The sequence below is a fragment of the Flavobacterium sp. W22_SRS_FK3 genome (assembly GCF_052113665.1).
Taxonomy (GTDB): Bacteria; Bacteroidota; Bacteroidia; order Flavobacteriales; family Flavobacteriaceae; genus Flavobacterium.
In genome coordinates, this window is the sequence record NZ_JBGQOF010000019.1 from 1 (window position 1) to 57,671 (window position 57,671).

Sequence of the window (57,671 nt, forward strand, 5' to 3'; positions counted from 1 at the left end):
AAGAGGCACAATAGCCTCTTGCAATTCTTATAAATTATTTATCGAAAAACCCATAGTTGCGGAATCTCAGCGGTTCCTTTCAACACGAGTTTCATTGTTCGTGCTACGCACGCAACGAATCCCTTAGCTGTTAGCAGATGTAATATTTGATTAAAATTGAGGCATAAAGCAAGACAAGCAAAATTCATCAATAGAATTTGAATATATTACATTTCCTTTACAATCAGATTCAACACAATCTTTTCTTTGGACAACAAATCCTGCGTCACAATTTACACACTGTATTTCTTTAGAATTAGGTTCGTTAGGGCTTAAGAATGCCCATTTACTTTGTAAATCACCGTATTCGTGGTCTATTGTTTCTTTACACGTTGGACAAAAATAATTTCTTCCTGTTATGTCAATTTTTAAATATTTATTAAGTTTTTTACGACCAATCATAAATTCAGCAAAATCTAAATATTGATATGATATTACACTTTCAAAACCCCAATCAAAATGACCAAAAAGTGGATTCTCAAAATTAAAATTCCACATTTCTAAAAACCAAGTATTTTTCCCAAAGAAATATGTATAAGCCTCCAGAATGTTTTCAAATAACTCTTTCGGAGTAATTGATAATTTTGAAACTCCGTGAATTGCTTCATTTCTTTTTTGTCTAATTTGCTCAATAAAGTTTATTAAATTATCATCAATTTTAATTTTTGATGGTACTGCACAAAACGAAGTCAACAAAGCTTCACCAGAAATTGTATATAAACTGTCAAAATTTTTGTCATTACTTGATGGTAAACTTGGCCATTCTGTCCTTTTTTTCTCAATTAGCAATAATGGTGAAGTTTCACAGATTATAGATTTCATAAATGTTTCTATTCCTTGATGTAAAAGGATTAATGAAGTTCTAATAGTTCCGCTATTATGCTCCCAAATTTTTTCAATCGGAATTTCATCTTTCTCTATCAAATCTTCATATTCTTCATAATTTTCATAAACTTTGAAAAGGAGATTAAATGCCTGGGTTAGACATTGTTTTGATACTATTTCAAAGTCTTTTGAAGAGGGTAAATTTGTAATCATTCGTTATTTTTTGGAATTATATCTGCTAACGTTATGCCACTTTGAGATGGCTGGAAATTCGTAACTGCTCAATTTTCGGCTTAACGAAAACTTGATGCGAAACGGTAATTCCACTAAATTCCAGCTAGCTCAGAATGGCTATTAGTGGCTGGCTTTATTCGTCTTTAATAATTCCGTTATAATATCTGAAAATTTCAATTGTCCTTTCAACGACTAACGAAGAATATTGACCCATTCGAATATTTGATTGAATTGTTCCGCCTCCTGAATATTGATCATCAGTCATAGTTCCAATTAGGTTGAGTTCGGCATCACGAAATACCAGCCAAGCTTTTTGCGCTGTTATAAGAACTTTTTTGTCTTCAGGTTTAAGTAACTTCATAAGTTTGCCATAATACTTGTTCATTAACTTGTCGTATGAAATAGTCAATTCATCAACTGTTATGTTCATTCCTGTTGTTGAATAATCAATTTCCATTCGTTTGGAAGCTATTGTTTGTATTCGGAATGTATCTATTTTGAATTCTATTTCATCAGCATTTAATTCTTGTTTTGAAAGCTTTAGTTTTAGTTTAGGAATTTGAGCTTCTACTTCTGCTTTTATTTTTTTTAAAATTTCTGGAGATATTTCTTTTGGACTATTTTGCCCTAAAGCAACGTTTCCAATAAAGCAAATAATTATTGACAATAAAAAAGATTTCATATTTTTCGGTTATAAATTGCGTTAGATTCCTGACTCTGCGCTATGCTTGCCACTAACTTGTATATATGCGATACAAACATTCCCCAATCTACCCAAATTTGGGTGTATATACGAATGTTTGTTTCGTATTATCTTTTTCAAATATATTTATTTTTTCTTACAAATAATCAAAAGGACTTTTTATTTATTGGAGATTAATAGTCTAAAAAAGCAATTTCATAATGTTGGTTTTGTGAAACCTAAAGCCTTAGCCCTGATAGAAGCGACATCCTTTTTCTGGCTTCTTTAGCCAGAAAAAGATACAGCGGATAGCAGGAATAAGCTCCTAATCCTAAAACTGAAAATTCTTAAAAAACAAAAGCTGCTCCGGGGCAAAGGTAGAGCAGCTTTTTACAACTAAATAATTTGCATTACTTAATTGGTTGTATTCCCTGATGTGTCGGAATTACCTGTTTGATGGTTCCGTCGGGATTGAATTCTAATTTATCGATGCAGACTTCACGGTGAAAACCTCCGGCTCTTCCCATTTTTATTCCGGTTGGATAAGAGAATCGGTGATACGTAATGTACCATTCGTCTTTGCTTGGAATTTGTAAAACCGAATTGTGTCCCGTTGCATAAATTCCCTGATCCGGGATTCCCTGAATTACAATATTGTTTTCGGGTATTTCAATTGGTCCCAAAGGCGATTTTGACGTTCCGTAGCGTACTTTGTAATTCGGGCTTCGGGTATCATCTTCGCTCCACATAAAATAGTAGGTTTCTTTTCTGTAAATGATGTAAGTTCCTTCACGGAAAGTTTTATCCACTTTTATTAATTTTATATCGCCTTTAAATGAAATCATATCGTCATTCAATTCGGCTACAGCCATATAGCCATTGCCCCAGTACAAATAACTTTTTCCGGTTTTAGGATCTGTAAAAACATCGGGATCGATTTCCTGACCTCCCTTTGCTCCTACAGGTTTAGTGGCTACCAAAGCTTTTCCGCTGTCTTTAAACGGTCCTGTTGGATTATCAGATATGGCAACGCCTATTTTTTGTGCGGCTGTGAAATAATAGAAATACTTGTATTTTCCTTTTATCTTTTTCTCAACAATACAAGGCGCCCAGGCATTTCTGTTGGCCCAACTGACATCTTTTGGTAGATCCAGAATAATACCTTCGTCTTTCCAGTCGACTAAATTAGCTGATGAAAAAGTTTTAAAATAAGTCCCGGACCATCCATCAAAACCATCGCTGGTTGGGTAGATGTAATATTTTTTGGTTTTGTTTGAATATAAAATATCGGGATCGGCGTAATAGCCTTCCAACGCTGGATTGTTGTTTGGTTTTGGAAACCTGGCAGGAGTTCCCCATTTTGTAAGCAGTCTCTTTAATTCAGAACTGGTAATTGGCAAAATAGTTCCGTGGCGGGGTTTGAAATCCATAGAAATTTCATCATCAATTGCTTTGAAATTTTCTAAATCGGTACTTTTTGTAAACTGATATTGTCCTTTTTTGTAGACATCGTACATCAAAATATAGTCGTCAGAATTGTTGAGTTTAAAAATGCTTGATCCTTCAACAGATTCTTTGGTTTGCTGCAGGTAATTATCATTTTCTGTCCAGTTTCCTGAAGTCAAATCGGTAGTTGTGGCTACTTTGATCCCTGCAGTTTCTGTTTCTGTTTTATAAAAAAGATGGTATACACCGTTTTTTTCAATGATATCACCGTCAATACAGGACTTTTCTGATTTTGGAACAAATAATAATTTTGGTTGGCTTTCGAGAGCTGTAAAATCTTTATTGGCGTAGGCATAATAAATTTTATCAGCGCCGTCTCCATGTTTCATGCTAAAGTAAATCAGGTATTTACCCGCTTTGGCATCGTAAATAGTCTGCGGTGCCCAAACGCGTTTCAGGTCTTCATTTCCGGAGAAAGCGGTTTGAATATTTACGACACTGCTTTTCCAATTTAGCAGATCAGTACTTTTTAGCAAAACCATCGCACGATTGCTGTCCCAGCCTTTTGAAGAAGTCATATCGGTCAGCACCATATAAAATGTTTTTCCGTCATCGCCACGCAAAATATGGGGGTCCCGAACACCACCGGTTGAACTTATGTCTTTACTTTCTAAAATTGGTTTGTTGCTGTTAAGGCTATAGTAATGATATCCATCGGTGCTAACGGCATAATGAACCGCTTCCTCCTCTACTTTATTTCCTGTGAAATAAACGAATAAATACGCTGTCAAATCCTTTTCGGCAATAACTGGCGGTCCTTTTGGAGTTTCCTGAGCTTGTAAAATATTAAAGACCGTTAAAACTGCTACAAGACAAAAATGTATTTTTTTCATTATCAATTGATTTTATTATACTGCTTTAAGTTACGCTAAAGCAAAATTTAAAAAGTTTCATTTAAAAGTGTTTTAGAACTCATCTTTACCCGTATGACTGCAAAAGAATACGGAGGCAATTCTTTTGAAAACGCTTCTTTGGCAGCTATTTTTTGAGTTACCGGTCGTGCTGTTGTTTTTTCCGGATTGCCTGACAATAAAGTATAACTGGCATTTTCAGCAGTTGAAAAATTCGTAAAATCTATTGAAGGCGTTACCTCAACCGGAAGCAAATTGACCAGTTTTACGATCAAATCTCCCGAGGCATTATCCAGAACTGCAGATACGCCAATTCGTTTACTGACTTCATTATTTGTATCCGAAAGTTTTAATGTGCTTTGCAAATAAACATCTCCCGGGTTTTTTCCGTACAGCTGTTGTACAAAATAATTTACTGTAGGTTTTACTTCTTGTCCGTTAAAATAAATCAAATCGGGATTCCACTGCGTATGTTTTTCGCGTGCCAGTAAGGGCGCGTACGATGCCATAGTCACGATATCGCCATTTCGCTCAATTCCGGTCAGATATAAAGCTTCGGCTAAAGCATTATAAAATTTGTTGCCCCATGAAGCATATTCTCCCAGATATACTTTTGATTTTGAGCGGTCGTAACCATCATAAAAATCCTGATTATTAATAAACCAGCCCGGACTTTGGTAATAATGTTCGTCTACAATGGGCAGTTTCAGATCATTGGCTATTCTCCAGCCTTCGTTATAATCCGTTCCTTCATTGAAAGGGCCTACAGTACCAATTACAATTATTTCAGGGTATTTTTGCTGAACGGCTTTTACGATCATTCTGTATCGCTCCTCGAAAACATCACTGATCAGATCTTCATTTCCGATTCCGATGTATTTTAGATTAAAGGGCTTTGGATGGCCAGCCTCGGCACGTTTTTTACCCCAAAAACTGGTTACGCTTCCATTTGCATATTCTATTAAATCCAAAACGTCCTGAACATATTCATCCATTTCTTCCATTGGAATACCGAATTGCTGCCCTGCTCCACCATCAGAGGAATTCTGACACGGAACTCCAGCCGCTAAAACAGGAACGGCTTCAGCCCCTAAATCTTCACAAAACTGAAAATATTCAAAATACCCCAATCCCATTGACTGATGGTAATTCCAGATATTTCGTGAAGGAATACGGCTTTCTAAAGATCCAATGGTGTTTTTCCAACGATAAATATTGTGTAATCCATCTCCGTGCGCTACACAGCCACCCGGGAAACGGACAAACTTAGGATGCATGTCGGCAATGGCTTCTGCTAAATCTAAACGAAGACCATTTTTTCGGTTTTTAAACGTTTTTTGAGGAAAAAGCGAAATCATATCAATAGAAGTTTCTCCGGTTGTGCTGACTTCTAAATGAGCATCGGTTACTGTTTTTGATGATTTTAAAACGGCACTGATTTTTTTCCATGAAGAAGTGCGTTTTAATACGGCTTCCGCCAAAGTTTCTCCGTTAATTCCTTTTAGTTTTACCGTAATTTTTTCTCCTTTCGCAAATACGCTAAAATCATATTTCTCGTTGGCTTTAAGGGCAATTCCGTCAAATCCGGAATTGCTGATTGCTCCTTTTGAAACCACAGCGTAATTTGGATTATTAGGATGAATTGGGTCTTCTTTTGCAATTTTAAAATCACCGCTCCATGCCATCGTAGCATTCCATTTTTCGTCCCTTCCTTTTTTATCGCTTACGGCATATTCGAAATCACGATTCTGAATCAGTTCACCATACAAACCGCCATCGGCAGCGTAATTAATATCTTCAAAAAAAACACCTGTAAGCATATTGCTGATTTTTTTAGACTGCTGGCCATTGATGCTGATTTGAGCCGTAACCAGTTTTAAACCCACAAAGAGTAAACTGTCACTTTTTGGAGAGGTATTGTTTTGTTTGTCTTTAAACTTTGACACTTGCATTGTTTTAGTCAGCAATTCTACCAAACTCCAGTCTACTATTGTGATTGTTCCTTTTTGAATTTCGCCCTGTATTGTAACTTCAGTAAGTTTAGGGGATGTGCCTGTATCTATTTTTGCTTCAGTATAATCTTCAAAATCTTTAGTCGTATTGTAATATCCGGTATTATTTACAACCCAATGGATATTATACTGACCGCCTTTTTCACTTACCGTTATGTTTTGAATCACCGGTTTTTCATCCGTTTTTTTCGTCAGATTCTTCATCGCCTGAACATAGCGCTGACTTTTCCAGTTGATAAGGTCTTTACTGGATGCGTACGCCAAAACATCGTCCTTTACACTCCAGAAACAGTGAAAAATACCCACATCATCCTTAAATAAAAAAGCTTCGGACATGCTTTTTCCCGTTGGTCCCCAGCTTCCATAATCTGATTTTAAAAAAGGATGTTCAGGACCAATGGCAAACCAGCTTTTCTGGTCGGAACTCCACGCAAAATGGAGTCCGTTTTTACCATTATTCTTTACTGTTGAATAAGCAAACAGATATACTTTCTCTGGTTTTTCTATTGTTGGTTTCGAAATAAAACCGGATAATAAAAAAAGCAAAATCAAACCCAAAAAAGGATGCTTCGAAAACTTCTTCATTATTTTTTGGGTTTTAATTTATAAAGAACAGCACTATGCGGTTTTAATGTTGCTGAAATTTCTTTGGAAGAAATATTCAATTTTTTTCCTGTCCACATGTCTAGAACTTCTGAAGTCCCTGAAATTCCAAGCTCTGAAAGTTTTACAGCAATGTTTTCTAAAGCAGTATCCGAAATATTAAATAACGCCAGATACACACTGCCATCTTTAGGATTTTTTGAAGTCACCGCAATTTTTCCATCTTGCTGAAAAAGCTGGTTTACATTTGTACTTTCCTTGTGCATTTTTATGACTTCTTTATTCGTCAATAATGATAAAGTGAAAGCGTCATTACTCGGTAAATCCCCACCAAAAAACAAAGGCGATTTAAAAATATTAAAGAAGGTAATCAGCGTATATTGTTCGTCTTTTGTTAAGCGCGTCATTCTGTCGTTACCACGTTCCCCTCTTACTGAAATACGTCCCAGCGGAATCATATCACAGTCCGGCCATTTTCCGGGAGCAATATGAGGATACCATTGTTGTGCAACGTCCATTAGATGGGTAATATGAGGCCATGTATCCCAAACGTCATCCACCATTCTCCACATATTAGCATGTTCTTTTACGTGCGGTGCTGCAGAAATTGGCGTTTCGCCCGGAGAAGTACTCAATACGATTTTACGTCCGCATTTGTCAATAGCGTTTCTAATCAGGTTGATTTCACCTTCGTGATACGGTCTGGATAAGTCATCAATTTTAATAAAATCTACACCCCATTGTGCATATAATTCAAAAATAGAATCGTAGTATTCCTGTGCTCCCGATTTGTCTGTCAGAATTGTATAATTATCCTTTAGCCATTCGCATTGCAAAGCTGTCGTATAAATTTGATCTGCCGTAATTCCGTTTGCTCCTTTTATTGGCATCTTTTCTTCAACTGCTTTTTTAGGCACTCCACGCATGATGTGGATTCCGAATTTCAATCCTTTTTTATGGATGTAATCTGCCAACGGTTTAAAACCCATGCCGTCTTTTGCGGATGGAAAACGGTTAACGGCTGGTAAATATCTTCCGTATTGATCCATTACATACCGAGGGTCTGTCTGGTTGTAACCTCCTGCTTTATCATTTTCTACAAACCATCTGATATCAACCACTATATATTCCCAACCATATTTTTTTAGCTCTTTTGCCATGTAATCGGCATTGGCCTTTACTTCATGTTCTTCAACTGTTGGACCGTAACAGTCCCAACTGTTCCAACCCATTGGAGGGGTTTGTGCCCATTGTTTGAAGTCACCATCTTTAAAAACTGTTTTTTGAGCATTTGAAAAAAATGATGTTAAAAAAATTCCTATGCCAAATATTATTATGCTTTTTATTTTCATATCGTCAAAAATAAGTGTTGATAGTACACTTCAAATATAATAAACTTTTCTTCATAATAACAATAAACCTGCCTGCGAATACCACATGCAGACAGGTTTATTGACAATTAAAAAAAAACTAATTAATTTATCTTACAGTTACGGTAACTTCAGCCGGTTTTAACCATTGGCTTGTGAAAGTTACTTTGATTGGTTCTGATGAATCTCCGTTTGATTGGATATATGCCGCTATATGTCCGTGATATACTCGCTGAACGTTATCGGTGTAATCTGTCATGTCACTGTTGTTTCCGGCTTCAAGGCCCAATAAAGTTCCAGGACCGCTGATGGTACAGGTTACTTCATTATCGGAAAGCATTACCGGCAATCCGTTTTGATCTTTTACCTGAACTATTATTTTTGCAACACCTTTTTCTTTGGCAATTGTAATATGGGTATCAGCAATTGTTAATTCTACAGGCTGTTGTGTTGTGGTAATGGCGTAGCGACTAACTTCTTTCTCATCATTACTTAATCCAATTACTTCCAATTTTCCTGCAGTAAAAGGAATGTCCCAATAGATAATTCCAGTTTTTTCATCGTATAATTTGGTTTCGCCTACTACTTTTCCGTTCAATTCTAATCGTGCTTTTGCTGCATTGGTATAACAAACTACACGGATTTTTTGTCCTTCATTATAATTCCAGATTGACCAGGCATCTTTTGAAATGTCTTTTTCATTTTTGAGAGGATAGGTTCCTATGTAAGCCATTGGTTTATCAGACCATAAAGACTGACGGAAATAGCCTCTTGGCTTGATTATTCCTGCAAAATCAACCAATCCTGAGTAAAATCCTCTTGAAGGCCATCTTCCTGATTCCCCTAAATAATCAATTCCTGTCCACAAAAATTGTCCAAAAATATGTTTGTTGTTTTTTACGGCCAGCCAAGGTTCCATGTCATGCACATTTTCGCTTCCAAAAATCACTCTGTTTGGGTATTTCTCGTGATCAGACTGGTATTTACTTTCTGTATAATTGTATCCTGTAATATCTAAAGCTCCCGGATATTCTGTTTCGTTAGACATTGCAACTCCTGCCAATCCAGCTGTCGTTGGACGTGATTTATCGTATTTTTTTACAGCAGCAACCAAACGTTTTGCAATCGCTCCAAGACGCATCGCATCCGGAGCATCTTTTTTATAACCTCCGTAAGCCGCCTGACCAAAACCATTTTTTCCTTTGTCCAAAACCGGATGCGAATACGGATCATTTGGATAATCTACTTCGTTACCGATGCTCCATGCAAAAACCGAAAGATGGTTTCTGTCACGACGTACAAAATCTTCAAGGTCCTTTTCGGCATAATCGGCAAAAATATCAAATGAACCTTCAAATCCAGGAGTTCCGTAATTCCAGCCTTCCAGCCATTTACGTTTAGGGAATTCCCATTCGTCATAAGCTTCATTCAATACTAATATTCCTAACTCATCACAAAGTTCATAAAAATCAGGCGCTTGTGGATTATGACTGGTACGAATTGCGTTTACACCAATTTCTTTCAGTGTTTTTAATCTGGTTTCCCAAACTTCGCGAGGAACTGCAGAACCTAAAACTCCGGCGTCATGATGCAGACATACCCCTTTCATTTTCATCCATTTATCATTCAATGCAAAACCATTATTTGGGTCGAATGTGAATTTTCTGAAACCTGTTTTTGTAACTGTCTGATCTATTTTTTTCCCGTCTTTTAAAACTGTCGTTTTCAGCTGATATAAATTTGGATGCTCTAAATCCCATAATTGAGGATTCTTTACATTTATTTTAGCTGATACTTTTCCGCTTTGATTCGCTGCAACCTCAACTTTGGAAGAAGCTTTTGCAACCGATTTTCCATCTTTCGAAATCAATTCGTTAACGACCGTCAGCTTTGATTTTGATGTAGAACCATTTTCTACCTCAACTTCAACATTCAATATTCCGGTTCCTTTTTTTACTTCCGGATATGCGTAGACACCCCATTGCGCAATATGAACAGGATTTGCATAAACTAACCAGACATTTCTGTAAATACCTGAACCTGTGTACCATCTCGAATCGGCACTCTGACTGTGATCTACACGAACTGAAATGGTGTTTTCTCCTCCGTACTTTATAAATTGAGTAGCATCATAAGCAAAAGAAATATAGCCGTTTGGACGTTTTCCTAATGAATGTCCGTTGATGAATACTTCGCTTCTGTTATAAACCCCTTCAAAATACAAATACACTTTTTCTCCGGCTTTGCTTTGCGGAATATTAATTGACTTTCGGTACCAGGCAATTCCACCCGGCAAATAGCCCGTACAGCTTGCCAGAGTTGGACTCAACTGCCCTTTTACGCTCCAGTCATGAGGTACATTAACCGACTGCCATTTGGTGTCGTTAAAAGTTATGTCTTTGGCATCCGGAGTATCCTGGAGATTAAATCTCCAATTGTCGTTAATTTTTTTCGAATCTCCAAACGAAATCTGGCTGAAAGCCGAGACACACGAAAAGAGAAGTACAGGTAATAAGATCTTTTTTGTAAACACTATAGCTAATTTTTATTATTTATGAATCTTTTTATTTTGTTTCAGGTTTTATTCGTTTCAAGTTTCAAGTTACAGAAAAGAATTTGAAACTTTAATATTGTAAGTTAAGTACATAATTTCTGTTTTTTATTACCTTTTTTGTCATTCTGACTGAAGAAGAATCCCCGCAAGTAACCCCTAAGCAAAAGCGATAATCACTATCTAATCTGCAACGGAGGTTGCTTCTCCAGTTCACTGGCACTCGTGCCCTGTTACCCGGAATGACAAACAATTAGGAGTAAACCTTTTTATTTATAAGTCCCAACATAAGTTACAACTGACCTTGCCGGAATTTCAAAAGTTGATGCATCAACAGCTGTACCTTTTTTCAAACTTAACGTTTCTGAAGTTGTATAAGGTGTAAATTTATTGTCAACTAAAGTACCTCCTGCCAGATTCAATTTATATATTTTTGCTGATTTACTAATGTTAACCGCAACGATTACAAGCTCTTTATTAGCAGTATTTTTGTATGCTGTCAATATTACATCATGCACTGCTGCTGTAGTATCTAAACTTGGAATTTGAACTCTCACCATTCCCGGTTTTACGAAAAATGAAAAATTTCCTAAAGCCCAAAGTGTTTTTGAATCTCTAATGTAGCCGTCATTTTTGCAATACTCTGCATCTCCGGCACCATTACTTAAACCATTATCAACATGAATTAATCCGTCTTTGTAATCGCCACGGCTAATAGCTGTCCACCACTGCCATGAAGTTACACCTCCAATTGCAATATCAGTACTGATAATACGTGCTGTCCAAAGTGCCAACGGCATTCCTAAATCTCTTCCCGGTCCAGCTCCACCCGGAAGTTCTGCTGTTCCAGGGCTTTCTAATACACAATATTCTGAAGACCAAAGACTTAATCCACCAATAGATTGTGCTCTGGCTGCTGCCGATTGTCTCGAATTAACAAGCTCATTCAAAGGCCATGCCTGCCAATAACTGTGTGCTGAAATGGTTTTCTTAACATTACTTAAACCGGCAATATTTTTAGATGAATTGGAAGCAAAGAAATAATCGATCTGGTTCGATCTGCTTTCCTTACCAGCAATCGTTTTATATAATGGCTCGTAGGACCCTCCTTCGCCCACTACAATTTGAGAACTCAATCCTTTTGCCTGTAATTTTGGCGAAAGCACATTTACAAAACTGTAAATATTGGTATTTGTAGCCGGAGAACCTTCCTGACCTGAACCATCCCATTCGTATTGTGGTTCATTAAACGGACTCACATAATCTATTGTCAAATCATGTTCAGTTTTTAATTTATCTAAAGAAGTTGTCCAGAAATCAGCCAGATCAGCCATTTTTCCTTCCTTCAAATTGTAATATTCCTTAATGCTGGCGTGTGCTTTACCATTTTGAGTTAAATAAACCGGTGCGCTATTTGCAAAAGCCAATAATTTTTCGGTACCACGCTCTTTAGCTGCTTTCATAAACCAAACCTGACCGCCTTGTTTACTCATATCATAGCTAATACCGTCTGTTGTAAAACATTCTGTACGTCTCCATTCATCACCAATATCACTTGCATCTCCTTGTTCTGCACTTCCGGAACCAAGATTAAAACGCCATAATGACAAACCAATTCCTTTTGGATTACCATCAGCATCAAACTCTTTACTAAAAAGCAAATCGGCCATTTTATTTTTCTTCTCAGAAGGCCAGTTTTTTCCAATAAAGTTACATTGCCAGGCATCTGATGCTCCAAAACTTTCCATTGTCTGGAGATGGATATCCAGATTTACATTCAACTCTGTTATTGCAGCTTCTGAATTTGAATTATCATTGTTTTCAGAATCGCAGCTTACTAGTAAAGAACTTGCGAAAAGCAAGCCTGCACATAGCAGACTTACTTTGTTTTTATTGTTAAATCTCATCTTAATAATTAGGATTTTGAGTAATTACACCATCGCTTAAATCTCTTTCTAACTGAGGTATTGGCCAAAGCAAATGTTTAGAAGGGTCAAAATTGATTCCCTTGTCTTGTGGTTCTCTTGTATTTGTTGTTTCGTAAGGATCAGTAGAATTCAGATTGTATTGAACAAAAGTTCCGTTTGGTCCCATTAAAGTTTCAATAACTCTTTTTCCTGTAGTTGGATCTTTTTCACGACGAATATCGAACAAACGCAATCCTTCAAAAGCCAATTCAAGACGACGTTCTTTGTAAATTTGTTTTAAAAGTGTTGGTCCAGATATTCCGGTTTTAGGTTCTAAATCAACACGATCCCTGATAATGTTGATATCTGCCAAAGCATCGCCGCTTGTGTGATAACTTGCTTCGGCTCTTGTCAGATACATTTCAGCCAGACGAATCAATGGAATATTTAATGGTAAGTGCCCGTCTTTTTTATCCAAAGCACGACGCGTTGCAATCGGAATATAATATTTACGGCAGATACGTCCTGATTTATTATCATTTAAACTGAATTTATGCGTAGGATTTAAAACCTCATCGCCATAAGCAGCTTCTCCCCATTTTGTGATGGTACTTCTGCGGCGAATTTCATCATTTTCAGAAAGATATGCATTTTCCAAATCGCTGGTTGGCATACACCATCCCCATCCGTCAAGAACATCCTGAGCATCATTACTGGGGAAATTTTTCTTATCTTCTCCCCTTGCTCCTGATAAAGTTGGCAATGCAGATCCTAAACTTTCATTTTGTACAGAGGAAGACTGAGCTTCCAAAATAGATTCTTTACCGTTATGATTGTTTACATTCCAAATGTCCAGGAAATTTTCTTCCAGAGAATAAGGACCTTCGGTAATTACTTTGTTTGAATATTGCTTAGCTTCTGCCCATTTTTCCTGAAATAAAGAAACACGCGCCAATAAAGCATAAGCAGCCCACTTGTTTATTCTGCCGTTTCTGTTTACCGGAATATTTTCTAGTTTTGCTGCCGACTCTTTTAAATCAGCTTCTATTTGTGCATATACTTCGGTAGCAGGACTACGCTGTAATTTTAAATCACCAGTTCCCAAAGATTTTGTATATAACGGTACATCTCCAAAAAGATTGACCAATTCATAATAACAATACGCACGAACGAACAATGATTCTCCCATATATTGATTTTTTTGCTCATCAGAAATTGGCGAGACTGCCATTTTTTCTAAACCAATATTGGCTGATTGAATCGTATAGTAATGTGCCGTATAAATACTATTCATGTCACCCATATTATCAGGCGTGATAAGATATTGTGAACAAGGCCTGTGAGCCGAATTGTCCTGACCTGTATTACCCATCCAGGCATCATCAGTAGACATTTCGTTTGTAACTCTTGGCGCCACTAAAGCATACCAATCTTTAGCAAGCAATAATCTTTGCGTTAATTCATTGGTATAATTCTCGCATTCCTGCGCTGTTTGAAAGTAGTTCTCTAAAGTTTGAGTTCCTCGTTCTTCTTTTTCAATAAAATCATCACAGGAAACTGCAAATAAAGAAAGAGCTATTATGGATACTATTATTATTTTTTTCATGTCTTTTATTATTAAAATGCTACATTAAGACCCATCAAAATGGTTGGCTGAACCGGATAGTTCCATCCTCCAAAACCTGATCCTTTAACTCTGTCATCTTTATCAGGGTCTCCTCCTGCTACTTCAGGGTCAACACCTGTATATTTTGTCCATGTCCATAAATTTTGACCTGACAATGACAATCTTAATTTGTCTAAACCAAATTTATTGTAGAATGAAAATCCAACCTGAAGGTTTTTCATGCGCACAAACGAACCATCTTCTACATAAAAAGAAGAGAACTTAGAGAAGTTTTCGTTATTGTCATCTTTTGACAAACGAGGAACATAATTTGAAGTTCCTTCTCCGTGCCATGCCGTCTGATCTAATCCGCTTACTTTGTTTGTTAAACTTGCACCATTATATAAATCCGAAACATTCTGGTTTACAATATCATTTCCAATACTTGAATAGAAGTTAGCTACCAAATCAAATTGTTTGTATGCAAAGTTTAAATTCAGACCAATATTGTAATCAGCCCAGGGAGAACCAATTTTTGTCCTGTCTTTATCGTCTAATTTTCCGTCTCCGTTTATGTCTTTAAAACGAATATCTCCCTCTTTAGCATACGGCTGTAATTTAGTTCCGTGCTCATCTGTATGCGAATTCAGTTCAGTTTGGTTCTGAAACAAACCATCGGCTACGTATCCGTAAAAATATCCCGGTACATCACCTTTAACTGTCAAAGTTCTGTTTCCTGCTCCATAAAGTCTTTCTCCTTCAGATGATAAAGACAGCATTTCTACATTTACAGTAGTAAAAGTTACATCTGCACCATAAGAGAAATCTCCTTTTTTATCTTTATAAGAAATTAGTAAATCGATACCACTGGATTGCATAGAACCAACGTTCGTCCAGATTGTTGAATACCCGGGAAAGCCACTGTATGTTGGAAATTGTTTTTTGAATAACATATCATTTGTTTTCTTTTGATAATATTCTAATGAACCTGAAAGTTTATTTTTCCATAATCCAAAATCAAGTCCAAAACTGATATCTTCAACGGTTTCCCATTTGATATCTTTATTCGCCATTGATGATGGATAAGAAGTATCTACAACTTCCTCTCCTATTATGTAAACACCTTGTCCGATATTAGATTGATAAACTGAAGCAGGTAAGCCCTGATTCCCTACTTTTCCCCAGCCTGCTCTAAATCTAAGATCACTTAATAATTCTTTTGCTGACTCCATAAATCCTTCGTTTAAAATTCTCCAGGATACAGAAGCAGATGGGAAATTTGCCCATTTGTTGTTTGCCATAAACTTAGAAGAACCGTCACGTCTGAAAGTACCTGTAAAATAATATTTACTGTCGTAGTTATAAGAAAAACGAGAAATATAAGACATCACAGAACTCGACCAGCTGTTCCCTTCGCTATCACGGTTTTTAGTTGCTGCATTAACTTCTCTCATCGATTCAGAGTTATTAGGCACTCCTTCTCCATACCCCCAAACATCATTGCCATTATACTCTTCCATAGTACTGCCAATCATTAAAGAAGCATTATGTTTCTCTGCAAATTTTCTGGAATATGTTGCTGTAGTCTGCCATGTCCAGTCATGATTTGTAGTCGCTCTTCTTTCAACGCTATTAATTTCAGCTTTTTCGTGGGCCGCATCAATGATGAAATCGGGTTTAAATATACTTTGTACTTTATTTCCAACTTCAATAGATCCTTGTGTACGAATGACCAGCCCTTTGATTGGGGCATATTGCAAATAACCGTTTGTATTTAAATTATACTGATCTGTATAATCGTCGTATCTTTTTACGGCAGCAACCGGATTCCATACATACGAAGGAGAACGTGCGTAAATGCTGTATTCGTTTTCTAAACCGGTTAATTGATCTGTCGGTTTGTAAATTGGCGTAATTGGATCAATTTTAATAAAATCTGCCCAGTTTCCAGGAGATCCCCATGATTCATAACGCGGGTTTAAAGTAACTCCTGCTGAAAATTTATCCGAGAATTTAAAATCATTATTGATTCTCATTGTAATTCTTTCCCAACCTCCTACTTCATACATTGATTCTGAGTCATAATAGTTCAGACTAATAGCATAGGTATGTTTTTCAGAACCTCCACTAGCACCCAAAGAAGCATTGGTTACAGGAGATGCTTTTTTAATTCCGGCACCCCACCAATCTGTAGTTTTCCCTCTGTATTGAAAAGGATTCGGCAAATAATCAGAATAACCAGAATTATTATAAGCGGTATTCATTATGTTGGCATAACCTTCTGCATCTGCCATATTATAGGGATTCTCCATTATCTGCATACCGGAACTCAAATCAAAAGTAAATCTCGTTTTTCCTACTTTACCCTTTTTTGTTGTAATCAGGATAACTCCATTCGAAGCACGAGAACCGTAAATAGCACTAGCAGAAGCATCTTTTAAAACCTCCATCGATTCAATTTCGTTATTGCTCAAAAAGTTAATGCTGGTTCCCATTGGAATACCGTCAACTACATAAAGTGGATCCGTACTCAGGTTTATCGTAGAAATACCACGAATCAAAACCCTTGGCTGCGCTCCAGGCCCACCTTGTCCTGTAATCTGAACACCGGCAACTTTTCCCTGCAAAGATTCTGTAACGTTACCAACCGTCATGGTTTGAAGTTCTTTTCCTTTTACTGAAGAAATAGAACTGGTCACATCACTCTTTTTAACAGAAGCATACCCAACTACTACAATCTCATCCAAAACCTGGCTGGATTCTTCCATGATTATATCGAGGGTTGCTTTATCTCCAACTGCTACCACTTTAGTTGTGAAACCGATAAAAGAAAATTCGATCTGAGCATTTTTATTAGGAACTGAAATCGAAAAATTACCATCAAAATCAGATGCTGTTGACGTAGAAGTCCCTTTAACTAACAGATTAACTCCCGGAATAGGCACATTAGCCTTATCCTTAACAGTTCCTTTTATTGTTATTTGCCCAAATGATGCAGCACTGCACAATAAAGCAACAAAAAACCATATATCTTTAAATTTCATATTTAGCTATTTTATTTATTTATGTTATAACAAGATTATAACAGACTATTTTTTTGTTATAAAAGCTCTTTCTAACTCAGTATCAAGAACTACTTTATAAACTCCAGGAGCAGCAGGATATTTAGCATTACCATTCTCTCCTGGCGACATGGTTGCAATACCGTTTTTGATTAGTCTCCATGATGGGCTCCACCACTGACCTGTAAAAGTAGCTTCCATGGTTCCTGTCAAAGTATATTCTCCAACTAATTGATAAGGATTGTTTGGATTATTTATCAAATGCAGTCCTGTTTGAACCCACGCATCCCAGGTATCCCATGTTGCACCCTGAATACCGGCACCACATACACTTACAAAAGGTTTTCTTTGTGCCTCAACATCATGCCATAATCCGTTGGCAACATCTGCCCAAACTTTGCTTGAAGGAGTATATTGTGTTGCTGTATATTTTAATGTATTTGGATTTACTTTTATACTGTAATATCCTTTTGCAGGTAAAACAATTGGTGCTGACGCAATATCATCGATAATATTTCCTGATGTATCTAATCCAAAGCAGTGTGGGGCAAAGTCTGATTCCTGTCCTAAGAAATAAATTTCTTTACTGTCTCTATCTGCATAATATTTAAATTCAAAATCCTGTCCGTTTTTTTCGTGGAAATACATCGGAACACCAACAGCATCAGTCGTAAGATTAGTTCCTTTTGGCTGATCACATAAATAGATAGCCGGATACTCATTGGTAGCCACAATATTAATATTTAAACTTCCTGTATTTGGAATTGCAAATTTATCTTTTGCCGTAATGGTTAAAACATAATTATCAGCCGTAACCGGCAATGTATAGGTTTTATTAAAAGTATAAGATTGAGGAGCTCCTGTTAATTCAACCTTTTCATCGATACCAAGAGCAGCACACTGAATCTGAATATAATCAATACCAGAATCATCATTAACCACAAAATTCACCGGCATTAAATTACTGGTTGACAACAAAATAACAGCTCCTTCTTTTGGTGTAATCATGCTTATTGCCGGCGCAGCAAATTCTCCGTCTAAACGTAAGTTAATCTCTTCATTAATTGAATTTCCTGAAACATCGGTTATGGTTAACTTAATTTTGAAAGCTTCAGATGTTCCTATGTCCGCCGGAACTTCGAAAAAATAACTTAAGTCATACGTTTCAAGCAGAGGGTCTGTTGAAAACGTAATCATTTTGTCAAGGGATAATTCAGGAATCTGAATATGTACACTTTGTAATCCCAGGTCATCAGCCAAAGCGGCTTTAATTTCAAATTTTCTGGTTGGTGCGCCATAAATTTCTTTTGTAGCTACTACAATTGTAGGGTCGTTAGAGCTCGGAAAATCGGCTTCGTTATTTTGACATCCTGTTAACAGAAGGGCAAAAAGTGAAAGAAAAAATAAAAATACATTTTTGTTCATTTCTTTAATTTTAAGGTTAGGTTAGTTGTTTTTTTTATTCTAAAGTGACATTACATGCAGGTTAATTTTTATCACTAATTTTTGAGGCAAACAGAACAAATGGCTTATAAGATTGTTTTCATAATTATGGCATTTTTATTATTATACTGGGTTTATTTTTCTTTTTTTATATTCTTTCATTCTGAATTTAAATTTTATTAAACCCCGCAATTTTAAAGTACGGGGTTAGATAAGTAATTGGTAAAACCAAATCTTACTGTCTTATTTAAAGAAGGCTCAATTCTTTAAATAAATAAAAAAATTATTGTAAATAACACTTATAACATACACAGATACATACCTTATTATATTACTATGATACCTGCAAAGTAATGCCTAGTTTAAAATTTTGATGAGGGTCAAATTGGAAAAAAAAGGAGGTCAAATTGGTAATCAAAAGATATTTTAGTGTAAAAAATAAAAAGTAACAAAAAATAATAGCTTTTTTTTATACAAAGCATAATTACAAGTACAAATAAATAATTATTTAATAATAACATCTTTTTGAATAAGGAAAGAGTTAAGATAGAAAAATGTTGCTTTTATAATACGTAATAACAGAAAACTATTTAATAATATTCAAATCGGCATTAAAAGAACTTTTATACTTTTTAATGTATTCTGAAGGTGTCATCCCAAATAATTTCACAAACTGCTGTCTAAAATATTTTGGGTCTTCAAAACCAACTTCAGCACTTGCCTGCGCAATATTCATTTCTTCAGTCAGCATTAACATAGCTGCTCTTCGAATCCGGACTGATCGAATAAAAGCATTCAAAGTCTGTCCTGAAATAATTTTGATTTTTGTATAAAGCGTTCTATGACTCATTCCCATTTCGAGCGCAAAATTTTTGATCGTAAAATCTCTTTTGTGAATATTGGCTTCTACAATATCAATACACTTTTTCAATATATCCTGATACTCTGTTGGTACCTTTTGTGAATTCTCTTTTAGCGTTATACTGTCTAAAAAATAGGTTCGCAGATTGCTTCGGTTTTTTAATAAAGATTCTACACGTGCCACAAGTATATCGTCATCAAATGGCTTTGTTATATAATCATCTGCTCCATCATTAATTCCCTGCAAATGCGTTTCAGGATTTTTTGATGCTGTCAATAAGATTACCGGAATATGAGATAAATCGTTGCTTTCTTTAATTTTGCGGCATAACTCAAGACCATCCATTTCTTCCATCGTAATATCGCTGATTACCAGATCCGGCATGTATTTTTTTGTCAGTTTCAAACCTTCTTCACCATTTTTTGCATTGTAGACAATATAATTTTTTGAAAACAATTTAATGAGATAGCCTCTGATTTCTACATTATCATCAATTATTAAAACAGTACGTTTCTCAGTAAGCATATTGTTCTGGAAATCATTTTTAGAAATAGTCGAAACTACCTTACTTTCTTCAAGGTCATCAACTATCAATTCATCAAATAACTGGCTTCTTTGCGGAATATCATTTGTGATTTCAACATCCTCAAAATGGTCATTTCCTTTTAGAAAAGTTAATTTAAAAACACTTCCTATTCCGGGTTCACTAGTACAGCTTACCGTTCCTTTATGCTTATCGGTAAAATATTTCACAATATAAAGCCCAATTCCGAAACCGGTTCCAACCGAAACTTTCGAATTGATTTGTCTGAATTTTTCGAAAATCACTTCAATGTCTTTTTTTTCAATTCCAACACCATTATCCGAAATTTCTAGCAGTACTTCAGTATTATTTTCAGTTAGAGTAAGATTAATTTCACCGCCAACATGCGTATATTTAAATGCATTTGACATCAGGTTAAACAATGAAATTTCAATTTTCTCGTAATCTCCAATAATAATAATGTCATGATCCGGAATATTAAAATTGTATTGAATGTTTTTTTCTTTTGCCTGATTCACAAAACACTGATACACCTCATTACACAAATTATTAACCGTTATAGTCGATAATCTGAGAGAGTCGGCATCGTTTTCAGCTTTACGAAAAAGTAATAACTGATCTACAAGGCTTAAAAGCCTTCTTGCATTACGATGCGCAATTGCCAAATCACTACCCGAAGAACCATTTTGAACATTTTCCTTCTGTACTGCTTTTTTTAACGGATTGATAATCAGCGAAAGCGGTGTTCTAAACTCATGTGATATATAAGTAAACATAGACGACTGTTTTTCGGCAATTTCCTTTTCTTTCTTGCTTTCTAATTCGGCAATTTTGACTTTATATTTTAGTTTTTCTTTGTTTTTTTGATAATCCAGATAAACAAAAAGAATTCCGGCAAGAATAGATAAATACAATAAATAGGCCCACCAGGTTCTGTACCATGGCGGTAAAATTTCAATGATTACCAAACTGGCTTCTTTGTTCCAGCCGCCTTTAAAATTGGTTGTTTTTACTTTAAAGGTATATTTCCCTTCTGTTAGTCTTGCATAATTTGCTTTTCGAGACTGCCCTACATAATTCCATTGATCATCCCATCCATCTAACAAATAAGCATAATTCATTTTATCGGCATTGTTATAATCCAAAGCGACAAATTCGAGAGACAAAGTAGTTTGATCATACGCTAAACTAACTTCTTTTACTTTACTCTTATTTTCGTATGAAATCAATTCGGCCTTACTTTCCTGAATTGGCTGATTGTTTACATAAAAATCTGTTAGCAGTAAATTATTTTCCTGATTAAAACTCTTAATTCTTTCCGGAAAAAAAATATTAAAGCCATTTATTCCTCCAAATAAAAACTCTCCAGTTGCTAATTTAACTCCGGCATTAAAACTAAACTGGTTGCTCTGAAGTCCATCATTTACAGAGAAGTTTCTAAACGTTTTTCTCTTTTTATCAAATCTGCAAATTCCGTTATAAGTACTCATCCAAAGGTTTCCTTCTTTGTCTTCGAGCAATCTTAAAACGGTATTTGAAGGAAGACCATCGTCTGTAGTAAGTCTCTTAAATTTATTTGTTTTTCGGTCGAACAACAACAATCCCCCTTCCTGTGTGCCCAGCCAAAGGTTTTTGTCTTTGTCCTCATGAATACAGCGAATAGGATTTCCGATTGTGATTTTGTTTATTTTTCGGGTTCCTGCTTCAATAGAAAACAATGCTGTATAATTTCCTCCCCAGAGTTTCCCGTCAGAAGTTTCAGTAATACATTGCAAATTAGTAATCGATTTATCAAAAAGGGTAAAACTATTTTTAGCACGGTCAAAAAGATATAATGAACCTTCATTGGTGGCACTCGCCCAGATATTTGCTTTTGAATCTTTATAAACAAACCATATGTTTTTTTCTATTTGTTTAGTAAAAGGATTAAAACATGAAAATTGGGTAACCGAATTATTTTTCGGATTAATTTTATTGACACCGCCAGCCCAGGTAGAGAGCCATATTTCATTATTGTTATCACGTATAATACGTGTAATAAACTTACTCGAAAGCTTATGACCGCAGTTAATATATTTATTATTTTTACGATCCCAATATTTCAGGCCGGCACCATCAGTCCCTACCCATAAATTATTTTTTTCGTCTTCACAAAATGACAAAATAAAGTTTTCGGCAGGATCATTGGCATTATATCTGATGCTTTTAAAATATTGGGCGGTGTTGCTTAACATACTGATTCCTCCACGTAAAGTACCAATCCATTTATTGCCTGCCTTATCTTCGTAAAAACTCCAAATCGAATTACTTTTTACCGGCTTATTTTCTTCTGAGGAGTTGTATGGAGTTGCTTTTTTATTTGTACCAATGACTTTATAAAGTCCACAGCCATCAGTTGTAACCCACATTTCTTTTTTCTTATCAATAAAAATATCGGTAACACTGCATCTGTTTGATAAATAATTCTTAGAAATATTACCTGATTTTGAGTTGAACAGAAAAAGTCCTTCATCTGTCCCTAACCATAGATTTCCATCAGAAGCCAGTTTCATTGTTTTTACTTCAAGCGAAAGCGGAAAAATAACTTTTAAACTTTTAGAAGTATCATAATAATTGCAAATCCCAACATTTCGCACATAAACCCAGCAATTTTTATTTCTTTTATCGCTTTGAATAGCTATTGCATCATAATTGTTAATACTTTTTCTATTTTCTGTTGTAAGCGGAATGTGTTTGCCAATAAATGAACCATTTACAAAAGCAATCAAACCTAAATTCTGAGAAGCAACCAATACCATATTTTCAGAAACAGTCTCAGTCTGATGAATAATATCTTTTAAAACTGCAGATTTTTTATTAGAGAAAGTATACCTGACCGAATGAAATGCTGCAGTGGTTTTGTTATAAATACAAATCCCGTTTGAGCCTCCTATCCATATATTTTTCTTCGAATCCCCTTCAATATCATAAATTGTATTAAACAACAATGATTTTTTATCGTTTATTCTGTTGCGAAAAACTTTAAAATTATAGCCATCATATCGATTCAGTCCATCATAAGTTCCAAACCACATATAACCATCACTGTCCTGAAATATTGCAGTAACTGAATTATTAGATAATCCATCAGATATATCAAGAAACTTAACCGGATTTTCCTGCGCACAAACGAGTGCGTAAAATCCCATTAATACTGTCAGATTTATAAAGAATTTCTTCAAGGTTTGATTATTTTAAATAATATCACTTTTAATTTGTCTAATAAAGTACAATTACGCAATAAAATTATCAATAATTAAAAAATACACAATAAAAACGTCTAAAAACAAATAAAACTAAACCTATTTAAATCCAATTCAAAAATTAATGATACCCCAAAACAATTATTTTGATACATTTGTTTTAGATATCGGAATAATTGTTTTTTGAGTTATTTATGATTTCTAATTTTCTAAAAAAACATACTGCAGCAGAAGGTAAATGACAATACAAGATTTAATTGGTAATTATTCCGTTTCAGGAAGTAATCAGGACAGTACAAATGAAATGACCTATCAGGGTACTCTTACGCTCATTCTTGATGAAAATAACCGAATTATTGCAAATTGGGTTATTAATAATTCACAAGAACAAAAAGGCCACGGATTTTTTAAAGACAACATTTTGGTAATTAATTTCAGCTACAAAGGCGATACCAATAAAACCTACAAAGGCGTAGCGGTTTACCGATGCATAACCAAAGATATACTGGAAGGTTTTTGGTCCGAAAAACATGGAAACCCACTGTATTTAGGAACAGAACATTGTCTCAGGATAGGAACTACAGAACGATTAAACTAAATCATCAGTTTAATTATTCAAAAAGAAAACCACTTATTATACCTGAATAAATAAGTGGCTATTAAAAAAAATATCAATCAGGATTTGCCAGGATTTTATACAATTCAGCATTTGAAATGTAAAACTGATTTTCTATACTAATTTGAGAAAGTTTTGCACTTACTAAATTATTTTCCCTTGAATTGATTAGGAAAATAGAGCTTTCTCCAAATGAAAAGAGTTTTTCTTCTGAGTTTAACATTGTCATATAGTCTTTTACCAGATTATCAATTATTCCTTTTTGTCTTTTCAAAGATGCAATTTCAGTCTGCTGTGCTTTTATTTTATTTTTAAGTTCCAGTCGCTGCTGATCAATATCAAATTTTAAATCCTGAATTTTAAGCTTAGCCAGTTTTAAGCTTCCACGCTCTTTTCTCAAAAAAATTGGAATACTGAAATCGACATTAAACTTATAATCATCAGTATTTAAAGAATTAAAATAAGATGGTTCAGAGATATAATTGTACCCTACATTTAGCTTTGGCAGCAATGAATTTGCTTTAAGCTGTCTTCCAACCTCAAGTATTGACATTTTGGTTTCTAAGGCCTGAATCTTTGGATGAGAATCCAACACTTCAACATTCACCATCATGGCATCTGTTTTTAAAGTGCCTTCAAGTGTCTGAATTAGGCTCTCTTCCGGTTTTACGGTGTCATCCAGTTCAACAGGAACATTTTCAATCCATAAATAATTAGAAAGATATAATTTGGCTTTGGCCAGTTTTAAATTTCCGTTTTCTACATTCAATTCTCTGTTTCTGACCGTAATTCCGGCTTCAACGCTATCAATTGCAGGTGAGTCTCCAAGTTCGATGAGTTTTTTCACTCCGGCAAAACGTGTGCCTGCAAAACCTAAATATCTTTTATACAACTCTGCTTCGTTATAACTTTTTCTCCATTCAAAATAAGCTTCACTGGCTTTGTACAAAACCTCAATTGCTTTCAGTTTTCTTTGCGCATCGCTTAGTTGGAGCTGCAATTTTCCTTCCCGAACATCAGCCATTCGCTGGTTGATAAACATTCCCTGACCTAAGGCAACATTAATTCCCAGGGAAGTCAATCCTGCCTCAGGCGTTTTATTCTGCGGATTATAATATAGTCCGTCTGTCTGGTCAAAACCTGCTTTAATTTCGATTCCGTACCAGGTTGGGATTTTAAAACTGCTGTTTAATAACGAATAATATTCAGTTCCCTTAAACTCTTTTTTATTATAATCGACTTCAATTTTAGGGTCAAATCCGCCGCGTGCCGTCATAAGTGCAGCCTGAGCATTTGAAATTTCCAAATTTGCCTGTTTTACCAGCGGATGGTATTTTTTTACATATCCTAAAAACTCGCTGTAACTTAATTCTTCTTTATTAAAATCCTGACTGTATGCTGTTGAAAAGCAGAATAAAAATAAAAAAGAAAATACATATACAACATATCTAAACTTATTTTTTGTCCTTTCCATCCTTTGTGTCTTTTTCATCTGACTTATAATAATTTGGAGGAAAACCATTCAGGTTACGCCATATTTCATAACCAACAGAAACCGTTTCTAGTAAAGCGATACTTTGTGCACCAGCTCCAATACTGAGTTCTTTAGGCCATTTCTCATGTTTATTACCATCCGGAGAAACCAGAATCCTGTATTTTCCATTGGTGCTGATAAAGTTTTCAATTGCCACTACCTTACCGCCAAAAGTTCCGTATGATAATCCCGGCCAGCCAGAAAATACAATTCTCGGCCAGCCGTCAAACCAAACCCGAACTTTTGCCCCCCGATGTACCAACGGAAGATCGATAGGGTCTACATACGTTTCGACTGCAATATCATAACTTGCCGGCATAATGCTGACAATAGAAGTTCCTTCTTTAATAGTTTCTCCAAGACCCGCCAGCAAGGCACGGTTTACATAACCGCTCTGCGGTGCCGTGATGTAGTACAAACCGTTTCTAAGGCTGTAATTGACATATTGATTCTGCAGTTTATTTACCTGAGCTTCTGTATCATATTGCGTACTTAAAGCCGTGAATTTATCACTTTTTGATTTTGAGATTTTCTCAGTGTACTCAGCTGTAATTCGGTTAATCTCTACTTTTGCATTTATTAGTTCATTTTTACTGCTCAAAAGCTTGTTTTGCTGCGTTACTATATAAGCTTCAGACTCCTGAAGTTTCAATCTTTTCTGCTCCACATCTGTAAGTGGTTTTAAACCTTCTTTGTTCAATGCTGTCGAACGATCAAATTGGGTTTTTGCGATTCTTAGCTGTGTTTTTACTGCTTCGAGATCCATACTGTCGCTTTTTATTTTCAGCTGGGCTTGTTTTATTTTATTTTGAGCTTGTTGCAGTTTTAATTCTCTTTCTCTACTAAGCGACTGTGCCTGAACATCAAGAGAATTTACTTTGTCTCCATATGATTCTACAGCCATTTTTTTAGCATCAACCTGCTGTTTTGTGTTTCCAACCAGATTAGGATCTAAATAGTCTTCTTTTGTTTCTGAAATAAAAAGGATTGTATCCCCTTTCTTTACATAATCACCTTCCTGTACGTACCATTTTTCAATTCTTCCGGCAATGGTGTTATGTACTGTTTGTGGTCTTTGATCTGGTTTTAATGTTGTAACTGAACCACTTCCAGAGATATTCTGTGTCCATGGCAGAAAAAGACATGCTACACAAAAAATCAGGAAACCAATTATAACTCTGTTTAAAATTTTATAATGTGGTCTGCGGGCAACGCTGGTAATAGATTTGTATTTGCCCGGAGTTATCAGTACATTATTATCTTTAGATATATTAAGCATGATTAAAGCTTTATGTCGTTAATAATTTTTCCGTCATCGATCGTTATCATACGGTCACATTTGTTCTTCCAAAAATCACTTTTAGCAGTCACAATTACCGTCCAGTCATTTTCTTTTGAAAGTAAAAAGTCAACAATTTTACCTGAAGTCAGTTCGTCCATTTTGTCAACAGGATCTTCAAGAAACAGAATGTTAGGTTTATGAACAATACTTCGCGCCAAAAGTATTTTCTGAATATCCGAAGCAGAAAGTTCGCGTCCCCCGGGGTGAATCTGATTTTCTAATCCGTTCTCAAATGTTTTGATATAAGGTGTCAGACAAACATTGTCTAAAGCCCATTTTAAATCGTCATTGTTAATAGTTTCATTTCCAAAAAGTATATTTTCTCTTATGGTTCCGTCAAAAAGTGTATCTCCCTGCAAAAATGTTCCGGCCTGAGCTCTGTAAGTATCTTCATTTAGTCGGTTCATATAATTATCAGTCACATACATTGCACCACTTTCTGGTTCCAGTAACCCGGACAATAAACGTAATAAAGTACTTTTACCGGCACCGTTTGTTCCGCTCAAAATAATTTTTTCTCCCTGATTTATTTTGAGATTAATGTTTTTAAGCGATTTTTTAGTATGTCCCGGATAATTGTAAGTAAGACTTTCAGTTTCAATATTAATTCCGGTTTCGGTAATAGTCGAGGTTTGTGGAATACACGAAATTTCCATATCGGTCACCTGTCCTATTTTTTCTAATGACGTCAGCACATCATAAAAAGATTCGAGCCCGAAAATTATTTTCTCAACAGAATTGATCAGCAGCACAATCACAATTTCAGCTGCCACAAACTGCCCAATATTCATTTGATGGTGAATTACCAGAAAACCTCCAATGGATAAAAGGGCAGCCGTAACAATAACTTTAAAAATAGTGAGCTGAATATATTGTTTTTTTATTACCTGAAAATGCTTTTCACGGTTGTTTATATATTGGCTTACATAACCGTCGTTTCTTTCCAATGCATAATCAAAAGCTCCTTTTCTTCGGAAGCTTTCACGATTTCGGGCAATTTCCTGAAGCCACGCTGCTACTTTATATTTAAATTTTGATTCATAAAGGCTTGTTTCTAAACCATCTTTATATGAAAATTTAAAAATTATATATAGGATAACGATAAATAACAAACCAATTACAGTAAAGAATGAATGGTATAATACCAATAAGATAATACCGAGACCTACCTGCAGAAAAGCAGTACAGAAGTCTAATAAAAGCTTTGCTGTACCTTTTTGTACCATGAGGGTATCAAAAAACCGATTTGCTTTTTCAGGAGCATATTCAGAATACATTTCTTTAAATTTGATTAAAGGCAATCTGTAAGCAAATTCAAAAGAAGATCTTACAAAAATTCGCTGTTGCAGATTTTCTACTATCCGAAGCTGTAATATGATCAGTACTCCTCCAAAACCAACTCCAATTGTAACTAAAAAAACAAGTACAATCCAGGAAACACTAAGTTGTCCGCTCTGAATAAAATTAATAATCGCCTGAATTCCTAATGGCAGGGAAAGGTTTACCAAACCTGCAAAGGCTGCATAAAAAATAATTTGATATACATCACGCTTATCAAGCTGAAGTAAATTGTAAAAACGTTTTAAAGGTGTCATGTTTATATAAATACAAGATTAACAGATAACTATTAATATACGGTAATAACCATATTCAGGATGATAGAATATATTCTAATTCACACAAAAATAAGTATTTATACAATAATTTGAGGAGGCTGCAAGTGGATTTTAATATGGAAACCAAAAGAAAAAACAGGATTTTCTATATAACTTTTTATTTTAAATCCTGATGGGAAAAATAAATTGTTTAATGAAGTATTTACAGGAACTAAATAATCCAATAGTAAAATGCTTTTTCCCAGTTTAGCAGTTTTAGAGTCTTTTGTTTCGTAATCGTCCTGTTCTTCAGCGATTCCATCACATTTGAACATCTTTTTAAGAAAATTACAAGTCATTCCTTCTATAGAATCTGTTGCAACATTATAACTTACCAGTCGGTCAAAATTATCCGCCAGATTGATACTGCTCATTAAAAAGTAGCCAATTAGTAACGCCTGCAGGCATTTACATAAAAAACTATTTTTAATCTTATTCAGCATTTAGAAAATTTGTTCAGGGGCGCAATTTAGAACTAAATTTTAAGCGGTACATTAGAATAACATTAGAATAGCGTTCATTTTTGTTATTTTTTTCTTAAAAGAAAAATTCAAAAAATAGTTTAAGAAAAACTAAAGATTATGATAACTACTGTCATCCGGCTATTTTCTTAAAATGCTTTTATTTTTTAGCCAAACTATAATTTATTGATTTTTAAATAATTAGCAAGATGTATTTTCCCCCCTGTTTAATAGCGATATGTCTCCTTTATTAGATATTCCTTTTCTTAGTTTTACTTTAACAAGAAAAGTAGTTTGCTTGTTGAAATTATTACTAACCTCAACCAAACCAAAAATTATGAACCAAAAAATTTTATTATGGACTTTTTTAGCTTTCTTTTCAATGCAAATGAGAGCACAAACCTACGACATCGTAGTTGCCAAGGATGGCAGTGGTAATTATACTACGGTACAGGCTGCAGTAAATGCAGCTCCTTCTAATAGTTCGGCCAGAACTAAAATTTACATTAAAAATGGCACTTATTATGAAGTAATTACGATTCCTTCAAATAAAACCAATCTGACATTCATAGGCCAAAGTTCGACTGGAACAATTTTAACCTATAATAATTACGCTGCCAAAATTAATCCGGCTACAGGAACCGCCTACGGAACCTCTAATTCGGCCAGTACCTTTATCAATGGTGCAGGATTTTATGCATTGAATCTTACATTCGCTAATTCGTCAGGACCTGTTGGACAAGCCGTAGCAGTTCGTTCTACTGCAGACAAAGCCGTTTTTAAAAACTGCCGTTTTCTAGGAGATCAGGATACTTATTATCCCCACAGTGGAAGATCTTATCATGAAAATTGCTATTTCGAAGGCACTACAGACTTTATTTTTGGAGGAGCCATTGCCTATTTTCAAAACTGCCAGCTTTACACGAAAGGTGGAAGCTCTTTAACTGCTGCCAATACCCCATCTCATCTTGCTTATGGATACGTATTCAATAACTGCCAGATTATAGGTTCAGGAAGTAATATTACAGATCTAGGTCGTCCTTGGGGAGGATATGCATCTGTTACTTTTATGAACACCAGTATGACCAATGCTATTAAAGCAGCAGGCTGGAACGACTGGGGTAACGCTGCCAATCAGGTTACAGTACGTTTTGCAGAATATAATAACTCAGGATCTGGTTATAACCCATCTTCCAGGGTTTCATGGGCTAAAATTTTGACTAGTACTCAAGCTAACTCTTTTTCTAAATTAAATGTTTTAAAAGCGAATAATGCCAACCCTCAGGTTGCTGATAACTGGAATCCGGACACTATCATTAATTCCGTTTCACTTGCAGCTACATTGACAAAGCACGGAGCTGGAGGATCGAGCCAGACCTTACCTGTAAATACTGCGATTACGGGCTTTTATTATTCTTGGGAAAATGCTACTACAGTAAGTGTTTCAGGATTACCGTCAGGAATCACTGGTACTATAAATAATTCAGCTAAAACTATAACTTTCGGAGGAAACCCAACTGTAAGTGGAACTTTTAACTATACCATTAACACAATTGGTGGTTCGCCAAACACAACAAAATCAGGTACTTTGACAGTAACTCCAGCTAATTCTCTAACAAACAAAACGGCAACTGCTCTGGCGGTTACTTCTCCAGCATTTCCGGGTGCCGAAGGTTTTGGACGATATACGAGTGGTGGTCGTGGCGGTCAGGTAATCTACGTTACCAATCTGAATGATTCAGGTGCAGGAAGTTTAAGGGCAGCTGTTACGGCAACTGGAACCCGAACAGTAATGTTTAAAGTTTCTGGGATCATTGCACTTAATTCAGATTTGAGAATCAACAATGGAAATATCACCATAGCAGGCCAGACTGCACCGGGCGATGGAATCTGTTTGAAAAATTATTCAGTAAATGTAGATGCTGATAATGTTATCATTAGATATCTTCGTTTCCGTATGGGTGACCAGGCTCAGCATGAAGGCGATGCTATAGGCGGACGAAACCATAAGAATATTATCATTGATCACTGCTCTATGAGCTGGAGTACAGACGAATGTGCTTCATTTTATGACAATGAGAACTTTACTATGCAGTGGTGTATGATGTCTGAAAGTCTGCGTGTATCTGTTCATGGCAAAGGAACCCATGGTTATGGCGGAATTTGGGGAGGAAAAAAAGCCTCATTTCATCATAATATGTTAGCGCATCATGATAGCCGAAATGCGCGTTTTTGTGGCAGCAGATACTCGGGAATTCCGAATCTTGAGCAGGTTGATTTTAGAAATAATGTTATTTATAACTGGGGCGGAAACAGTGCTTATGCTGCTGAAGGAGGCTCCTACAACCTTACCAATAATTATTACAAATCTGGTCCGGCAACAGGTTCGGGTGTAAACGACAGAATCATATCCCCTGGTCAGGATGATGGTTCTAACAACCAGCCTGCTGGAGTTTGGGGCAGTTTTTACGTTAATGGAAATCATACTACAGCAAATTCTACTACTACAGGTAATAATTGGAATGGAGTTGATCCTAATCCATCTTCGAAAAGTAAAACAGAACTTCGTGTAAATACTGAATATGATTTTGGTGATATGACTACTCATTCTGCAGCAAATGCCTATAATAGGGTATTAGCGTATGTTGGAGCTAGTCTTAAGCGTGATGCAGTAGATAACAGAATCGTATCAGAAGCCACTAATGGAACTTTTACTTACACGGGATCAAACGGAAGTACTAAAGGTTTAATAGACACACAATCTGATGTTGGAGGATGGCCAGCCTACAATTCCACTGCAGCGCCAACAGATACGGATAATGACGGAATGCCTAATAGCTGGGAAAGTGCTAATGGTCTGAATAGTAATAATGCTTCTGATGGAGCAACCTATACATTGAGTTCAATATATACTAATCTAGAGGTTTACCTTAATGGATTGGTAGGAACAATCACCACCAATCAAAATCTAAACGGAACTGCAAACTATACAGATCCTACTAGTGCTGCAGCTCTTGTCAAACACGGTGCAGGTTCGTCATCTCAAACTGTGAGTGTACATACACCAATAGTTGGTTTTTATTATTCATGGACAAATGCTGCCTCAGCCACTGCTTCAGGATTACCTTCCGGTGTTACGGCAACAGTGAATGCTACAGCACAAACTATTTCGATAAGCGGAACTCCGACACAATCGGGTACATTCAATTTCACAATAACCACTACAGGAGGGGCACCAAATGCATCAGTTTCAGGCAGAATTATTGTAAATGGCAATACTACTATTACTGAGATTTCTATTGATGAAAATCAAACAGGCTTCTGTTTTGTTGAAGGTACAATAGATAGTAATAATGCCGGTTTTCAGGGTGCCGGTTTTGCCAATGCAAATAATGCAATAGGGTCAGGAATTGAATGGTCTGTGAATACTTCTTCCGGAAATTACATACTTCGTTGGAAATATTCTAATGGAGGCACTACTGCAAGAACAGCTAAAGTAATAGTGGATGGTGTTACATTGGCTACAGCAGACTTTAACATTACAACGAACTGGACTACATGGGTTGAGAATTCAAGCGCTTTAGTGACAGTAGCGCTTTCAGCAGGTAACCATGTCATCAGATTAGAAGGAACAACAGCATCAGGCTTGGCTAATATCGATAAAATAGAGATTGAAGGAGTTAATCCTGTTGCAGTTAGTTGTAGCAATACAGCCAAAACAGCGCTTTCTAATAATACAATAAATGATGTTCCTGAAGCTAAGACTGAAGTGAAAATCTATCCTTTACCGTTCAAAAATGAATTTTACATGGAACTTGGTACTATCGTGAAAGTGAAACAGATTTTAGTATTCAATATGCTTGGACAACAGATTTACGCACTAAACGAAATTACCGATCCAACAGTTAAGGTGAGTATTGATAGCAGTGGAGGCATATATGTAGTTAAAATAATCACTGAAAATGGTGTTATAAATAAAGCCATTATCAAAGAATAAATTTTATCCAAAGTTTCTTTCTATAGAAAACCCTATCAGAATTTTTAGTTTCTGATAGGGTTTTTTAATTTTATAGTAACGTCTTTTAATAAATAATGGCGTAATATTGTACCATTATACTTCATTATTAATTTTTATTTCTTATCAATTCTATAGAGCCTGCCTTCATCTGTAACGGCATATAAAGCGCCATCATTTCCCTGAGTTACATCTCTGAATCTTTGATTTTCCTGTGTCAAAAGTCTTTCTTCTCCAATAACACGGTTGTTTTCGATAGCAAGTCTAATGATATGCTTAGTTGTTAATGATCCTATAAAAAGATTGTTTTTCCATTCCGGAACGCGATCACCGCTATAAAAAGTCATACCGCTTGGTGATACAACAGGATCCCAATAATAAACAGGCTGTTCCATACCTTCCTGTTTTTGAATTCCGGCACCTATCTTTTCTCCGCTATATTCGATTCCATAGGTAATGGTTGGCCATCCATAGTTACCCCCGGCTTTTAATCGATTTATTTCATCACCTCCACGTGGTCCGTGTTCACTCTGCCAAATTTCACCAGTAACAGGATGAAGAGCCAGACCCTGTGGGTTTCTATGTCCCAAAGTATATAACTCGGGTAAAGCTCCAGTCCCACTAATTGTTGGATTACCCGCCGCAGGCTGTCCATCTTTTGTAATTCGGATTACTTTTCCAAGAGCTGCTGATACGGATTGAGCCAATGGTCTGGTCTCAAGCACAGAACGTTCTCCTGTACTTACTACCAAATTACCTGTTTTATCAAAAAGAATACGCCCACCGTAATGAAGAGTGCTTACATTTGCAGGATTTGCGCGATAAATTACTGTTGCACCTTCAATTGTTTTCTCATCATTTGATAATTTTCCTTTGGCAACTGCTGTACGATTTCCAGCTTCAGCAAAAACCCAATAAATCATTCGGTTAGAGGCAAATTCAGGATCAAGGCATAATCCCAGCAAACCTCCCTGACCTGCAGAATTGACGTTAGGAATCCCTGTAATGGCAACACTTACTTCTCCTGTTATTTTGACAATTCGCATATTTCCCGCTTTCTCTGTTATTAAAAGTCTGCCGTCAGGAAGTGCTTTTACTCCCCAGGGACTTTCCAGAGTTGATGTAATAATCTTTGCATCATAACTCGTATTAGTCTGCAAACCTTGTACTCGTGTTTGCCCTTCAAATGCAGGAATGTAAGTTGTATTTGGTGCATTGTTTTCTACCGGATTAGTTGGTGTACCCGGATCATTATTTTTATTATCATCATTCGAACAGCTAATTAACAGAAATAGAGCAGTCGAAAAACTTAAGATATAATTTGAATTTTTCATTGTATTTGGGATTTAAAATTTAATATTCTTTAATAACTAACAAAATGTTTTTTAGCTAAGCATATCAAAAATCCAAAATTATTCTTAGAAAAAATTATATAATTTATTTTATAATTTATATAATTTCAAATCAATCTAAGAATATCAAATCATTTTAGCAAATTGAATATTAAATTTTATATCACAAACCTTAAATACCATGTAAAAAAATAAATAAACATTGGTGATATACTATTTATTTTTATATTTGCGTTATTTTTATTTATTCTAAATAGTTTGAGTTGGCTTATTTAAATTCAGCTTTTTAAACCTAATAAATCAAATATAAATTCATATTTCTATTAATAAAGACTTCTATAAAATTTATGAAAAACAATCTATTTGTTTCTATTGCTTTAGCGGCATCATTATTCTTAAATGCTCAGCAAAAAAATACATTATTAGAACAATCCTTCTGGAAAACTACGCCAGATGTAAATACTGTTAAAGCAGAAATAGCAAAGGGCAATAGCCCGTCTGCCTCTACTTCAAATGCCTTTGATGTCGTGGTTTTAGCAATTAATAATGATGCTCCAACAGAAACTATTAAATTTTTACTGGAACAGCCGGGTAATGAAGTAAATAAACCTACTCACGATAACCGAATTTACCTTCACTGGGCTGCGGGAAAAGGAAATATTGAAATCGTAAGATACCTTATAGCAAAAGGTTCTGATATTAATTTAGAAGACAGCCACGGTTCGTTTCCAATAACAGCTGCAGCCAGCAGTGGTCAAAGTAATACGGAACTTTATGAAGCTTTTTTTAAAGCCGGAATTGATCCGAATAAAAAATACCAAAACGGTGCTAACTTATTGTTATTGGCTATTTCATCGGACAAAGAATTAAAAGCTGCCGATTATTTTGCTACAAAAGGAATGTCTTTGAAAGATGTTGATAATGATGGAAATACTGCCTTTACATATGCTGCAAGATCCGGAAATATTCTACTTTTGAAAAAACTTCTCAAAAAAGGAGTTAAACCAAATGATAATGCACTTTTTACTGCTGCGCAAGGAAGTCGCAGAGAAAGTAACACTATAGAAACTTATAAATATTTGGTTGAAGAAGTAAAAATTAAACCAACTGCTACTAACAAGGATGGGCAAAATGTACTTCACTTTCTGGCAAATAAACCCAATCAAACCGAAATTATAAATTATTTTATTGCCAAAGGTGTAAATGTGAATAAAGCCGATAATGAAGGAAATACACCGTTGATGGTTGCAGCTTCTGCCAGAGAAACAAATGCATTAGAACAATTATTGCCAAATGCAAAAAATAGTAATGCTCAAAACTTAAAAGGCGAATCTGCCTTAACATTCGCTGTTAAATCAGGAACTCCTAATGCTGTTGAGATTCTTTTAAACAAAGGTGCAGATGTAAAAGTCATGGACAAAGACGGAAACAATCTTGGTTTTTATTTGATACAATCATATCGTCCTCAAATGATGGGACGCGGTGGTGATGGAGCTAACACCAAACAAGATCCTTTTGCTGCGAAAACAAAATTACTACAAGATAAAGGTTTAAAGTTAGCAGCTCCTCAAAAGGATGGCAATACATTATACCATTTAGCCGTAGTTAAAAATGATTTAACCTTATTAAAAAAAATAGCTGATCTAAACATTGACATCAACGCAAAAAACAAAGATGGATTAACAGCTTTACATAAAGCAGCAATGGTTTCTAAAGATAATACAATCCTGAAATACCTTTTATCTCTTGGTGCCAAAAAAGACATTACCACCGAATTTGATGAAAGCGCTTATGCTTTGGCAAAAGAAAACGAAACTTTCACTAAAAATAACGTATCATTAGATTTTTTAAAATAACAATCAGCAAATACATATTACAAAACAAGAATTTACACATGAAATCAATATTTAAAATAAGCCTGACTACACTACTAATCTGTTTTTTATCTTTTCAGGTTACTGCACAAAGCAGTAAATATAAATGTATGCTGCAAATGTCAAACTATATGGGCGAAGGAGCTTACGTTGTAGTATCTCTTATCAACGCTAAAGGTGAGTATGAAAAAACGCTTTATGTAATGGGTGATGATAAAAAATGGTACAAATCATTGAAAGAATGGCATAAATTTTATGCTCAAAAACCTACAGATATCAGCGCAAAAACCGGAGCTTCTGTTACGGGTGGCGATAGAAGTATTACAACTATAGAAATTGAAGATTCTAAAATAAACAAAGGATATAAATTGCGATTTGAATCGGCTGTTGAAGATCAGAAATATTATACCAATGATTTAGAAATTCCGCTTACTACTGAGGGAATTGCCCAAAAAACGGAAGGAAAAGGATATATTAGATACGTAAGGCTAAACAAAATTTAATACGGTTACATTACTAGCATATATTCAATGACTCTTTCTTTCTGGCGTTACACACATTTGGCTTTGGCCTTATTTTCTTCGATATTTTTGCTTTTAGCTTCGGTAACCGGAATTATTCTGGCAATCGATGCGGTTCAGGAAAAAACATTGCCTTACAAAGTAGTAAATTTTGACAAAATAACTTTGGGAGAAACACTGCCAATATTAAAAAAAACGTATCCGGAAATTACAGAATTGAGTATTGATTATAATCAATTTGTAACATTGCAGGCAATTGAAGAGGATGGAAATGACATCAACGCTTATATCGATCCAAAAACCGGTAAAACATTGGGCACTCCTCTCAAAAAGAGTGAGTTTATTCAATGGGTTACCGGTTTTCATCGTTCTTTGTTTCTTCATGAAGCGGGACGATTTTTTGTTGGAGTAATCTCTTTTTGTTTATTATTAATATCCATTTCGGGTTTCGTTCTGGTTTTAAAAAGACAACGTGGAATCCGAAACTTCTTTTCGAAAGTAATCAGGGAATATTTTACTCAGTATTACCATGTTGTTTTGGGAAGATTGGCATTAATCCCGATTTTGATTATCGCCATCACAGGAACTTATTTGTCACTGGAAAGATTCCATTTTTTCATGGGGAAGGAAAAAACCAAGTCTGTAAAAACAGAACTTTCGGCGGAAGAAAAAACAACTTCCATTTTTAAAAATACACTGTTATCAGACGTTAAAAAAATAGAATTCCCTTTTACGGATGATCCGGAAGAATATTATATCATCGAATTAAAAGACCGTGAAATTGAAGTAAATCAGGTTACAGGAACTGTTATTTCAGAAAAACGTTCTCCGCTGACTCTTCAGTTATCTGCCTTGAGCCTGGATCTTCATACCGGAAGAATTCATGCAGTCTGGGCTGTGGTTTTAGCTTTAGCCTGTATCAATATACTGTTCTTTATTTATTCCGGATTTACGATGACGTTAAAACGACGTTCAAGCCGTATAAAAAATAAATTCAGCGCCAATGAAAGCAATATAATTCTTTTAGTAGGATCTGAAAATGGCAGTTCTTTCAGGTTTGCCAATGCGGTCCTGAAACAATTAACAGATCAGGGACACAAAGCTTTTATAACCGAATTAAACCGTTTTGCTGTTTATCCCAAAGCAGAGCATATTATTGTCTTTTCTTCAACACACGGTTTAGGAGATGCTCCTTCAAACGGAACTCAATTTAAATCGCTTTTACACAAGCAACAGCAGCAGCAAAACATTACATTTTCTGTAGTGGGTTTTGGGTCAGAATCATATCCTGATTTTTGCAAATTTGCGATAGAAATCGACCAGCTTTTAGAAACTCAAAACTGGACAGAACGCTTTCTGGAATTGCAGACGGTTAACGACAAATCGGCTGTTGAATTTGTAAACTGGGTAAAATTATGGAGCGAAAAAACCGGAATTCCATTAGCCACTACTCCATCTTTATACAATCATGTTCCCAAAGGGTTACAGAAACTGATGGTTTTAAACAAAACGGCTATTTCTGAAACGGAACACACATTTATACTAACACTTCGTGCCAGTGCTAGAACTAAATTTGCTTCAGGCGATTTGCTGGCAGTTTATCCGGCCAATGATTCCCGTGAACGCCTCTACTCTATCGGAAATCATTCGGGAAATATTCAGTTGGTTGTAAAACTGCATCCACACGGATTAGGTTCAGGATTTTTAAATAATCTGGAAGCAGGAAATACCATTAAAGCCCGAATCATTAATAACAAAGCTTTTCATTTTCCTGTCAAAGCTCCAAAAGTGGCTCTGATTTCAAACGGAACCGGAATTGCCCCTTTCCTTGGAATGATAGAGCAAAACAGAAAAAAAACAGAAACTCATTTGTACTGTGGCTTTAGAATGGAAACCGAAACCGTTTCAGGTTATAAAAAGTTTTCAGATGAAATGATTCAGAAACAAAAACTTACGAGTTTTCATCTGGCTCTTTCGCGTGAAGCGGAACATATATACGTGATGGATTTGATCAAACGAGATACAGCCTTTTTTATCCATTTATTACAGCAAGGTGGTGTCATTATGATTTGTGGTTCGCTTGTCATGCAGAAAGATGTAGAAACAATTCTAGACGAATTATGTCTGGCAAACAACATTAAAAACCTCTATGATTATAAGAAAAACGGTCAGCTACTAACTGATTGTTATTAATATTTTAATATCATGAGGTCATTTTATTATAAAATATTGTTTCTTTTTATACTTATTTCAAGTCTTTCCGGACATTCACAAATATTGCGCAAAAGAACTACCTTGCTAATGGGAGGACGTTTCGATATTAGCATTGTCACCAAAGATTCTTTAACTGCTGAACAAAACATAAACGAAGTTATTGCAGAAATCAGCCGAATTGAAAACCTGATTTCAGACTGGAAACCGGATTCGCAGGTTTCTGAAGTAAATCAAAATGCAGGAATTAAACCCGTAAAAGTAGATCGTGAAGTTTTCGAATTAACACAGAGAGCAATAAAATTATCCCAACTAACCAATGGTGCTTTTGATATCAGTTTTGCCGCTATGGACCGAATCTGGAAGTTTGACGGCTCTATGACCGAGATGCCTTCGGCGGAAGCCATCAAAAAATCAGTAGAAAAAGTTGGTTATAAAAACATCATTTTAGACAGTATTCAATCGACTATTTTCTTAAAACTAAAAGGCATGAAAATTGGTTTTGGCGCTTTGGGAGAAGGATACGCAACCGACAGATGCAGAACTATGATGCTCACCAAAGGCATAAAAGCAGGAATCATAAACGGATCGGGCGATATGAGCACGTGGGGAAAACAGCCTAACGGAGATGACTGGAAAATAGGAATTACGAATCCGTTTAAGCCTGAAAAATTGCTGGCCGTTGTTCAGTTGAATGAAGGTGCGGTAACAACTTCCGGCAACTATGAAAAATTTGTTGTTTTTAATGGTAAACGATATTCTCACATTATAAATCCTGCTACAGGTTATCCTGCTACAGGTTTATGCAGCGTAACTGTTTTTGGTCCCAATGCCGAAACTGCAAACGGTTTAAGTACTTCTATTATGGTTTTGGGTAAAGATGAAGGTTTGCTTTTACTTCAAAAATTTCCATATTACAGTTCTGTGATGATTACTGATAATGGGAAAGTGATTAAATCGAAAAATTTTAAGGTTTCTAAATTTAAAGCTAAATTGTAGGTGATATCAAATAAGATTAAAAAAACAAAATCTAGTGTACGGCCTTTGATAACTTTTTTTAGTACTCATTAAATCTTTTTTGTTTTATTTCTTCATTTTCCGGAGCGAATGTTTTTACAATCGGTTGAATAAAAGAATCTCCATCACCTGGCCATTTTAAGCCAAAACTTGACCATCCTGAATTCCATATCAAAATCATCTCTTTCCAATATGGAATATCTTTTTCTTCATTAAATTTATAATCCTTTTCTAAAATTTCCCTTAATTCTTTTTTGGTTTCAGGGTACCATTCCTTATCTTCTTCGTCATAAACCAGCTCTATTAAACCTAATTCATCTTTAAGTTCATTCAATATATAACTTCTTAAATTCCATCCATACACTATTATGTCTGAACCATATACTGACAAAACAGGGCGGAATTTTAAATTTTCATCACTAATAATGAATCTATGGGACTTAATAGGTATTAATTTAGGAGTTTTCTGAAACCAATCTGAAAATATTTTTTCTTTTTCTATATCTGAAATTGGCTTTTCCCCCCAAGATTTCAGCCATACCTGATTTACGCCTAATACATCCTCTAAAATTGTTTTATACGGCCAAATTAATCTTTCAGTAATTTCTTTATCGTCCTTTTGCCAATTATAAAAATAAGGTATTTCCTCTACCAAAATTTCAGCATTTTCATCAAATGTTTCTGTATACTCAATTTTTTCATACCGGTCAATCGTATGTAGAATCCTTAAGAAATCTTTGTGTTCTGGAGTAAATTCAATAACATATTTACGTTCAATGTTACTAATTTCTTCATCAGTTAATCCAATCCATTTTGCACCATACATCCAATCATCACATACAAAATCTTCCAGGGACGTTTCCGGATCTTTGCTCCAAAATGATTCAGTTCGTTCTTTGACCCAATACAAAAAGTCAATGTAATTTTCAGGTATTTTCTCCATTTCTTTTTTTTTAGTTTCTGCTACCTATCTCCTATTCGAAGACTCACGTGCCAAAACCTCCGTATTCAAAAAAGTAATCTCTTTAACTTCATCACTTTTAGAAGATTTTAGGTTTTTGATAATAATTTCGGCAGCAGCCTTACCCATTTTTTCTGCAGGATGTGTAATTGTGGACAAATTTGGATCAATAATTTGGGAAATCGGGTCATTATTAAAACCTATAATCGCAACATCATCCGGAACTTTTATACCTCTTTTTTTAGCGGTCTGAACAGCACTTACGGCAATAATGTCTCCAGCTGCAAATATACCATCCGGAATAGGCTTTAAATCAAACAATTTATTGCTTGCCTTTACTCCGTCTTCATATGTAACTGATTTTAAATTCACAATCAGTTCTTCATCCACAGGAAAATTATGATCTTTTAAGGCTTCGATATAACCTCTTCTTCTTTCATTATATAAATTACCAAATTCTGATCCCGCAGTTAAATGTGCTATTCGGGTACAGCCCTGATCAATTAAGTGTTTCGTAGCTTTATAACCTGCTGAATAATTGTCGATGATGACCCTGAAAGTATTAAAATCCTTAGGAACCCTGTCGACAAAAACTAACGGAATATTATTGTTTGAAAACTGAAGAAAATGCGATGTATCCCTAGTTTCCATAGCCAATGAACAAATAACACCGCTTACACGATTGCTATATAAAGACTTAGCCATGCTTGCCTCTTCTTCAGCAGAATCATGGGATTGCATAATAATGACAGTATAACCGGATTTTTGAGCTGTAATTTCGATACCGCTAATCAAAGAAGATAAAAAAGGCTGCGTAACAGTCGGAATCAAAACACCTATAGTTTTGGTTTTATTTCCACGTAAACCTGCTGCTAAAGTATTGGGCACAAAACCCATTTCTTCGGCAGTTTTTTTTACTTTCTTTATCGTTTTTTCACTAATGGTGTGATGGTCTTGTAAAGCTCTGGAAATTGTTGAAGTAGCTAAATTTAACTTTTTAGCAATATCATAAATGGTTACATGCTTATTTTCTTCCATGAAATAAATAATAAATAGGTGTAAATATAACTATTTTCTACCCAACAAATAATCTGCTAAAAGTCTGCTTGATTTAAGAAGGATATATTTTGTAATTTTAAAAATCAAAACTGCATTAACATGACCAATTCCCTTTTTATATTAGCAAACAAAAATCTTAAAAAAATAATTGTTACAGGAATTACTTATGTGTTCTCTGTTTCAGCTTTTGCACAGACAGAAAATAGGAATTGGAACGGTAAAAAATGTGCTGTGGTACTGACTTACGATGATGCCTTAAATATTCATTTGGACAAGGTGATTCCGATGCTGAATTCATATCAACTGAAAGGTACTTTTTATCTGATAGGTTCCTCCCTTGTTGTTTCTCAGAGAATCGAAGAATGGAGAATGGCTGCAAAACAAGGTCATGAACTTGGAAATCATACTTTAAACCATCCCTGCAACGGGAATTTACCCGGAAGAGAATTTGTAAAACCGGAAACTGATTTGTCCAAATATACTGTTGCGAGAGCCGTTAAGGAAACCCAAATCACGAACACTTTACTAAAAGCTATTGATGGTAAAGACGAACGTACTTTTGCTTATCCATGTGGAGATTTAACCATTAGGGATACACTTTATTATAATTTTCTAAAAAATGATTTTGTGGCTGCCCGGGGAGTGTCATCAGGATATTTAAAAAGAAAAGAGGTAGATTTTTCGAATATAAATTCCTTTTTCCAAAACGGAAGTACAGCCGAACAAATGATAGCCCAAGTTGAAGAAGCGGAAAAAAAGGGTTCTTTTATTGTTTTTCTGTTTCACGGAGTTGGCGGTGAACATTCCTTAAATATCGATTTGGAAGAACACAGAAAATTACTCGAATATTTGAAGAAAAGAAAAAAAGATATTTGGGTAACAACAATGGTGGATTTGGCGAAATATAGTAGAGGAAATTAAATTTCTGCCGATCAATTTTAATCTAATTGATCGACAGGAACATGCTATGAACCAACTATTTCGTCAACAATTCATTTACCAATTCATTCAAGTTATTACCATGAATGTTTTTAGCCAGGATAATTCCGTTTTTGTCCAGTAAAACATTGAATGGTAAAGCTTGCACCATATAATCTGCTGCTGCTGGCGAACTCCAGTATTTTAAATCACTAACCTGTGTCCATGGCAGTTTTTGTTTTGTAATTGCTCCGGTCCAGGCAGGTTTTTTGGTATCTAATGAAACACCGTAGATTTGAAATTTTTCAGGATAGGCATTGTATAATTTTAATAATTCGGGCTGCTCTTTGATACAAGGACCACACCATGAAGCCCAAAAGTCAACCAATACCATTTCTCCTCTTAAAGAGGAAAGTGAAACATTATTACCACTTGTATCCGGAAGATCAATTTCGGGAGCTATATCGCCAACTTCCAGACCTACAACCTGTGCTCTAACTGCAATCACAGAAAAAAACAAAAATACTGCAACAAATAATTTCTTCATATTTAATATCAATTTAGGTATCAATCCTGATTTATATTTGAGACAAATATAAATAACAACACTTAATTTTAAAATAAAAGTTGAGCTTATTCTATTGTAAAAATAAGTTTCATTTTATTTGTCAGGTATTTTTTTTATTATTTACTTTGTTATTCAAAGTACTTTATTTTAGAAATAGTATTGAATGATATATTCGTTTTTAGTTGTCATTTGATGCTGTTATTTTTTAGTTAAAAACTTTGAAATTCAAAGAACTTTAAAAGTAAAAAATGATATAAAAGATCAGATTGTTGAGAAGATGTACGAGTACAGTAAAAAGCCTTATCAGAAATATTTTAAAAGAAATAAGCCGTGGGAAATTGACAAAATAACACTATTGAAATATCCCGAAGGTACTTTAGGAAATGTTTTAGGGAATTTTCTTTCAAAAAATCATTTTGATATGCAGCCTAAATTAGAAGACCATGATATTATTCATGTTTTGACCAATACGGGAATATCTGTTATAGACGAAATAGGAATGCAGTATTATCTTCTGGGAAACGGAAAGAGGAGTTTGTATCTGTTTTTAGTCATTTTTTCGGGTACTCCTTTCTACCCTAAACAAATTCGATATTTTTTTGAACAATACAAAAGAGGTAAAAAAGCACATTCTTTTTATTATCTGAATTTTTCAAATATGCTTTTAGTGCCCATTCATGTAATTCAAGACATTTTTAATATTTCAACTTATGGAAACAATCGATAAAAAACTTTCACAGGAAATTCAGACTATTGAATTAGTAATTGGAACTTTTATAATCAATACAGTTTTATTTACCTTTTATATAATCAGTAACAAAAATTCTAATGTTTTGGTATTTGCTTCACCATTTGTTGTTTCGACTTTACTCCTGAACGGAATCATGTTCTTTCATCTTACAAGCCGTTTTGTAACACTATATGATGAGCGAAAAGATATAGGAGTTAAAACTCTGCTGCTGCTGAGTAATATTCCTGTTGCGTTTTTATATTATAGTATTGCTATTAAATCCTGAGTATGAAAAATAATCAAAAAAAAAGCTATAAGTAGTAACTCATAGCTTTTAGATATTTTATTAAAACAAAATTAATTCGTCGTTGGAAGTACAATTCCAGTCTGGTCCAGTAAATAAACCAAAGTCGTCATAGTAGCTGCACCAAGTTCCAGTTCTCTTTTATTGATGGCATCAAATTTATCATTTGCCGCATGGTGATAATCAAAATAACGTTGTGAATCTGGTTTTAATCCAGCTTTAACTATCGCTTTAGAAGTTAAATGATCAATATCTGAACCTGCGTGTCCAATTGTAAAACTATGAACTAAATAAGGTTCAAAAAGAGGTGCAAATCCCTGTATTTTCTTAAGGTTAGCATCATCTGCCTGAATCGAAAACCCTCTTGGAGTAAATCCGCCTGAATCACTTTCTAAAGCAAAAATATGGTTTTCGTTCTTTTGCTTTGAAACCTCTTCATATTTAGCACCACCTTTTCCACCGTTTTCTTCGTTCATAAATAAAACGACGCGAATTGTATTTTTTGGTTTGTAATTGAAACTTTTAAGAATACGAACCACTTCCATACTTTGTACTATTCCTGCGCCATCATCGTGAGAACCATCTGCCAAATCCCAAGAATCCAAATGTCCTCCTACAACCATAATATTTTCAGGTGTTACCGTTCCTGTCAATTCACCAATTACGTTATAGGATAATGCATCAGCTAATGTCTCGCACGATTGTTTAAAATAAAATTTTAAGGCCGGATTATTCTTTAAAGCTGCACTTAATAACTCAGCTCCATTTGTACTGATGGCAGCTGTTGGAATATATTGTTCCTTTGGTAAATCACCATAACTTTGAGCTCCTGTATGCGGAAAATCATCTAAACGCAAATTCATAGAACGAACAATCGTTCCTACTGCACCTAGTTTAGAAGCTTCTTTGGCACCGGCAAATCTCTGATCTACACAAGCTCCGTATGACATAAAGGTTTCAATGTTTTCAGGATTCATTGGTCTGTTGTAGAACACAATTTTCCCTTTTACTTTATCTCCTAAAGTCTTTAATTCTTCAATACCCTGAACTTCTATAACTTCAGCTGTAAGTCCGGCTTTTGGTGTGGCAACTGAGCCTCCCAAAGCACAAATTGGTACTGTAGTTTTTACTTTTCCATTTAAAATAAAAGCAGTTTCTTTTTCGCCACGTACCCAATGCGGCACCATAACTTCCTGCAAATACACTTTATCAAGTCCTAAACTTTCTAACTGAGCCTTGGTATAATTAATAGCTAATTGAGCATTTTGAGATCCTGACAAACGGCTTCCGATGTCATTAGACAAATATTCAAGCCAGGTGTAACATTTGGAATCCGTTAAAGCTTTTTTATAAAATAGTTTAATATTTTTTTCATCATTTGATTGAGCAAATGAAGCCAATCCGTTTAAAACGAAAACAGCTAAAAGAATTGTTTTTTTCATTGGTTATAAAGTATTTGGGGTTGTTTTTTTTGGTTTTACAAAAGAACAAAATTCTTTATAACTCTTATAATTTTTTAGTTGTCTTTTTCTAAAAAAACAAGAATATTATTATTTCACCTGGATAATTTTATTTTTTGTGCTGATGCCATTTTCATTAAAAGCTTCTATTGTAAAATAATATGTTGTTCCTTTATCCAAACCTCTAAAATCATATAAACTTTCATCATAAACCATAATCGCATTATATAATTTATCGGGAGCAATTCCGTAATAAATAGTATATCCAATTGCGTCGGCTTGTTTTTTCCAGATAATCATGGCATTACGGGAGTCTTTAGTGTTTCTGTTTACTTTGAAAGCAACAACTGGTTTTGGTTTTACCGTTAATCCATTTCCAAAAACTCTGAAATCTGAAACAGCAAATAATCCCGAAGCATTATGAATATTTTCCATTTTGATGTAACGGGCTGTTATTGATTTTGTTAATTCAACATAATCATGCGGAACATCTTTATCATTTTTAGATTTATCAACTACTAACTTCCAGTTTTGAGCATCATCAGACATATAGATTTTATATTGATAATAAATATCCATTGCTTTGTTGTACTGCGTCGCCTTATGATCGGCATAATTGATTTGCAGGGCATTGATTTGCATTTTCCTGCCTAAATCAAGCTGGAGCCACTCACCCGGATTACTTGTTTTAGCCGACCAATAGGTCTGAATATTTTCATCAGTTAAATTTGAAGCATCATAACAGAATTCTTCATAGATTTTTTTTCCTCCATTATCCATTCTGTGTGTTTCAACCTCCATACAAGCCTCTGAAGAAGAAACTGTTACCGGTTTTTTATAAGATAACAACATCCATCCTGAAGAAGCACCTTGCTTATGATCGCGTGATCCTGTTGGTAATTTTATCGGGAAATCTCCATAAGATGTATTCGAATACATGACATCGTCTTTATCAAATCCGGCAGGAAACATATCGATACGACGCTCAAAACGATCTTTTATTGAAATTTTACATGTTCCTGTATTCCAGTAATTGCCATAATTATCTGCAAAAGTATTTCCGTGTCCGGCCCCAATTACAAATCCACCTGGTTTATACGACATAGGATTGTGCTCTTGATATACAAATGGTCCAAGTGGATTATCTCCCACATGAACTCCGTTTGCATAGCCCTTAAATTCAGTTGCGGGAGCTCCGTATTGCATGTAATATTTTCCGTTGTGTTTAGTCATCCAGGCACCTTCAATAAAATTACCCCAGGGCGCTGGTTCCATGTCATTATTTGGTCCAAAACGTTCCCAACCGTGCTTTGCCGGATCTAAACCTACAACTGCTTTTGCCTGACCGTAGGGTTTTTGAATATCTTCAACTTCTGTTGCTGCATACAATTTTGCGTAATCGGCCTGATTTCCTTTTGGAAGCCAGGTTTTGTAATCTACTTCAACGCCTACAAGTGGCAATTTTCCGCTTGAACCGTAATACATATAGACTTTTTTATCATCATCCTGAAAAATGGCAGGATCCCAGGTTGGCAGCATTGCTCTATCAACGTGTCTTACCCAACGTCCGGATTTTGGATCGGCCGTTTTCCAAACCGGATGATCTTTTTTCCATGTCGACCCCACATAAAATAAAGTATCATTTACAACCCATGCCGCTGGTGCGCATTGATCGTCATCTCCCGGCTGCCTTTGAAAACTTCCGTAAACAAAGTTCCAGTCGGACATGTCTTTACTCCAAAAAAAACCTGCCTGATTGGTAGCAAATAAATAATAATCGCCTTTGTAGGTTATAATCACCGGATCAGCACTGGAACGACGCGATTCCGGAATTCCATTGTGATTGTAAGTTGTATAATTATAGCCAATATTTATTGGATTACAATAAGTAGTTGCCGGCTTATTGGGATCAAACCATTCTGTTTTTACAGAAATACTGGATTGTTGTGCCGAGATATTACTATTAAAGCTTACCAAAACCAGCAAAAGAGATATAGAAGATAGTTTATACATTTTTTTATTTTTTTGTTTTAAAAATCCGATTAAGAAAGTTTAAAAGCTATTCTTTATTCTTTGATTAAGTAACTCTGGTTCATTTGTAGTTATATAATCGAATTTATTATCAATAATCCAATCCATGACATCAGCATCATTAACAGTCCAGATATTCAAAGTGATTTTATTGTCTTTAGCTTCTTTTATCCATTCGGGGTGTTTTTTAAATACCGAATAATGATAATCTACTCCTGTAATTTTATCTTTTTTAATTTCTAAAGGAGATTTATTTCCTTCTAAATATTGCAAAGAAGTTTTAGAATCAATTTCACGAATTTGTTTTAGAATTTCATAATCAAAACTGATATACGAAATCATTTTTTCGGCATTGAATTTCTTTACGGTTTCAAAAACTTTTAGGGCAGTCATTTTTCCTCTTTCTTTACTTATTTCTGAAGGTTTTATTTCGCACACCAGGGTTGTATATTTGTTGTTTTTCTTTCCTTCCAGAATATATTCCCTTAAAGTGGGCAGCTTCTCACCATTAAAAAGAGTGAACTTACTCAGGTCAGCATATTTTGTTTCTTCGATGATTAATTTGTTATAATGTGCGTCATGATTGATTACCAATGAATCATCAGCAGTTCTCCATACATCAAATTCAGAGCCAGGCAGTTTAAGGTCAATTGCGTGTCTTAATGCTGCAATAGAATTTTCGGGTAAATTATTCGTTTTCCAGGCTCCACGGTGTGCTACAATGGCATTTTTATTCGTACTACAGGAAGAAAAAACTACTATTATCAGCATGAAAAGAAATATTCTAAATATTTTCATAGGCTTCATTTTTATAAAATTGAAATTTTTTATAATTGCTTTATAAAAAAGCCCTTCGTATAACCAGTACGAAGGGCAATTACTACTAACAAACCAATTAATTAGTTAACTCAAAACTAACTTTCTTATCGGCAGTTGAATTTCCTCCAACGAAAACATCAAACTGACCGGATTCTGCTACAAATTGTAAATCAGAATTATAAAATTTTAAATCTTCAACCGTGATCTCAAAAGTCACCGTTTGTTTTTCACCCTTTTTAAGTGCTATTTTTTTAAAGTTCTTCAATTCTCTAACTGGTCTTGTTACTGAACCAACTAAATCCCTGATATATAACTGAACGGTTTCTTTTCCGTCATAATTTCCTGTATTGGCAACATCAACAGACACTTTTAATTTTCCTCCGAAATTCATTTTGTCAGAAGAAATTTTCAGGTTCGAATACTCAAAAGAGGTATAACTCAAACCAAAACCAAATGGGAACAATGGCTCGTTTCTTTCATCAATATAATTAGATCTGAATTTTTCAAATTTCCCTTCTGAATTAGAAAGCGGTCTTCCAGTATTTTTGTGTGCATAATAAATTGGTAGCTGCCCAACGCTTCTTGGGAAAGTTGCTGTTAATTTTCCGGAAGGATTTACATCTCCAAATAAAACATCCGCAATAGCGCTACCTGCTTCAGAACCTGCAAACCAAACATTTAAAATAGCTGGAACTGTAGCATTTTCATCGTTAATTACTAACGGACGACCGTTAAACAATACCAAAACAACTGGTTTTCCTGTTTTTAATAAGACATTTAATAAATCTTTTTGTGCTTGCGGAATTTTTAAATTTGTACGGCTGCTTGATTCTCCGCTCATTTCTGCAGATTCTCCAAGTGCTGCTACAATCACATCAGATTGTTGAGCAACCTTTAAAGCTTCTGCTAATAATTCTTCTTTCGAACGACTATCGCGGTGTAAGGTTTTCCCAAACATGGTTGCATTAGTTTCAAAAGTTTCATCATAATCTAAATTGCTTCCCTTCGCATATAAAACTTTAGTTGAAGATCCTGCTACTTCTTTAATTCCTGCTAGTAATGAAACTGCATTTTCCATTTTTGTAGCCACACTCCAGGTTCCCGGCATGTTTTCTTTGGCATCAGCCAATGGTCCGATAAGAGCAATAGTTCCAGATTTTTTAAGAGGCAATAGCTGATTTTGATTTTTTAGTAAAACCAATGACTGAGCCGAAATTGATCTTGCTTCCTTTCTGCTGTTTGATGTAAAGATTTCTGTTTTTGCTCTTTTTTCATCACAATATTTATATGGATCTTCAAATAATCCTAAATCGTATTTAGCTTCTAAAATAAGTTTTACAGCATTATCAATTTGCGAAATTGTAACTCTTTTTTCGTCTAATGATTTTTTCAAAGTAGTTAAAAAACCTTCTCCCACCATGTCCATTTCAACGCCAGCGTTTAAAGACAAAGCTGATACATCTTGTAAATTACCCATTCCGTGTTCGATCATTTCAGGAATTCCTGTAAAATCTGTTACTACGAAACCTTTAAATCCCCATTGGTTTCTTAAAACATCGGTCATTAACCATTTGTTTCCAGTTGCCGGAATTCCGTCAACCTCATTAAAAGAAGCCATGACAGACCCTACACCTGCATCAACAGCTGCTTTGTAAGGAGGAAAATAATCATTAAACATTCTGATATGACTCATATCAACGGTATTGTAATCACGACCTGCTTCTGGTGCGCCGTATAAAGCAAAGTGTTTTACACAGGCCATTATCGAATTATTTTTTGAAAGATTATGCTGCTGATAACCGTTTACCATTGCTTTTGCAATTCGGCTTCCTAAATAAGGATCTTCTCCTGAACCCTCAGAAATTCTTCCCCAGCGTGGATCACGGGAAATATCAACCATTGGCGAAAATGTCCAGTTAATGCCATCAGCACTTGCTTCCTGAGCTGCAATTTGAGCACTTCTTTCGATCAAATTCATATCCCAGGTACAAGATAATCCCAACGGAATAGGGAAGGTTGTTTCATAACCATGAATCACATCCATACCAAAAATTAACGGAATTTTTAAACGGCTTTTCTCAACAGCTATTTTTTGTACTTCTTTAATTTTCTGAACTGACTTAATGTTAAATAAACCTCCTACTTTTCCCTCGGCAATATTTTTTGCAATATCAGAACTGTTAGCTTGTCCTGTAGTAATATCTCCAGAAGTTGGTAAATTTAGTTGCCCCAGCTTTTCATCAAGAGTCATTTTTGACATTAACTCTGTAATAAATTCGGCTTTGGCTTTTATTTTTGTTTGTTTTTTTTGGCTATAGCCATATACTGAAAAGCACAAGACCAGTAGTACTAATTTCTTATTCATTATTTTTTATTTTAATTATTTTTCACTTGTTGAAACATCCAATCGTAAATTTCTTTATTATCATATACAAGAGTCCAACTGTCGTGATTTGCATCATCAAAAATGGTAAGCTTTATATTTGCATTACAAGCTTTCAATTTTTTATAAATAGCTACAGAATAGTTTACATCAACCACATCATCCAATAAACCGTGAAATATCTGGATAGGAATAGTCGCTATTTTACAGTTTTCGATCATTGGAACGCGATCTACAAATCCGGCAATTGGTACTAAAGCAGCAAAAGTTTCCGGATGTTCAAAAGCAAGATTCCAAGCTCCCCATCCGCCCATACTGAGTCCGGTTAAATAAATTCTATTACTGTCTATATTGTATTCTTTTTGGATTTTTAAAATCAATCGATACAAAACTTCTGCGTCCCAATATTCCTTTTTCGGACATTGTGGAGCCAAAACATAAGCATCTAATTCGTGCGTTTTCAAATATTTAAATGGACCGTGCACTTTTACTTTTTCAATATCATTTCCTTTTTCACCGGAACCGTGAAGAAACAGTATAAGCGGTTTCTTTTCTTTAGTATTCGCTGGAATATTCAAGGCATAATTCAGTTCTTTTTTAGTTACAATCTTCGTTTCGATTGTACCCTTTACTTCCGTTTGCGAAAAAGAAACCAAAGGACCTAATAAGGCAAAAGCCAGAATTTTAATTTTTTTCATTTTTAAAAATTGTATTTACCTGATTTAAATCCAAGTTTCATTAAACCTTGTTGTACTTCTGGTGCATTCATAAATAATTTCCATAGCAAACCTGATCTGTAGTTTTCAATCATTACTACTTCCGGACCCTGATCGATTGCTAAATATCGCTTTGCAGTCCAATTATTTTGCAAACTTACTGCATCGTAAAAACCGGCTCCTCCCCAAGTTTCACTCTTATGATTCTCAAATAAATTTCGAATTACAGCAATAGATTCTTTTGGAGTATAAACAATTGAACTAATCGCTGCCGTTGGAGAAATAACACCTTTGTCATTACTTGGCATGTGTGCATCATAACCTACAGATCCATCCTCATTACGAGAATACGATGCTGTTAGTCCCCAATAATCAGCTCCATAGCCTTTAAATTTCTTAGGATTTTCTATACAATATTGATAATCAATTTTAACCTGATTTGAATTTAAATTCCAATAATTCGCATATTGATCGCTTAATTGATTTGGATCTAAGCCTAAATAAGAATAATGTGCCCAAAATAAAGGTCCCCCAAATTCCTCAGCTCCATTGTGTTTCAAAATCAACGGAATATTATATTTTGTTTTAGCTGAAACGATTCCTCCGCTTCTTGCCCAGCCTTCGTGATACGCTTTTGCATCAATTGAATGTGTTGGCGAAGATGCCGCTAGTACATAAGTGATTAAGCATTCGTTGTAACCTTCTAATGCAAAATCCATCTGCCACGCGTAATTAGGAGACCAGTGCCAATACAATACATTTTTATTATTAGTAAACCATTTCCAATCGACTCCTTTCCAAAGTACATCATATTTTTGAGCAACAGCTTTTTCTTCCTCAGAACCTTCTTTTAAATATTCACGAACCGCAATCATTCCCGCAGCCAAAAATGAAGTTTCAACTAAATCGCCGCCATTATCTTTTATTCCAAAAGGTTTTACTTTTCCTGTATTTCCGTCTATCCAGTGTGGCCATGCTCCGTGAAAACGATCGGCTTTGCCTAAAAAGTATGCAATTTTGTTCAGTCTCTCAACTCCTTGGTCTTTTGTAATATATCCTTGTGAAATTCCGGAAACAATAGCCATTAATCCAAAACCGGAACCTCCCGTAGTTACAATGTTTGCGTCATTTTCAGGATAAACTCCATCCGGGTGATAGCGTTCTCGTGCCAATCCAGAGTTTGGTTCTGCATAATCCCAGAAATATTTAAAAGTTTGTTTTTGAACAACATCTAAAAGTTGCTCATCTGATAGTTTTTCGACAGAAGGTTTAATTTCTTCTCCTTTTTGATTTTGTTCTTTCGAACCACAGCTCAAAAAAGCAAATGAAAGTACTAAAAGTGAAAATCTAATCATGTCTAAATTTTAAAGTGATTTTTATAATGAAATCACTTCCTCCGAATTGAAGGAAGTGATTTTTAAAAGGATTTTATTAATAACCCCCAGGATTTTGAGAAGAATATCCAACCGATTCTCTAATGAAGAAAGTTGGTATTGGCCATAATTCGTGTTTACCTACAACAAATGTTTTTCCATCTGCTGCCATTGCCGCTTGGGCTTGTCCAGTTCTAACAAGATCAAACCATCTGTCATGTTCGAAAGCTAATTCTACTCTTCTTTCTTTCCAAATAGCAGTTCTGACATCTGCTTGAGAAACAGCAGGAGTATCTCCTAAGTTAGCTCTGTGTCTTACTTGATTCAATAAAGGAGTCGCTGCACCTGTTTGACCTAATTCATTTAAAGCTTCTGCTTTCATTAACAAAACTTCAGCATATCGTAAATATCTAAGGTTTGTATCTGTAAACTCTACATTATAAAAATCAGATGAATACGCTTTGTAATTATACATTGGATTGGTTACAGTCGATGCAACTACACGTCCGTCATATAAAACTGAAGCTCTAAAAATAATTGTAGCGGCTCTTCTAACATCACCTCCCTCATAAGCATCAGCTAAACCTTGTGATGGTGTATTGAAACCCCATCCCCATCCTCCAGCACCTCTAGGCGCTTGAGAAACAGTATAATTGCCAATTCCTAATTTTAAATCTGAAGTTGGTGAACCCACTCCATTGATTTCAAAGATTGACTCAGAACCAAATTCTCCTTCTTTTTTAAACTGTAAAGAATAATCTGAAACTAAAGTATAACCTGTTACTTTATCACAGTTGTCAATTACTTCCTGCCATTTCTTTTGGTATAAACTAACTTTTGCAAGTAATGCATAAGCTGAACCTTTAGAAACTCTTTCTTTATCGTTAGCAGAATAAGCCGATTTCTCAGGCAGTAATTCAGTTGCTTCAGCTAAATCTTTTTCGATAAAAGTATATACCTCTGCAGCTGTTTTACGCGTTAACTGCATTACTTTATCTTCTTCAGATAATGGTGTATTTGCTAAACGGTCAACAATTGGAACACCTCCATAACCTTTTACTAAAGTAAAATACATGAAAGCCCTCATGAATTTAGCTTCACCAATTAATCTGTTTTTTAATGCTGGCGTAACTTTATCTAATTGAGGAAGGTATGTTAATGCTTGATTACATCTGTTAATTCCTGCATAATTTGCTTTCCAAACACTTTCAAATGATGGAGTTGAAGCATTGTAAGTCAAAGCATCAATAACGTCTTTATCTGTTCCTGTATCTCCAGGGTCAGAACCTTTATCAGCATCATCTGAAATTATACTTGTAACAGCATTCCATCCAAAAGATGACATGTCCCAAGATAAAAACTGGTTGTAAATAGATGTAACCAATTCAGTAGCTTTACTATCTGTATTAAGGTATTCTACATCAACCGGAATTTTATCCGTTTGATCCACATCTAAAAAATCATCTGAACATCCTGAAAAGAGAAGCCCAGCAAGTAAAAGTGATATATAAAGTCTTTTCATAATATTAAAATTTTAAATTAGCTCCAATAACAAATGATCTCAATGAAGGGTAAGCATCAAGCTCAACACCTTGAGTACCTGTTACTAATTCACCGTCTCCTAGAGCTTCTGGTGAAAATCCTGAGAATTTCTGAGTAATAAAAGGATTAACCGCATTCACATATAGTCTACAGAAACTGATAAAACCGTCTTCTTTTAAAGGAAGTTTGTATCCTACAGTAATGTTGTTAATTCTAAAGAAATCCGCTGATTCTAAGTAATAAGTTGAAGCAACTGGAACGTAATTAAATGGTGCCGGATTTGAAGCTGTGGTATTAGTTGGAGTCCAGAAATCTCTAGTTAAAGAAGCTTCTATATTTTCACCTGAAAAACGTTGTGCTTTTTTACCATTATAAACTTTTGCTCCTCCTGTTCCATAACCGTCAACAGACAAATCAATATTTTTATAATTTAAACCTAAAGTAACTCCGTAATTAAGAGTTGGAAGAACCGATCCAACATATTTTTTATCATTAACCTCATTTAATGCCCCTTGAGCAACTTTGTCTCCACTTGCATTGTAGTACAACATTTGACCATTTGCAGGATCAACTCCCGCATATTCGTACATGAAGAAACTACCCAATGGCTGTCCTACAGAGGTATTATATAATAATTTAGTATTTTGTCCATTTCCTAAATTACCTCCAATAATCTGTGCAATTGCTGGATTATTTAAACTAGACAATTTATTTTGATTATGAGAGAAGTTACCCCCTACCCAGTAGCTTAAATTGTCATTGATTTTATCATCCCAACGCAAAGAAACCTCGTAGCCTTTATTTGAAACTTCACCAACGTGAGTAGCCGTTCTTTGTGTCAATCCTGAAGTTGAAAGCGGAATAACATATAAAATTGCATTCTCAGTATTTTTATCATAAACATCAAAAGATCCTTTTAACCTGTTGTTAAACATTTCAACATCAAAACCTGCAGAAAGTTCTTCTACAACTTCCCAAGATAAGTTAGGGTCGATAGATGAATCTACACTGATTCCCTGACCTGAATCTGGTCCATAATTTAAACCTGATGTAAATGTTTGATTATTTAATGGAACATTTTGATTTCCTAATTTACCCCAAGAACCTCTAATTTTTAATAAATTAATTGTTTTTGAATCTTTCAAAAAGTCTTCTTTAGATACGATCCATCCAGCTCCTAATGATGGGAATGTTCCCCAGCGATTTCCGTCAGAAAATTGAGATGATCCATCACGTCTTACAGTTCCAGTTAATAGATATTTATCCATTAATTTATATTGGAAACGAGCAAAATAAGATGATAATTTCTTTTGGCTGAACGCTACATCACTATAACCTACCACACTTGGTCCGTAAGGAACATTATCTAGCGCCCAGTAGTTAGAATTAGATTCTACATTTTTTCTGGTAACTGTTAATTTTTCTTTTGTACCAATTACATTCGTTTCTATACCTGCTGTAACTTCTACATCGTGAATTTCTGCAAACACTTTGTTATAAGTAAGATAGTTAGATAAGTTCCAGTTGAAATATTGCTCTCTATTTCTAGTTAAAGTATTTGTATTTAAACTGCTTGTATCATAAGCTGATGCAACTCTGTTTGGGTCTGCAGCTAACCATAGAGCCAGATTATCTACGTAATTGTATTGCTTGTAAGTATAAAATTCTCCGTTAAATTGTGATGTAAATTTTAATGATTTTGTAATATCATAATCTAATTTCAAACCTCCTTGAAGAATAACCGTCTGCTGTTTTTCGTCATTATAATCTACAGCACTTACAGGATTTCCAACTGAATTAAATTGTGAACCTGTTTCAGCTGCTACTCCATTATTAACAAATTGGACACCATATTTTCCGTCAGCAAAACGTACAGGAATTATAGGTGATTGTCTGTAAGCTGTAGTAAATGCAGATAGTGGTTTCGGTGTATTTTTAATAGAAGTAACACTGAAATTTTGACTTAATTTAAGTTTGTCTGAAATTTTATACTCGTTATTATTTCTAATGGTTGTACGAGAATAATCTGTTCCATTTAAAATTCCTTTCTCCTCGTAATTTGCAGCACTTAAAAAATACTTAACACTTTCTGATGATCCAGAGATAGCAATGTTATTTTCTGAAAATGTACCTGTTCTTGTAATTGCATCATACCAATTTGTATTAACTGGCTGATTTAAAGAAAATTTGTTTGGATCATTGAAAGCAGCATTACTATAACGGGCAAATTCCTCGCTATTAGCCATTTTAACTTTTTTCAAAGCAGTTTTAAAACCACTGTAACTATCAATATCTACAGTCAATTTTCCTTTTCCTGCTTTAGTAGTAATCATGATGACTCCATTTGCACCCCTTGTACCATAAATAGCAAGAGCAGAAGCATCTTTTAAAACTTCATAAGAAGTAATGTCATTAGTATTAATGTTATTGATATTATCAGTTGGCATACCGTCAACAACATATAAAGGATTTCTTCCTCCTAGTGCAGTTCCAACCCCTCTAATAACAACAGAAGGTGTTCCACCAGGAGTGTTTGAAGCAGTTACCTGAACCCCCGCCGCTTTACCTTGGATGGCTTGAGTTGCATTTGCTACCTTCATTTTGGTAATTTCTTCTGATTTTAATGAGCTTACAGCAGAAGTATTATCAATTTTCTTTCTGGTACCATATCCAATTACAACAACTTCCCTTAAAACAGTGTCACTTGACTCTTCTAAAGTAATTGTCATTGGTGCGGCTGTTGCCGGTACAGAAACCGCATCAAAGCCTAACATAGATACCTTTAATATATCTCCAGGTTTAGCATTGATTGTAAAGTTTCCGTCGAAATCTGCATCTGCAGTAGCTCTGGCATCAGATGAAGCTATAAT

Annotated in this window: 36 protein-coding genes (1 of these 36 running past the window's edge); 9 read left to right on the top strand and 27 right to left on the bottom strand. The window is 35.1% G+C overall.

Annotated features, from left to right (window positions below):
- Positions 1-150: 150 nt before the first annotated feature.
- The 11 genes from ACEN2I_RS16375 to ACEN2I_RS16425 form a co-directional block, all read right to left on the bottom strand.
- The gene (locus tag ACEN2I_RS16375) at positions 151-1,077 is read right to left on the bottom strand and encodes a hypothetical protein (protein WP_441767182.1); all 927 of its coding nucleotides are present in this window, start codon (positions 1,075-1,077) and stop codon (positions 151-153) included.
- A 154-nt stretch (positions 1,078-1,231) separates the two neighbouring features.
- Positions 1,232-1,780: a lysozyme inhibitor LprI family protein gene (locus tag ACEN2I_RS16380; protein ID WP_441767183.1), complete on the bottom strand. Its 549-nt coding sequence runs from the start codon at positions 1,778-1,780 to the stop codon at positions 1,232-1,234.
- A 410-nt stretch (positions 1,781-2,190) separates the two neighbouring features.
- Positions 2,191-4,119, bottom strand: coding sequence for a family 43 glycosylhydrolase (locus tag ACEN2I_RS16385; RefSeq protein ID WP_441767184.1), 1,929 nt, complete (start codon positions 4,117-4,119; stop codon positions 2,191-2,193).
- Positions 4,120-4,166: 47 nt separating this feature from the next.
- On the bottom strand, positions 4,167-6,734 hold the full coding sequence (locus ACEN2I_RS16390; RefSeq protein ID WP_441767185.1) for an alpha-L-arabinofuranosidase C-terminal domain-containing protein: 2,568 nt from the start codon (positions 6,732-6,734) through the stop codon (positions 4,167-4,169).
- Positions 6,734-8,104 carry a glycoside hydrolase family 27 protein gene (locus ACEN2I_RS16395; RefSeq protein ID WP_441767186.1) on the bottom strand — a complete coding sequence of 457 codons (1,371 nt, stop codon included), beginning with the start codon at positions 8,102-8,104 and terminating at the stop codon, positions 6,734-6,736. The genes ACEN2I_RS16390 and ACEN2I_RS16395 overlap by 1 nt, the downstream gene beginning before the upstream one ends.
- Positions 8,105-8,231: 127 nt before the next feature.
- Entirely contained in the window at positions 8,232-10,655 is a 2,424-nt protein-coding gene (locus ACEN2I_RS16400) for a sugar-binding domain-containing protein (RefSeq protein ID WP_441767187.1), read from the bottom strand.
- Positions 10,656-10,942: 287 nt separating this feature from the next.
- A complete protein-coding gene (locus ACEN2I_RS16405; protein ID WP_441767188.1) occupies positions 10,943-12,580 on the bottom strand; it encodes a glycoside hydrolase in 1,638 nt (545 codons plus the stop codon).
- A 1-nt stretch (position 12,581) separates the two neighbouring features.
- The gene (locus ACEN2I_RS16410) at positions 12,582-14,186 is read right to left on the bottom strand and encodes a RagB/SusD family nutrient uptake outer membrane protein (protein WP_441767189.1); all 1,605 of its coding nucleotides are present in this window, start codon (positions 14,184-14,186) and stop codon (positions 12,582-12,584) included.
- 11 nt (positions 14,187-14,197) lie between these two features.
- Positions 14,198-17,230: a SusC/RagA family TonB-linked outer membrane protein gene (locus ACEN2I_RS16415; RefSeq protein ID WP_441767190.1), complete on the bottom strand. Its 3,033-nt coding sequence runs from the start codon at positions 17,228-17,230 to the stop codon at positions 14,198-14,200.
- Positions 17,231-17,275: 45 nt separating this feature from the next.
- Complete coding sequence (locus ACEN2I_RS16420; protein WP_441767191.1) at positions 17,276-18,673, bottom strand: hypothetical protein; 1,398 nt, start codon at positions 18,671-18,673, stop codon at positions 17,276-17,278.
- 604 nt (positions 18,674-19,277) lie between these two features.
- Positions 19,278-23,318, bottom strand: coding sequence for a hybrid sensor histidine kinase/response regulator transcription factor (locus tag ACEN2I_RS16425; RefSeq protein WP_441767192.1), 4,041 nt, complete (start codon positions 23,316-23,318; stop codon positions 19,278-19,280).
- Positions 23,319-23,577: 259 nt separating this feature from the next.
- Between ACEN2I_RS16425 and ACEN2I_RS16430 the strand changes: the two genes are divergently transcribed.
- Positions 23,578-23,937: a hypothetical protein gene (locus tag ACEN2I_RS16430; protein WP_441767193.1), complete on the top strand. Its 360-nt coding sequence runs from the start codon at positions 23,578-23,580 to the stop codon at positions 23,935-23,937.
- Positions 23,938-24,010: 73 nt separating this feature from the next.
- On the opposite strand, the gene ACEN2I_RS16435 is transcribed toward ACEN2I_RS16430, so the two are convergent.
- The 4 genes from ACEN2I_RS16435 to ACEN2I_RS16450 all read right to left on the bottom strand — a co-directional run bounded on the left by ACEN2I_RS16435 (position 24,011) and on the right by ACEN2I_RS16450 (position 28,929).
- Positions 24,011-25,429: a TolC family protein gene (locus ACEN2I_RS16435; protein ID WP_441767194.1), complete on the bottom strand. Its 1,419-nt coding sequence runs from the start codon at positions 25,427-25,429 to the stop codon at positions 24,011-24,013.
- Positions 25,410-26,768, bottom strand: coding sequence for an HlyD family secretion protein (locus tag ACEN2I_RS16440; RefSeq protein WP_441767195.1), 1,359 nt, complete (start codon positions 26,766-26,768; stop codon positions 25,410-25,412). The genes ACEN2I_RS16435 and ACEN2I_RS16440 overlap by 20 nt, the downstream gene beginning before the upstream one ends.
- 2 nt (positions 26,769-26,770) lie before the next feature.
- On the bottom strand, positions 26,771-28,426 hold the full coding sequence (locus tag ACEN2I_RS16445) for a peptidase domain-containing ABC transporter (protein WP_441767196.1): 1,656 nt from the start codon (positions 28,424-28,426) through the stop codon (positions 26,771-26,773).
- A gap of 98 nt (positions 28,427-28,524) precedes the next feature.
- Positions 28,525-28,929, bottom strand: a complete 405-nt coding sequence (locus ACEN2I_RS16450; protein WP_441767197.1) for a hypothetical protein — start codon at positions 28,927-28,929, stop codon at positions 28,525-28,527.
- Between the two features lie 355 nt (positions 28,930-29,284).
- Here ACEN2I_RS16450 and ACEN2I_RS16455 point away from each other — a divergent pair, with 355 nt between their 5' ends.
- The gene (locus ACEN2I_RS16455; RefSeq protein ID WP_441767198.1) at positions 29,285-32,944 is read left to right on the top strand and encodes a pectinesterase family protein; all 3,660 of its coding nucleotides are present in this window, start codon (positions 29,285-29,287) and stop codon (positions 32,942-32,944) included.
- 134 nt (positions 32,945-33,078) lie between these two features.
- Here ACEN2I_RS16455 and ACEN2I_RS16460 read toward each other — a convergent pair whose 3' ends face one another.
- On the bottom strand, positions 33,079-34,296 hold the full coding sequence (locus ACEN2I_RS16460; protein ID WP_441767199.1) for a PQQ-dependent sugar dehydrogenase: 1,218 nt from the start codon (positions 34,294-34,296) through the stop codon (positions 33,079-33,081).
- A gap of 365 nt (positions 34,297-34,661) precedes the next feature.
- Here ACEN2I_RS16460 and ACEN2I_RS16465 point away from each other — a divergent pair, with 365 nt between their 5' ends.
- The 4 genes from ACEN2I_RS16465 to ACEN2I_RS16480 are packed head-to-tail and all read left to right on the top strand — an operon-like array spanning position 34,662 to position 39,919.
- Entirely contained in the window at positions 34,662-36,170 is a 1,509-nt protein-coding gene (locus ACEN2I_RS16465; protein WP_441767200.1) for an ankyrin repeat domain-containing protein, read from the top strand.
- A gap of 38 nt (positions 36,171-36,208) precedes the next feature.
- Positions 36,209-36,691 (top strand): DUF2271 domain-containing protein, encoded by a 483-nt coding sequence (locus ACEN2I_RS16470; protein ID WP_441767201.1) that lies wholly within the window; start codon positions 36,209-36,211, stop codon positions 36,689-36,691.
- 27 nt (positions 36,692-36,718) lie between these two features.
- Positions 36,719-38,902: a PepSY domain-containing protein gene (locus ACEN2I_RS16475; RefSeq protein WP_441767202.1), complete on the top strand. Its 2,184-nt coding sequence runs from the start codon at positions 36,719-36,721 to the stop codon at positions 38,900-38,902.
- A gap of 12 nt (positions 38,903-38,914) precedes the next feature.
- The gene (locus ACEN2I_RS16480; protein WP_441767203.1) at positions 38,915-39,919 is read left to right on the top strand and encodes an FAD:protein FMN transferase; all 1,005 of its coding nucleotides are present in this window, start codon (positions 38,915-38,917) and stop codon (positions 39,917-39,919) included.
- Between the two features lie 58 nt (positions 39,920-39,977).
- On the opposite strand, the gene ACEN2I_RS16485 is transcribed toward ACEN2I_RS16480, so the two are convergent.
- Positions 39,978-40,880 (bottom strand): hypothetical protein, encoded by a 903-nt coding sequence (locus ACEN2I_RS16485; RefSeq protein WP_441767204.1) that lies wholly within the window; start codon positions 40,878-40,880, stop codon positions 39,978-39,980.
- Positions 40,881-40,904: 24 nt separating this feature from the next.
- Positions 40,905-41,936 carry a LacI family DNA-binding transcriptional regulator gene (locus ACEN2I_RS16490; RefSeq protein WP_441767205.1) on the bottom strand — a complete coding sequence of 344 codons (1,032 nt, stop codon included), beginning with the start codon at positions 41,934-41,936 and terminating at the stop codon, positions 40,905-40,907.
- A 120-nt stretch (positions 41,937-42,056) separates the two neighbouring features.
- Here ACEN2I_RS16490 and ACEN2I_RS16495 point away from each other — a divergent pair, with 120 nt between their 5' ends.
- Positions 42,057-42,878: a polysaccharide deacetylase family protein gene (locus ACEN2I_RS16495; protein WP_441767206.1), complete on the top strand. Its 822-nt coding sequence runs from the start codon at positions 42,057-42,059 to the stop codon at positions 42,876-42,878.
- 55 nt (positions 42,879-42,933) lie between these two features.
- On the opposite strand, the gene ACEN2I_RS16500 is transcribed toward ACEN2I_RS16495, so the two are convergent.
- Complete coding sequence (locus ACEN2I_RS16500) at positions 42,934-43,422, bottom strand: TlpA family protein disulfide reductase (protein ID WP_441767207.1); 489 nt, start codon at positions 43,420-43,422, stop codon at positions 42,934-42,936.
- Between the two features lie 298 nt (positions 43,423-43,720).
- On the opposite strand from ACEN2I_RS16500, the gene ACEN2I_RS16505 reads away from it, so the two are divergent.
- Positions 43,721-44,170: a hypothetical protein gene (locus ACEN2I_RS16505; protein ID WP_441767208.1), complete on the top strand. Its 450-nt coding sequence runs from the start codon at positions 43,721-43,723 to the stop codon at positions 44,168-44,170.
- On the top strand, positions 44,154-44,459 hold the full coding sequence (locus tag ACEN2I_RS16510; RefSeq protein ID WP_441767209.1) for a hypothetical protein: 306 nt from the start codon (positions 44,154-44,156) through the stop codon (positions 44,457-44,459). Before ACEN2I_RS16505 ends, ACEN2I_RS16510 begins: the two co-directional genes overlap by 17 nt.
- Before the next feature lie 71 nt (positions 44,460-44,530).
- Here the strand turns inward: ACEN2I_RS16510 and ACEN2I_RS16515 are convergent, their stop codons facing one another.
- From ACEN2I_RS16515 to ACEN2I_RS16550, 8 genes are all read right to left on the bottom strand, one after another.
- Entirely contained in the window at positions 44,531-45,919 is a 1,389-nt protein-coding gene (locus tag ACEN2I_RS16515; protein WP_441767210.1) for a M20/M25/M40 family metallo-hydrolase, read from the bottom strand.
- A 108-nt stretch (positions 45,920-46,027) separates the two neighbouring features.
- On the bottom strand, positions 46,028-47,950 hold the full coding sequence (locus ACEN2I_RS16520; RefSeq protein WP_441767211.1) for a discoidin domain-containing protein: 1,923 nt from the start codon (positions 47,948-47,950) through the stop codon (positions 46,028-46,030).
- Between the two features lie 39 nt (positions 47,951-47,989).
- Complete coding sequence (locus ACEN2I_RS16525; protein ID WP_441767212.1) at positions 47,990-48,766, bottom strand: glycerophosphodiester phosphodiesterase family protein; 777 nt, start codon at positions 48,764-48,766, stop codon at positions 47,990-47,992.
- Between the two features lie 97 nt (positions 48,767-48,863).
- On the bottom strand, positions 48,864-51,152 hold the full coding sequence (gene bglX / locus ACEN2I_RS16530; RefSeq protein ID WP_441767213.1) for a beta-glucosidase BglX: 2,289 nt from the start codon (positions 51,150-51,152) through the stop codon (positions 48,864-48,866).
- Between the two features lie 11 nt (positions 51,153-51,163).
- Positions 51,164-51,868, bottom strand: coding sequence for a prolyl oligopeptidase family serine peptidase (locus ACEN2I_RS16535; protein ID WP_441767214.1), 705 nt, complete (start codon positions 51,866-51,868; stop codon positions 51,164-51,166).
- 2 nt (positions 51,869-51,870) lie between these two features.
- Complete coding sequence (locus ACEN2I_RS16540) at positions 51,871-53,241, bottom strand: glucoamylase family protein (RefSeq protein WP_441767215.1); 1,371 nt, start codon at positions 53,239-53,241, stop codon at positions 51,871-51,873.
- A 76-nt stretch (positions 53,242-53,317) separates the two neighbouring features.
- Positions 53,318-54,781 carry a RagB/SusD family nutrient uptake outer membrane protein gene (locus ACEN2I_RS16545; protein WP_441767216.1) on the bottom strand — a complete coding sequence of 488 codons (1,464 nt, stop codon included), beginning with the start codon at positions 54,779-54,781 and terminating at the stop codon, positions 53,318-53,320.
- 4 nt (positions 54,782-54,785) lie between these two features.
- Positions 54,786-57,671, bottom strand: the 3' portion of a protein-coding gene (locus ACEN2I_RS16550) for a SusC/RagA family TonB-linked outer membrane protein (protein ID WP_441767217.1). It continues 114 nt past the right edge of the window; 2,886 of the gene's 3,000 nt are visible here — the last part of the coding sequence; its start codon lies beyond the right edge, outside the window; the stop codon is at positions 54,786-54,788.

What these genes read in the sequence shown, in the direction of transcription:
- ACEN2I_RS16375 (WP_441767182.1), bottom strand. Translation starts at nt 1,077, where the DNA reads ATGATTACAAATTTACCCTCTTCAAAAGACTTTGAAATAGTATCAAAA.
- ACEN2I_RS16380 (WP_441767183.1), bottom strand. Translation starts at nt 1,780, where the DNA reads ATGAAATCTTTTTTATTGTCAATAATTATTTGCTTTATTGGAAACGTT.
- ACEN2I_RS16385 (WP_441767184.1), bottom strand. Translation starts at nt 4,119, where the DNA reads ATGAAAAAAATACATTTTTGTCTTGTAGCAGTTTTAACGGTCTTTAAT.
- ACEN2I_RS16390 (WP_441767185.1), bottom strand. Translation starts at nt 6,734, where the DNA reads ATGAAGAAGTTTTCGAAGCATCCTTTTTTGGGTTTGATTTTGCTTTTT.
- ACEN2I_RS16395 (WP_441767186.1), bottom strand. Translation starts at nt 8,104, where the DNA reads ATGAAAATAAAAAGCATAATAATATTTGGCATAGGAATTTTTTTAACA.
- ACEN2I_RS16405 (WP_441767188.1), bottom strand. Translation starts at nt 12,580, where the DNA reads ATGAGATTTAACAATAAAAACAAAGTAAGTCTGCTATGTGCAGGCTTG.
- ACEN2I_RS16410 (WP_441767189.1), bottom strand. Translation starts at nt 14,186, where the DNA reads ATGAAAAAAATAATAATAGTATCCATAATAGCTCTTTCTTTATTTGCA.
- ACEN2I_RS16415 (WP_441767190.1), bottom strand. Translation starts at nt 17,230, where the DNA reads ATGAAATTTAAAGATATATGGTTTTTTGTTGCTTTATTGTGCAGTGCT.
- ACEN2I_RS16420 (WP_441767191.1), bottom strand. Translation starts at nt 18,673, where the DNA reads ATGAACAAAAATGTATTTTTATTTTTTCTTTCACTTTTTGCCCTTCTG.
- ACEN2I_RS16430 (WP_441767193.1), top strand. Translation starts at nt 23,578, where the DNA reads ATGACAATACAAGATTTAATTGGTAATTATTCCGTTTCAGGAAGTAAT.
- ACEN2I_RS16435 (WP_441767194.1), bottom strand. Translation starts at nt 25,429, where the DNA reads ATGGAAAGGACAAAAAATAAGTTTAGATATGTTGTATATGTATTTTCT.
- ACEN2I_RS16440 (WP_441767195.1), bottom strand. Translation starts at nt 26,768, where the DNA reads ATGCTTAATATATCTAAAGATAATAATGTACTGATAACTCCGGGCAAA.
- ACEN2I_RS16445 (WP_441767196.1), bottom strand. Translation starts at nt 28,426, where the DNA reads ATGACACCTTTAAAACGTTTTTACAATTTACTTCAGCTTGATAAGCGT.
- ACEN2I_RS16450 (WP_441767197.1), bottom strand. Translation starts at nt 28,929, where the DNA reads ATGCTGAATAAGATTAAAAATAGTTTTTTATGTAAATGCCTGCAGGCG.
- ACEN2I_RS16455 (WP_441767198.1), top strand. Translation starts at nt 29,285, where the DNA reads ATGAACCAAAAAATTTTATTATGGACTTTTTTAGCTTTCTTTTCAATG.
- ACEN2I_RS16460 (WP_441767199.1), bottom strand. Translation starts at nt 34,296, where the DNA reads ATGAAAAATTCAAATTATATCTTAAGTTTTTCGACTGCTCTATTTCTG.
- ACEN2I_RS16465 (WP_441767200.1), top strand. Translation starts at nt 34,662, where the DNA reads ATGAAAAACAATCTATTTGTTTCTATTGCTTTAGCGGCATCATTATTC.
- ACEN2I_RS16470 (WP_441767201.1), top strand. Translation starts at nt 36,209, where the DNA reads ATGAAATCAATATTTAAAATAAGCCTGACTACACTACTAATCTGTTTT.
- ACEN2I_RS16475 (WP_441767202.1), top strand. Translation starts at nt 36,719, where the DNA reads ATGACTCTTTCTTTCTGGCGTTACACACATTTGGCTTTGGCCTTATTT.
- ACEN2I_RS16480 (WP_441767203.1), top strand. Translation starts at nt 38,915, where the DNA reads ATGAGGTCATTTTATTATAAAATATTGTTTCTTTTTATACTTATTTCA.
- ACEN2I_RS16485 (WP_441767204.1), bottom strand. Translation starts at nt 40,880, where the DNA reads ATGGAGAAAATACCTGAAAATTACATTGACTTTTTGTATTGGGTCAAA.
- ACEN2I_RS16490 (WP_441767205.1), bottom strand. Translation starts at nt 41,936, where the DNA reads ATGGAAGAAAATAAGCATGTAACCATTTATGATATTGCTAAAAAGTTA.
- ACEN2I_RS16495 (WP_441767206.1), top strand. Translation starts at nt 42,057, where the DNA reads ATGACCAATTCCCTTTTTATATTAGCAAACAAAAATCTTAAAAAAATA.
- ACEN2I_RS16500 (WP_441767207.1), bottom strand. Translation starts at nt 43,422, where the DNA reads ATGAAGAAATTATTTGTTGCAGTATTTTTGTTTTTTTCTGTGATTGCA.
- ACEN2I_RS16505 (WP_441767208.1), top strand. Translation starts at nt 43,721, where the DNA reads ATGTACGAGTACAGTAAAAAGCCTTATCAGAAATATTTTAAAAGAAAT.
- ACEN2I_RS16510 (WP_441767209.1), top strand. Translation starts at nt 44,154, where the DNA reads ATGGAAACAATCGATAAAAAACTTTCACAGGAAATTCAGACTATTGAA.
- ACEN2I_RS16515 (WP_441767210.1), bottom strand. Translation starts at nt 45,919, where the DNA reads ATGAAAAAAACAATTCTTTTAGCTGTTTTCGTTTTAAACGGATTGGCT.
- ACEN2I_RS16520 (WP_441767211.1), bottom strand. Translation starts at nt 47,950, where the DNA reads ATGTATAAACTATCTTCTATATCTCTTTTGCTGGTTTTGGTAAGCTTT.
- ACEN2I_RS16525 (WP_441767212.1), bottom strand. Translation starts at nt 48,766, where the DNA reads ATGAAAATATTTAGAATATTTCTTTTCATGCTGATAATAGTAGTTTTT.
- bglX (WP_441767213.1), bottom strand. Translation starts at nt 51,152, where the DNA reads ATGAATAAGAAATTAGTACTACTGGTCTTGTGCTTTTCAGTATATGGC.
- ACEN2I_RS16535 (WP_441767214.1), bottom strand. Translation starts at nt 51,868, where the DNA reads ATGAAAAAAATTAAAATTCTGGCTTTTGCCTTATTAGGTCCTTTGGTT.
- ACEN2I_RS16540 (WP_441767215.1), bottom strand. Translation starts at nt 53,241, where the DNA reads ATGATTAGATTTTCACTTTTAGTACTTTCATTTGCTTTTTTGAGCTGT.
- ACEN2I_RS16545 (WP_441767216.1), bottom strand. Translation starts at nt 54,781, where the DNA reads ATGAAAAGACTTTATATATCACTTTTACTTGCTGGGCTTCTCTTTTCA.